Here is a 51,663-nt window from a genome sequence, read left to right as displayed (position 1 = left end):
GGGAGTTTAGCTCAGCTGGTTCAGAGCATCTGCCTTACAAGCAGAGGGTCGGGGGTTCGAATCCCTCAACTCCCACGAAAAATAAACGGAGGCTCATCTGCCTTACAAGCAGAGAGTCGGGGACGTTCGACCGCGGCGGCGGCCCGCTCCCTCAACTCCCACATTAACAAAAAGCCTCAGACATCTGAGGCTTTTTGCGTTTATTACTACTTACGCTTACCTGAAACGATTTCTTAATGGAGCTTGTTTTATTCTCTTTTGAGGAAAATAATTCTACGAATTCATTATAAATACTTCTTGTGCTTCGTTTCAGGTAATTTAAAGGCTTATCGCTAATGCTATGTACTATTTGCTAATTTTTACGATTATTGGTTGGGGAAAATACTTTACCTCTTCTCCGCTAACAGAGCCTCAGGATGTCACAGTTTTTCAAAATGGCTTGGAGGGATATAAATGTTACCGAATTCCTGCCATCGTCAAAGCACCTAATGGCCACTTGTTGGCTTTCGCCGAAGCGCGCCGCAACAATTGTGGCGATTTTGGCGATGTGGAAATTGTGATGAAAAGTAGTTCTGACCAAGGAAAATCGTGGTCTGCGCTGCAAGTGGTGGCTGATAATGGCGCAGACCAAGCGGGAAACCAAGCGCCCGTTTTTGACCTTACCGATAAGCGATACCCCAAGGGACGACTTTTCTTGTTTTACAACACAGGCATCGCGCACGAACAAGAAGTACGCGAAGGAAAAGCCATGAGGGAGGTCTGGTTCAAAACAAGTACTGATAATGGACGTACGTGGACTGAGGCGGTCAACATCACGACGCAAGTATCAAAACCTAACCATCCAGCCACCAATCCTGCGTATGTTTTTAAGGAAGATTGGCGCTCGTATGCCAATACTCCTGGGCATGGTTTGCAAATTCGGAAAGGGACGTATAAAGGTCGAATTTATATCGCAGCCAATCATTCGGAAGGCCCTCCGCAGCCTAAGTCGAAAGATTATATTGCGCATGGATTTTACACCGATGACCACGGGCAATCGTTTAAGTTGTCTCCTAATGTAGCCTATGCGGGTAGTAATGAGGCGATTGCGGCAGAAACATCGGACGGTAGTTTGCTTTTTAATTGCCGTAATCAGTCGGGAGATGCCAAGTATCGTATTCAGGCTTTTACCAAAAATGCGGGAGAAACGTGGTCGGAAGTGAAAGTGATGACCGACTTACCTGATCCAGTTTGCCAGGGAAGTATGATTGATTTTGAGCCTAAAAAAGGGAAAAAAGTGTTGATTTTTTCCAACTTGAACAGTCAAACAAAACGCGAAAAATTGACCATTCGGGTGAGTGAAGACGATGGAAAAAGCTGGTCGGCTGGTAAGGAAATTTATGCAGGTGCAGCGGCTTATTCCGACTTGGTGGTACAAAAAGACCAGCAAATTGGGGTTTTGTACGAAAAAGATGATTATACCAAAATAGTCTATGCTGTTTTTGGATACAACTGGTTGGTTAAATAAAGAACCATAAAAAAAACGTAAAGGCTGTTAAAAATAGGGTATTTTAAGGTATGTTTTAGGCAACGACACCTGCCTTCTGACAATCTATGTGTATATTCGTACGTTTGATACGAAAAAGCCAATTGCCCTACTATGAAAACCCGATTATCCATGCTCTTCGTTATTTGGAGCTCGTTGGTGCAGTTGGGAGCGATGCAGGAGCCGCAGTGGAAAGTTTACCCAAATCCCGCCACGGAGTACGTAACGGTTGAATTCAAACTGCAACTACCTTCGCGAGTGATTGTTAAAATTCTTGACCCAAACGGGCAGCTTATACGGTTATTGACCAATGATTTATACCCCACAGGTACGCATTATATAAAGACGACGCTGTATTCAATTCCAACGGGTTATTACCTTATTCATTGCGAACAAGGCGATGAGACTTGGACAAAGAAATTTGTTGTCAAATAAAACTTCGTAAACAAAAATAGCCCTTCTGAAAAGGGCTATTTTTGTTTATCCACTTAATAGAAACTATTTCTTCGGCATCGCAAATATACTTTCGTCGATGGTTGGATTAAGTTCTAATTTGGTAATAGTCGTTACGATTGCACCCGCTTGAGGGTTTGAAATCTCGGTTGTATGGGGAAACGAAACTCCATCGACCACTTTATAATTAGACATTTTTGTATCAACCTCTACTGACTGACCACTTACCGTAACCTTGATGGATGTTTTGGCCGTAAGATACGTTTTTGTGTCAATGTAGTGAGTCATAATGGTGCCGTCTTTGGAAGTAAGTTTTACTTTAAATGTTTCATTTCCGTCCAAGGTTTCTTTGCCCATTAATTCGGCAGCAGCACCCGACTCTTTGATATTGGCCATACCCGACAAGTCCAATTGTGATGCCGTTGCTTTGACTTGTTCGTCTGGAAGCGCCACGGGGTCAGAACCCTGCATTGGATTAATGGTCCAGCCTTTATCACCGTCGATGGCAACAACGATGCTTTGACCCATCACTTCAATGTCGTTGCGCATTCCGCGCTTATGAACAATGACCGACTTGGAGGCCAAATCCATCCCCATGACCGACGTCGTGCTTTCCATTCGCATCGATTTGAGGGCGTTGAGTTTGGCCGAGCCACCACGGGCATCAATGGCTTTAGAAATAATTTCATCGGCTGTTTGTCCGAAACTAGCAGCTGCACTAGCAAAAACGATGGTTAAGGAAAAAAGTAGCTTTTTCATGATTTTATTGGGAAGTTAAACAAGTGCAGAAGCGCCCTTAACGCCCCGTACGTACGAAGTGATGTCTTTTTCAAGTTCGGTACTTTCTTGCAAGACCCGAATGAAAGCACTACCGATGATGGCGCCACTTGCGTGCTCACAAGCTTTGTTGAAGGTTTCGTTGTCTTTGATACCAAAGCCAATTAAGCGTGGGTTTTTGAGGTTCATGGCATTGACCCGCGCAAAATAAGCTTCCATGTCGTGGCTGACGCCTGACTGAGAACCTGTCACGCTGGCCGACGATACCATATAAATAAACCCTTCACTTGATTCGTCGATTTGGCGAATGCGTTTTTCGGTTGTTTGAGGCGTAATTAAGAAAATATTGAGTATGCCGTACTTGTCAAACGTAGGTTTATAATACGCTAAGTACTCATCTACGGGCATATCAGGTAAAATAAGCCCATCTACGCCAACTTCTGCACATTGCTGGCAAAAATTCTCAATGCCAAATTGGAGAACGGGGTTGATGTATCCCATCAGCAACACGGGCAGCGTTATTTCTGAACGCATTCCATGAAGTTGCTCGAATAGTTTCTTGACACTCATTCCGTTTTCAAGCGATTGTTCGTTGCTTTTTTGGATGGTTTCACCGTCAGCCACGGGGTCAGAATAGGGCATACCAATTTCAACCAAATCCGCTCCTGCTTCTTCGAGGGCTTTTAGCACACGGCGGGTGTCGTTTAATTGCGGAAAACCTGCCGTAAAATATACGTTTAGATTGTGGGTGGGGTTCTTCTGGAAAAGTTGAACAATTCGATTCATGCTGGGTTTATTTTTTTGGTAAATGTAGGATTTTCCACTACGACAACCAAAATTTGGAGTACGCCTATTTGAACGGCAAAGCGTACTACTTGGCCAGCAACCTGTTTTTGACAACCACTTCCAATACCCGCTCGCGGAGGTTGCGGCTGATGGGAATGAGCTGATTCTGAATAGAAAGCTCAGTAGGCTCGATGCGCTCGATTTTGGTAATAGCCACCAAATACGATTTATGAACCCGTAAAAATTGGCTCGGGTCGAGGTACTCTTCCACGGTTTTTAGGGGAAGTAACGTCATAAATTTTCCCCGTAGGGTGTGAATAATCACGTAGTTTTGAAGGGCTTGAACAAACAGAATTTCGTCCACCAAAATTTTCTCGTACTTGCTTTCACATTTGATAAACAGATAATCGGGTTCGCTGTTTGGAGGCGAATTTTGAAGCGCTTGATTCTTTAAAAAGTACAAATCTTTGGCTTTGTTGGTGGCTTTGAAAAAACGATTGAACGTGATGGGTTTCAACAAATAATCGACCACATCAAACTGAAATCCTTCTAAGGCGTAGTTGGGATAGGCCGTTGTCAAAATGACCATCGGAAGGTTCTGCCTGATTTTTAGAAAATCCAGCCCCGTCATGTGGGGCATTTGAATGTCTAAAAATAAGAGGTCAGTGGCTTGGTTGTCAAGTAATTTGTTGAGTTCGAGTGGGTTTTCTGCCACACCGACAAGGCTCAGATAATCGACCACCTCGACGTACTTCATAAGCCCTTCGCTGGCTAAAGGTTCGTCGTCCACTATAACGCATCGTAATTTCATAGCTGCCTTCTCCAAGGGGAGTTTTTATAGATGGATGGTTAATTTAACTTTAAAAAAATTCACTCCTCGTTCTATGTCTAAGGTATGTCGATTTGGGTATATCAAATTGAGTCTTCGTTCGACATTTTTTAACCCAATTCCCGAACTTTCGTTTGTTGCTTCTACGTCATGACTGTTTTCGAGGTGCAAATGAAGTATCTTTTCGGTGTCAACTTTCAAATCCAATTTTATAAAATTTTGTTGGGTTTTTCCCTTTGATACGTGTTTAAAGGCATTTTCAACAAAAGGCAACAAAATAAACGGCGCAATCTGATGACCCCGAGCCGACTCATGGTTCAATTCAAACGCCAATTCGGTTTGATTTTCGTTCAAACGTAAAGTTTCTAGTTCGATAAAGTTTTCCAAAAATTGGAGGTCTTTGCTCAACAAAATCTTCTCGTCATTGCATTCATATAGTTGATAACGAAGCATTTCTGAAAATGAAGCCAACGACTCCGACGCCAAATCGGGGTTTTTGTGAATCAAGACAAAAATGGAATTAATGGTATTGAATAAAAAATGAGGATTTATCTGTGATTTCAGGTATTTGAGTTCGGTTTCAAGATTGTCTTTTTCCAAAGTAAGGCGTTTTCGCTCGGCATTGAGCCAGTTTTTACCAAGTTTTATACTCATTGCCAAGGTCATAGAACCTACGGTAGAAGGAAGCGCAGCGGTCGAATAGATGATAAACCACTGGTCGGGGCGTTTGTTGAATAATTCAAAAAAAGTCAATTTTGAATAATAGGCATTCAAAAAATAGCCACAAGTGATAAAACCTGTACATACCAAAACCGTCAGGATAACCAACGTAATATACGTTTTGTAGTTTCCAACGTACAAAAACTTGGGTATAAGAAAATATAGGTTAAAATACGCTCCCGCTGCCTGAAAAATAATGTAACCGATGAACTTGATGGGTGCTTCGCCCCTGAACAGATAACCAATTACTCCTTCCAAACTCCCCACGTTGAATATCATCCAAAGAAGGTGATAACCTATCCAAAATGGAATGTGGTGAAGTTTGTATCTGAAAAACCAATGTTGCATTGTCGCCTATTTTAGACTGAAAAATAACGGTTTATGGCGTACCAATGCCCCAAAGATTGATATAGTGTCGAAAATAATTGACGAAATGTTTTAATCCATAACCAAATATTTGTCCAATTGACGATACAAACTGTCGGTATCACTTGGCCTTTTGGCGTTTGCTTCTACTAATTCCCCTTTTTTATTGATGATTAAATAGCGCGGCATCAGTATCGTACTATCTTTGGTAGATTGCCGATAAAGTTTGGCATATTGATCTTCACTAATAAAAATATGATTTCCCTCTACGTTGTATTTTTTGATTTGCTCACGCCAGAGGTATTCATTTCCTTGTGCTATATAAAGGTACTTAATGTCGTTTCTTGTTCGATATTTTTCCTTGAGAGGCTTGGTGAAATTCCTAAATTCTTGTAGGCAAGGCCCGCAAGTCGTACCCCAAAAATCCACATACACGACACTCCCTTTAAAATGTTTGTTATAAATCTCCTCAAACGAAGTAGCATTTGGATTGATGGAGATAAGTCTCACATTTTCATTGGAATTGTGTGTATTTAATACAAAGATTTTTATTGATAAAAAACAAGCCATCAATCCAATCGTATAAAGCGAAGGTTGCCAGACTTTGGGTTTTGCTTGTTTTTGATAACGCCAGAAAAAATAACTACTACCGCTCAAAAAAAGCAGAACCGCAAAGCTTTTGAGGTACATAAGGAACATCAAGGTTTGGTTTCGCTCAAAAACTCGGTCTAAGATGTTGGCTTTTTGGTCTTTGGTGAAAGTATATATGTTTTGTACAACAATGATTAGTTCTTCTCTTACTTCTTTTTTCCAATCAAGGTAGTGGTGTACAATGTCGATTATGAAGCAGGGAATGAGAGCGGTCATAATGACAGCTAGCCAGAAATAGGGGGATTTTATCATGAGCGTGTTAAGGTTTTGAAACGCAAGTTTAGCGCAAACACCTCTCGTGAAGTAAAAATTGGTTTGAAATACCCCGAAAATGGGATGAAACAAGGGGTGAAGGAATGACACTCCTAAACTCAGTGTTGATAAGTTTGAAATGCGTTTAACCTACTGATAGAATAGAATGAGTGAGATGAGTTAGGTGTTTTTTTCAATCAATGCTGTTGGGTTTAGACCAAATCGTTTTTTAAAAGTGGTTGAAAAATGAGCTAAAGTTTCAAAGCCCAGTTCCAAATAAATTTCGGAAGGCTTACGATTTTTCTTTTGTAGCAAAAAGAATGCTTCTTCCAACCTCCTTTGCACTAACCAACGACTTGGTGTTTCGTTGAAAATAGCCTTAAAATCCCTCTTAAAGGCCGATAAACTTCTTCCCGTCATGTAAGAAAAGCGTTGGAGACTCACATTAAACGTGAAGTTTCGGTTCATGAAGGCTTCCAAATTGATTTTTTCAGGGATTCCAAAATCAAAAAGAACATGGGCAATTTCAGGCTGATTCCGAAGCAGAATGAGTAAAAGCTCTTCGTGTTTGAGCTCCTCAAAAGCCTCGTCGAGTTCCATAACATCTTTATAATAAGGCTTTAACGAACGTATGAATTCAGCTATCAGTGCCGTTGGAGTAAGGTTGATAAAAACATTTTTGGCGTGAGATGTAGCAATGATACGTGGGTATTTGCGCAAAAAATCTTTCAAAAATGCTTCTTCAAAACAAATAATGATGGGCTCAAATTCGTCGATTGAATCAAGCACACTAAACTTTGCCAATCGATTTTTAAGCGCAATACCACATTGGCCTTCGCGGAAGGTGTAGTTTTGGTCGCCATCAAAAAAACGAATCCCTCCTTTTTGGATGTAAAAAAATACATGGTCAGGGATAAATTGTTCTCGTAATATCGCCGACTTTTTATCTTTGGTTATTGCTCTCATGGGAGTTTACTGTATTGAACCATACTTTCTACGGCAGCCAAAATAGTCTGTTCTTGGGTTGCAATGGGTGTCCAGCCCAATAAAGTTTTGGCTTTTTGATTGCTAATATTACGATTCACGTTTCGTAGCATTACCCCTTCTTTTGCTTTGGCATTGAATAAAGATGCAAAAGAAAGAACCCAATCTGGAAGTTTTTTGGAAGAAACTTTTTGAGAAACTTCAGGAAGGTGTGTTTTTAACAATGTAGCAATCTCTTGGATGGAAATTTGGCCGTCGGCAGAAGCAATAAAGCGATGACCTTTTGCCATGGGGTGAGTCATGGCTCGAATGTGTAAATCTGCAACGTCGCGAACATCGACTACGTTGAGGGGAATGTTAGGGATGACTTTCATCGAGCCGTTCAAAAGGTTTTCGAGCAAATGGAAACTTCCCGAAAAATGAGCATCAAGCGATGGCCCTAAAATCGCTACGGGATTGATGGTCACAAACTCTAAACTTTCGCCCTCCCTCGCAATAAAATCCCATGCGGCTCTTTCGGCCAGTGTTTTTGATTTTTCATAAACCGACAAGCCTTTGAGGCGAATATCTGTCCAGTCTTCTTCATTGGTTTGGGTCGTGGTATCAGTATGGCTAAATCCAACTGCACCGAAATTTGACGTCATCACAACTCGTTTTACGTCTGCTTTTTTTGCGAATTTCAGTACTCGAAGAATACCTTCCACGGCGGGGCGGATTGCTTCTTGTTCATTTTGTGGAACATCAAAAAAAACGGGTGAAGCGACGCTCAAGACATACTTACAGCCGTTCATGATTTGCTCCCAATGATCATCCTTGGTCAGTTCTGCTTGGGCAAAGGAAAGGTCTTCTAAGGACTTAATTCCATTTGCTTTTAGGCTGGAGATTAAACTTTCTTTGTTGGTAAGGTTACGAATGGTGGTTTTAACCTGATACCCTTTTTGCAAAAGTTGGAGGATAAGTTGTCTTCCTACAAAGCCTGTTCCTCCTGTGACTAATACTGTTTCTTTGGTTTTCATTTTTATTCAGTTTATGTCACAAAATTCTGAATAAAAACTGCGCCTCACTTTTCTGAAAAGTCCAAATTTGCTTTCGTGAAAAGTCCACTTAGCCCATTTTACGACTCATCTCCTTATGGCTAAAAGTAACTATTAATACTCGCACCGCTTTTATATTTTTTAAATGGATAGACCATGATTTCCAAGTCGAATCCTTTATATCCCAATATGACCAAATTGTATTTATTGCCATTGTAGGTAAATCCTGTTCCAACAGAGTCAGATTCAGAAGTTTGGCTTAAAATACGTGTCAAAGTAGTGGTGGTACTTTTTCATTCTTCTATCTCTATTTCGATTGCACCATTTTTGCCCGCATCACCGTACTTTGCAAGGGCATTTTGTGTCGATAGCGACCTGAGGTTGTATTTTTTGTTGGTTAGATTTATTTTATCACCCAATTTTGCAGGCTTGCCATCTATTACCAAATAATATACTTTATCCAAAAAACTTATTCTACCATTCGTGATGGTATTATTTTTGCCAAATTTAATGATAGATTTTCCTTCAAAATAAAGCTCATTGTTTTCCTCTGACCAATAGAGCTTTTCGCCATAAAAAGTCCCTAAAACATTGGTCTTTATGGGATTATCCAATACAACTTTTTGTGGTTTATCAATAATTACTTCTGAATACCCATCCAAAATAACTTTTTGTAGCTTATCGCCATTTGCTTCTGAGGGTTTATCCAAAACAACTGTTTGTGGCTTATCTATAATTACTTTTGAAACCCCATCTCCATCCAAAACCACTTTTTGTACCTTATCAGTATTTGCTTGTGAGGGTTTATCCAAAACAACTGTTTGTGGTTTATCTACAATTGTTTCCATTTTAGCGGTGGAGTTTGTAGAAATTTTTGTCTGTGCATTGCTAATTACGGCAAAACTTGCGACTGTTGCTGCTACCAGCCCGATTGATTTTAAATTTTTCATTGAATCTGCATTTATAGTTAAAGAACCTTTTTTACTATTGATGCGATTTTCTGAAAGGGTGGCAGTGTCTTTTAAAATATTATTTTCTTTTGCTTCGATAATTGGTTTGGGTTTATCAGAATTTATCCAAAAAGTTAAGATGAGCACTCCAATACTTGAAATAGTAACCACAGCAGTCAAATAGTTATTAATCAAAGGTATTTGAGTGTTAAAAATGGGCTCAGAAATACTGTGATTTGTAAAGGAATCAAAAGAAATATCATTGGAAGAAGGAAGTTCAAAATGCTTGAATCTTTGCTTATAAAGTTTGTCAATATTCCAAAAAAGTAAAAAAAAGCTTGATTTTTTCTTCTTTTGACTCAGTAGTTCCTTTATCTTCTTACGAGCCCTCGCCAAATGAGATTTTGAAGTACCTTCGCTAATGTCAAGCTCTTTGGCAATTTGAGCATGGCTAAATCCATCAATTACATAAAGATTAAACACCATTTTATGATGCTCTGGCAATTGGTTGATTGCTGCTAAAAGTTCTGCTTCTGAGAAGTCTTGTTTTTCGTCGTTCGATAACTCTTCGTTAGTTTCCACTTCATGTTGTAGATAATCGGCTATATACTTCTGTTTTCTTTGTTCACGTAAATATTGTAGGCATTGGTTTACCATAATACGCCGCAGCCATGCTTCAAATGGTCCTTTTCCTTCAAACTCATCCACTTTTTCATACGCCAACAAAAACGCATCATGGGCCAAATCTTCGGCTATTTGCCTATCTGTCGTATAGCGATAACCTATACCAATCAATTTGTTGATGTTTTGGTGGTAGGTTTTTTCCCAAAAAGTTTTTGACGCTGCTATCGAATTTGAATGTTCCATAGACTACATGATGCAAAAAACTGAAAGCGTGGCAGGGATACAAAAAATAAATTTATTAAAAAATATTGATGCTTGATACTATACCCAATACCCACATTTCATCAATCAATCCTGACACTTCGTCAATCGTATCAAATAGAGCGAAAAAGTCTTGTTTGCTTTGAAGAAAAAACAGAAACATGAAAACGCTATTGATTATCATTCTTTTTTCAAACGTCGCTTTTGCGCAAATCACAGGCAAAATCATTACTCCAAAAGGAGAAGCTGTTCCGTTTGTCAATGTGCTGCTTTTGGCTGCTTCCGATAGCAGTTTGGTATCAGGTACCACTACTAATGAAGGAGGAAATTATCAACTTTCGTTGTCGAAAATTGGGCGTTTTTATTTGAAAATCAGTGGGGTAGGGTATCAGACGCGACTTTCTGAGGCGTTTGAAGTAAATTCTTCCAATTCTACCAATTCTACCATCACACTGGCCGATTTGACACTTTTAGAAGAAGAAAATACCCTGAACGAAGTACAGGTTTCGGCCAAGAAAGAGCTCGTTCAGACCACGCCGTTGGGCAAAATTATCAATGTTCAAAGTAGCCTTATGACCAAAGGAAGTAATGCTTTGCAGGTACTGGAGCGGCTGCCAGGGGTGATTTCGGACCGCCGAAACAACCAATTTAGCTTGAACGGACAAAGCGGCGTAACGATCATGTTCAATGGCCGAAAAGTGCAGATGCCGATGGAGGAATTGATGTCGTTGCTTGAAAATACGGTAGCCGACAATATCGAAAAGATAGAACTCATCACTTCTCCCTCTGCCCAATATGACGCTGACGGAGGAGCGGGGATTATCAATATTATCTTCAAGAATAACGAAACATTGGGGACGAAAATCAATTTTTCGGCTACGGCAGGGTATGGTTATAGAGAGAAAGTCCTTACCACAATTGGCTTTTCTCATGGATTTAAAAAGCTAAATCTTAATGCTTCCTATTCTTTCAATCATGATGTTCGGAAATCTGGATACGCGGGCGATGGTACAGCAGGGGCTTCGTTTATGTTGGGCGAAACCTACAATACTTTTTATGGGATTGCTCGCCGATACCAAAACAATCATAATCTAAATTTTGCGGTACAATATCAGCCTAACCCCAAAACTACACTTGGGGTAGATTTTGTTGGAAGTTTTGATAAATCTCATAATTTGGTGAACAACGGAGGTACTTATCAGCTAAAAAGGGGCGATTATTTTGAAATAGCAATGCTTTCAGATGGATTGACGACCAAGCAAAACAATATTTCTTCGTTTTATTTCAAACAAAATTTTTCGCCTAAAACCCATTTCAATGCCGATTTTAGTTACATTAATTATTCCAACAACAGCCCCGCAGGTATTTCTTTGGAATATTTTAATGAACAAAAGCAGCCGATAAAACCACAGTTTTCAATTTTTACGTACGGAAATAGAGGCGAAAGCGTTTCTAAAATACATGTGGGCGTTTTTAAAGCTGATTTGAATACCCAATTTAGCGAAAAAATTAATGCTGATTTTGGCATAAAAACAAGTTTTGCACAAAATGAAAACGACAGTAAGGTAGAAAGAAAAGTAAACGACACTTGGGAAATAGACCCACGCTCTCAAAGCCAACTCAAAAGTCAGGAACGGATTGCGGCGGTGTATTCTCAAGTTAAGTATATGCTTGACGCTAAAAGTAACCTTCTTTTGGGGCTGCGTTATGAATATTGGAAAAGAGATTTTAGCAATCAAGAGGAAGTATTTGAGATTTCAAAATTCTTTCCATCGGTGCTTTATACCTATGCCATTAATCAAAATTCCTCGATTAATTTCAATTACAGTCGCCGTATCAGTCGCCCTGCCTATACCGACTTGATTTCCAATTTGTTTTACACCGACCCCACTTTTATTTTTTCTGGAAATCCATTGCTAAAACCTACGCTTTCTGATATGCTCAAAGTTGAGTATTCAAAAAATGGTTTGAGTATTGGTATGTCAGCTCAATACGATTTGAATCCTATTTTGAGGTATCAGATTACCTCAAACGCCACCAAAGATGTAGGCATTTCTTCGCCACAAAACCTAGATTACATGAAAAGTCTGAATCTATTTTTGAGTTACCCTTTTCAACTTACAAAATGGTGGAAATTTACCCTCAACACCCTCACGTCTGTCCGAGATTATAAGGTTTCTTACAGTCAATTTCCTGCCGAAAAGCGATATGTGTTTCAGAATCTCAATTTTTCACAACAAATCAACTTACCTAAAAACTTTGAAATTGAGTTTTCGGGATGGTACAATATGCCCTATTTTGAAGGGCCAAATACAATCAAAGGCTTTGGTGTAGCCAATGTAGGAATTGCTAAAAAACTTAAAAATGACAAAGGAACCTTATTGCTTACTTTACCCGATGTGTTTCGTTCGTTTAGTGTCTTTTCTCACAACGGAGGCATGACGCCCATTGCGTTTGACATCAATACGGTATCAAATTGGCGCGATGAAACGGTATTTTATCGGGTTGTTAAATTGACCTACTCACGAAGTTTTGGTAAAAATACCCAAAGCATAAAATATGATTCGAAAGACGAAGAAAGGGAGCGAGTGAAGTAAAATACGTAGATTTGAATGAGTGAGTCAGTGGTTGAATGTTTGGTAAAGGAGCAGGTGTTGGAAACTAACGAAGGGAATTTGTCGTTTTGTCTAAGTTTACGACTAATCGTGCCATGTAAAGCAATTTTTTCGTCGAAAAAATTGCTAAAATTACGGGAGTATAAGTTGAGTTTATAAAGAAAGTGAAACAAGCAACTACCATAGATAAATAGCTCAAAAAATGAGCCTTGGAGATAAAGTATTGTTCTTTTTTAGTGCATTGGGGGCGTTTAATGGCCTCATTTTAAGCCTATATTTTTTTTTCTTTACGGCTAAAAAACACCTTTCTAACTATCTACTAGGGGCTTTGTTGTTGGTGTTGAGTATCCGAATCGGAAAATCAGTCGTCTATTTCTTTGATTACAGTTTGCCCAAAATATACCTGCAAATTGGGCTTACCGCTTGCTTTTTTATCGGCCCTTTCTTGTATTTTTTTGTTAAGTCCGAAATGCAACAAATTCGTAGTATGCCCAAATCGTGGGTGGGTCAGTTGGTGTTTTGGCTGTTGACCATACTGACGGTTGGCGTGCTGTATCCCTATGAAAGAGTGCCAGCGTGGTGGCGCCATTACATCATCCCCCTTATCTATTTGCAGTGGGGTGTCTATATCGCTTTTTCGGGTTGGACAATTGGGCCGCTTCTGAAAAAAATACTCCGAAAAGAAAGTCTTAAAGCTTTTGAAAAATGGGTTTTAACAATTGTGGGAGGCGTATTTTTACTGTTTACTTCGTACGTATGGGCTATTTTGAGTATCACCAAAGGCAGCTACATTTTGGGGGCGCTTTATTTTTCTATCATCATTTATTTGGTCGTGTTTATCCTGCTTTATCGCAAGAAAACCAATGATTTGTCTTCTTTTACAACCCAAAAGTACGTAGATAAAAAACTGGATGAGCAGGAAGTCGCGTTGATGATTGGCAAGCTACAACGGATGATGGAAGAGAAAAAGATTTTTAAAGACCCTAACTTAAAATTGAATGATCTTGCCAAAGAAATCGGGGTTTCAGGGCATCAACTATCGCAGCTTTTAAATGAGCATGTAGAGAAAAATTTTTCATTGTTCATCAACGAATATCGGATTGAAGAAGCCTGCAAAATCTTATCCTCGAGCCTTCATTTGACCATAGATGCCATCGGAGATGAAGTGGGGTTCAATTCTAAATCTACTTTTTTTGCCACCTTCAAAAAGATTAAAGGTTTGACACCCAGCGCGTATCAAAAGCAAACTGCTCCAGATTTATAAAACCGTACTACTAAATTTAACATCCCGAACCTCTGGCATTAAAGTTCTTATGATTTTTGAACCGCAAAACGAAGCGTTTTCGTTTTGATCAACTTCAAAAGAACTGTAAGATGAAAAAAGGATTGTTGAGTGTGTTTTTATTAACCCATTTTTTTGCAGCAATTGCCCAAAGTGCCCCCACCGAAAGGCAACTGATTGAAAACACCATTCAATTGTATTTTGACGGGTGGGCTACTGGCGATACGACAAAAGTGGGGAAAGCTATGCACGCATCGTGTCATTTGAAAAACTACCGCGAAGGCACATTTGTCGATTATTCGCGAAGTCAGTACCTAAGTTTATTTCGGCCGCATCCAAGACCCAAAAACTTGACTACACGCATCGTGACGATTGATGTTACTGACAACATGGGAAGTGCAAAAGTGGAAATCAGTACGGAGAAAGACTTGTTTACTGATTATTTCAACCTCATGAAAACCAATGACGGTTGGGTAATCGCGGACAAAGTTTCGACCCGAAAATCGCACAAAGTCGTGGACGTAAATGCCATTCAGCTTCAGAAAGAAATTATCCTCGAAGGACTAAAACGCCCTTGGAGCATGGCTTTTGTTTCTGAAGAAGAGGTGCTTATTTCAGAAAAAGAGGGTGATTTACTTCAATTAAATGTAGTAACTAAAGAAAGAAAAAAGGTTCAAGGTTTCCCCATCGACGTAGAGGACAGCCTTGGTACGTTTGGAGACAACACTGGTAAATTTGAAGTGCTGCTGGACCCAGATTTCAAGAAAAATAAATACGTCTATTTGTCGTATGCCGTCAAAGCCCCTCAAGGAAGAACCACCAAGATAGTGAGAGCAATACTTGAAAATGGGGTTTTGCAGCAAATAAAAGTCCTTTTTGTCGCTACCCCATTCACGTATGAGCGAGTACATTATGGGGGAGGGATGGCGTTTGGAAGTGACGGCAAATTGTATTTTACCATTGGCGAGCGGTTGTTTACAGAAAAAGATGAGCCTGCATTGCCCATTGCCCAAAACAAAGAAGATAAACGAGGAAAAATTTACCGCATCAATTCCGATGGGACGATTCCCAGCGATAATCCTATCTTTGGTGAAAAGGCAATTCCTGGCCTGTATGCCATGGGTATCAGAGCCGCGCAAGGAATTACCCTCAACGCTAAAACGAACCAGCTGTGGTTTAGTGAGCACGGAACGCACCAAGGCGACGAACTCAACGTGCTAAAAGCAGGCGCGAATTATGGTTGGCCTATGAAAACAACAGGTAAGTACCGTTTTGCGGAATTTGAACGGAAGCCTATTGAGGGCAACGATTACACCGAACCCGCTTGGTCGTGGGCACAAACGGTCGCTCCTACGGGCATACATTTTTATTCGGGAAGCGAATTTTCCGCTTGGAACCAACATTTGCTGGTAGGTGGATTATCAAAAGGTAGTGTATGGAGGCTTGCGGTTGAGGGAGAAATAATCAAAACTGCCGAAGAACTATTCACGAATGAGCGTTTACGGATTAGAAAAGTGACGCAAAGCCCTGCGGGGAAATTGTATTTACTTACGGATGAAGTAAACGGGAAATTAATTAGGGTAAAAAACGGAGCCCTTTAAAAAGAGTGGTGTTAGCGGCATTACTGAAAAGTTTGCCCATTTTTCCGAAAAGTTGAGGGGTTTACTCCCGTATATTGCCGAAACTGCTTGCAAAAATGACTTTCGTCGGTAAAGCCAAACTCATCGGCAATTTCGGTCAGAGTCATCTGACTATAAAGAAGCCTAGTCTCAACAAGTTTAATGCGGTGTTTGATGATGTATTGTTTCAGCGATTCGCCCGTGTGTTTTTTGAAAAAAATACTCACATAAGCGGGAGCTAAGTGAAATTGCTCCGCAATGTGGTCAATCGTAAGCTTGTTGGGCTGGTAAATGTTTTGTTTGATAAACCGCAACATGGCCTCAATCGAGTCTTGTAATTCGGGCTTGAAATGGGGTTGTGGCGAAAGATTTCGGGCAAGAATCGTCATGATACTACGCATCAAACTGTCGCGAATCAGCTCGAAATGCGCCGAAGGCGGGTTATCATATTCGCTTTCCAGCACCGAAAGTAGCTGGTGAAGTTTCTGTTTTTCGAGCTTATCGTGGACAATCGTCCCTCGGCTTTGGGACGAAGTAAACAACAACAATTCGAGGACGTGTTGCCACTGTTTATCGGCTAAACTTGAGGTTGTTTTACTGTAAGACTCATTGAAGCGAATAAAACAAAACTCCGTCGTTTCCTCAATGTCAAAATCATGAAAATCTTCTGGGCCTAGCAAATACACATCGCCTTTGGTATAGGTGTACGTATTGCCATTGATGTTGTGAATGCCCTTTCCTCGCAAAATGAAAATGATTTCATAGTAGGTATGTTTGTGAACGGGGTGTTCCCAATCACTGGCTTCAAAATGATAAATATTGAAGGGGTTGTGTAAAACGTATCTTCTCATTGGGGACAAGTGTAATTTTACCAAAATAAGATGGATTTTTACAGAAAGAATAGCTTTTAACCTTCATAATTTTGCAAAATAATGCACAGAAGAACTTTTTCTCGCATTAGCCTATAATGAAAATGTACAGAATTGTTGCCCTCAAATCAATTAAAATAGAGCAATGATTCATAAAAAAAGACCAAGATGAAGTTGTTAAAAAGACGTTCGATGTTAAAAAAAGCGATAGCGGCCTCTACGGCTTCAGTTGTGGGACTGTCGGCTGAAGCGGCCAAAGACAAAAAAGTGTTTGTTCACCACGTGTATTTTTGGTTGAAAAACCCCGCAAGCGAAGCCGACCGCGCCAAGTTAATCGAAGGATTGACGGCGTTGGCAAAAGTACCAACCATCAGAATGCACAACATCGGTTTGCCTGCAACGACCAACCGTAGCGTGATTGAGCGCAGCTATGCCGTGTCTTGGTTGTGCTTTTTTGACAATTTGGAAGAGGAAGAAGTTTACCAAAAACATCCCATTCACCTCAAGTTTGTAGAAGATTACTCGCACCTTTGGGAGAAAGTAATTGTGTACGATTCGGTGCAGGTGTAGTACAAATAGGAAAGATTTTCAAAGGGAACATGACTTTTTTGCCATGTTCCCTTTTTCGTTTTATAGCACCTAAAATACCGTTTGACGAATTTTTACTTCGCTTTGGTGATAAACCTGCGAATACGGTTGCACGCTCGCCGTTACCCAGGCGTTTCCGCCGATGATGGAATCATTACCTATCACGGTTTTTCCGCCTAAAATAGTGGCATTGGCATAAATGACCACGTTATCTTCAATGGTTGGGTGTCGCTTGGTTTCTGCCAATGATTTTGATACACTCAAAGCACCCAGCGTTACCCCCTGATATACTTTTACGTTGTTCCCAATTTCGGTTGTTTCGCCAATGACTACTCCCGTGCCGTGGTCGATAAAAAAAGATTTTCCAATGGATGCTTTGGGGTGGATGTCAATGCCCGTCAAACCATGAGCGTATTCGGTCAACATACGGGGCAGTAGTGGAACATCCAAATCAACCATCGCGTGCGCTAAACGATAAACTGCAATGGCATAAAAACCTGGATAAACCGCAATCACTTCCTCAATGCCGATGGAGGCGGGGTCGTTGTCAGATATAGCCTGTGCATCCAGCAGGAGATTTTCGTAAATGTCAGGAAGCTGCTCCATAAACTGCTCCGTTACCGCTGCATGATTCGTTTCAAGGTTGCCGTTTAGCGGTTCTAACAAACACAAAAGCCGTTGCTGAAGGTTGGTGTAAGCATCAGGTAAATTGGTGGCTGAACGCGAACAATCTTGGGTGATTGGAAATAAAAACCGCATCATTTCTTCGACAAACTTCCCAACTTCGTTGCGGGAGGGCAAACGATACTGATAGCGGGTGTTTTGCTCGGAGAGACGATCAAAAAAGGCACTTGACAACGTTTGCTGGGTTGAGGTCATGACATTGAATTGAGTGATAAAAAAAAGGCCCTTCCGTGGTGGAAAGGGCGGCTTTATGGTTGATTCGCTTTGGTCAAAATATTCCCTCTCCATCGCTTAACGAAAGATACAGCAACAACATACTAAAAGGGTAGCCGTTTTCATTGGAATAATTTTTATACTTGAGATACCAAAAACCGTGCAAAAAGGTTCAATCTTTGGAAGTTTTTCAATATTTTAAAATAATAAATTGATTTTTTCGTGATTCGCATCGTTTCCTTATTTGTTCCTTCGTTATGGATTATTCTAGCATTGTGCGCTTTTGATGTCAATTCGCAAGAAGTAGCACCTCTCCGCCGATATGCCTACGCCCGAAATGCCATGGGTTCGGAGTTTAATCTGGTTTTTTATGCTCCAAGCGATTCGCTTGCAAAAGTAGCCTCCGACAGTGCCTTTGCGAGGATTCAATTGCTCAATAACCTATTAAGTGATTACCTAGATGGCAGCGAAGTAAACCGTCTTTCTGAAACCGCAGGAACGGGGCAACGTTTTTATGCCAGTGCTATTTTGTTTGATATTTTAGAGAAATCAAAGTCCCTGAGTGCCAAAACCAATGGCGCATTTGACGTTACGGTGGGGCCAATCGTTCAGCTTTGGCGAAGGGCGATTCGGCGCAACTATTTTCCCGATAAGTCCCAACTCAAAGAAGCACGCGATGCCGTTGGCTATCGGTTTGTTCGGCTTCGAGCCGAAGACCGCTCGGTAGTGCTAAAACGTAAAAAAATGCGGATAGATTTTGGGGCAATTGGAAAAGGGTACGCGGCCGATGATGTGTTGAAGGTGCTTAAATCGTTTGGAATTGACCGAGCCTTTTTGGACGCAGGAGGGGACTTGGCCATTGGCGATGCCCCGCCAGAGAAGGAGGGTTGGCGGATTGAGGTGAGTTCGGGAGGAGGAGATACTACCGCCACGCACATACTGACCCTGAAAAATTGTGGGGTAGCCACTTCGGGGAGCACGTATCGGCATTTTGATTACAAAGGTGTTCGGTATTCGCACATTGTGAGTCCTTATACAGGGGTAGGTTTAACCACGCATACACGCACAACGGTGATAACTCAAAATGGCACAGATGCCGACGCCTTGGCTACTGCTTTTAGTGTGTTGGGTATCAAAAAAAGCCAAAAAGTAGCCAAGCGACTAAAGGGCGTGGAAGTGTGGCTTTTGGAACAAAATGCCAGTAAAAAAGCTCACTACAAATATTGAGTTTGTCGGTATTCTTTTGGGGTTTTTCCTGTTTCTGCCTTGAAAAATCGACTAAAGTCGCTGGGGTCGAGTTTCCCAATTTTAAAGGCAATGTCGGCAATGGAAAGGTTACTCTGTTTTAGTAAAACTTTGGCTTCCAACACGCGCATTTCATCCAGCAAATCGTGGGCGCTTTTTCCCGTGACAGCTTTCACACATTTGTGGAGGTGATTGGGGGAGACAGACAACAACTCGGCGTATTCGGATACGGTATGTTTTTCGTAAATGTGCTGAGAAAGTGCTGCTTTGAAACGTTCCGTCATCCGAACGGCAGCGTTGCCAATGGGTTTTTCTAGGGGGTGAACAAATTGGTTTACCTCCGTAAATAAGGTGAATAGATAGGAGGCAATCAAACAAAATTGTTCTTCGGAAATCACTTGGTTAATTTGCAGGAGTCGTTCAAAGATTTGCAAGATAGCTAGGTGACGCTCTTGGCTAAGTTTAACTATTGGAGAACCCGCTAATTGAAGGAAAGAAAAGGTTTGTAATGTTTCTGATTTCCAGGGCGATATGCTAAAAATGTCGCTACTAAAATGACAATAAAAACCCTCGGCATCGTCGCTGATTTCATCCAAAGTTGTGATTTGAAAAGCGGGTAAAAAAAAGAACGAACCTGCCTTAATCTCGTATTTAGTAAGTGCTTTTCGGCGGGTAATGCTACCTTTGGTTAAGAAAACAAAAAACGTAACCGAGCGTCGATGAGGAGCTTGAGGAATGATGAGGTGCTTTTTATAATCTTCTAACCGAATGACGTGGAACTGATTAAAAAATGGTCGCTGCGTGTTTTTCCATACCAAGGTATCAAACACATAGTCATCGAATTCGGCGGGTTTAAGGAGTGGAATTTGGGTCGTTTTCATACAAATTTTAACAAACTATGAATGAACTATTCGCTTTTTTTGCGTCATTTCAAGAACTAAGTTCAACCGAAAAGAAAGCACTCGCACCACTTTGTTCGGAATTGAAACTAAAAAAAAACGAAGAGTTGCAGCCCATAGGGCATACATGTCGTAACATCTACTTTATTAAAAAGGGAGTAGCCCGCATTTACTACTACAAAGATGGAGTTGATATAACCGAATCTTTTTCGTTTGAGGGGAGTGTTATTGTAAGAGTAGAAAGTTTGTTTTTAGGAGTTCCTTCCCAAAAAGCTATTCAAGTACTCGAAGAGTCCGAAATTGTTGCCATCCATGCTCCAGGGTTATTTCGTTTGTATGATACTTTCCCACTGATTGAACGCCTATTTCGTAAAATTTTTGAAAAAGGCTACGTTGAAACCGTTCAACGCCTCGAAAGTTTGCAGTTTCATACGGCAGAGGAGCGGTATAAAGCTTTACTGAACGAAAATGCTGATGTATTGCGCCGAATACCTCTTAAATATATTGCTTCTTATTTGGGCATTACGCAAGTGAGTTTAAGTCGAATCCGAGCCGTTTCAAGGTGATTATTTAACAAATGTAAAAGGAATCCTAAAGTAGTACCTAGACTTTTGCAAAAGAAAACTTGCGAAAAAGTATGGTTCAACTTGGGTTAAAAGAAAACTGGAAACAGTTTGCATTGTTGGTGATTATCAATGCGTTTGTGGGTGGAATGATTGGCTTGGAGCGGTCTATTTTGCCACAATTGGCCGAACAAGCATTTGGGATTGCGTCAAAAACAGCGATTCTATCATTTATCATCACCTTTGGCATTACCAAAGCCATTGTCAATTACTTTACGGGCAAACTGGCGAATTTATTGGGGCGAAAAAAGCTCTTGATTATTGGCTGGCTTTTTGCCTTGCCAGTCCCTTTTCTATTGATTTATGCTCCTAATTGGTCGTGGATTGTGACGGCCAATGTGTTGTTAGGTATTAATCAGGGACTGACGTGGAGCACGGCTGTGATGATGAAAATCGACCTTGTAGGCGACAAAAACCGTGGGCTGGCGGTGGGTATCAACGAATTTGCGGGGTACTTATCGGTGGGTGTTGTGGCTTTTTTGACAGGCTACATCGCCAGTCATTACGGAGTGAGGCCATACCCGTTTTATTTGGGAATAGGATTCTCCATCGTAGGGCTGTTATTAAGCGTATTTTTTGTCAAAGATACCTGTCAACATGTTTCTGTTGAGAACAAAGCAAGTGCCATACCCCTTTTGGTAAGCCCATTTTGGGATACGACTCTTCGGCACAATTCGCTGAGTGCAGTCACGCAAGCGGGGCTTGTTAATAACCTAAACGATGGTATGATTTGGGGACTTTTGCCGTTGTTGCTTTTTGCCAAATATTTCACTTCTGCACAAATTGGTATTTTGACGGCGATTTATCCGTCGGTTTGGGGGCTTAGTCAATTGGTTACAGGCCGATTTTCTGATATTTATTCCAAAAAAGGCTTGTTGTTTTGGGGGATGTTGTTGCAGGCTCTGGGGATTATTGGACTCATTTGGGCAAATACTTTTACGCATTTCGCACTGATTGGGACAGCTTTAGGGTTTGGAACAGCCTTGGTTTATCCCACTTTTTTGAGTGCCATTGCTGACTACACCCCTCCCGTCCAACGCGCCGAAAGTTTGGGGACTTTCCGATTTTGGCGCGACATGGGGTATGCCCTTGGGGCATTACTGACGGGGGTAATTGCTGATTATTTTGGGCTAATGATGTCAATCTTTAGCGTTGGAGTCTTAACCGCTCTGTCGGCCTTTGTGGTGTTGTTCCGAATGAAATAAAGAGCATTAAATCTCCATTTCTAACAACGCATAGCTCAATGCTTTTCCGTGGGTATCTACGGCCAGTGAGGTAGTTACGCCTGTTAGTAAGGCGTCTTGACACACAAACAGTAGCGACGAAATATTGGGCAGTTCGTATCGCACAATTTCACCCGAAACGATGTTTTTTAAATGTTCTTTCACCCTTTCTACCGTTACTTCTTTACACAAAAGTTCATAATCTTTCACATCGTATGGAATCAACGAGAGGGTAGAGGTATTGCCTTTGTCGCCTGCACGGCTGTGGGCGATGTCGTATAGCTTCATGGTCAAAATAGAATTACTTCTGGTTTTACTTTCTTTCTATCAATCAAAACCGAAACAATGCCGACGAGTTCGGTGACGTACTTTCTGGCACCACCGCCGCCTGCTGGGCCATTGGTGTAAAGGGCTTCTACTTCTTCGCCGATGATAGCGGCTTTTTGAGCGGTTTCGGCGTTGGCAGCTAGGCGTAATCGCACTTCGTAAGGCTCGATTTGATGGTTAAAATCAGTCCGATGAATGGCCGAAAGACCGACGTAGTCAGTTCGCAAATCGGTAAAATCAGCTTTTAGCCTTTTTTCGAGGGTATCGCCTGCCAACTGTGCCCTTGCGAGGGCATTTTCCCCCGCGTATGAGATTTCGCCTTCCCCCAAAAAACCAGCCTGATAACCCACACTCACTTTGAGCGTTGACGGTTTTTCTTGGCCAGTGCCAGCCCATACTTTGACTTGATTATCAGCAATTTCTTCCAATTGTACCGTCGTAAAATTAGCCGATACATCGGGCGTAAGGTACGCATAAGGGTTGATGACTTCGTACAATAATTGCTCTTTGACCGTTGCCAAATTGACAACGCCACCCGTACCTGCTACTTTGCTAATGATGGCCGAGCCATCCGCAAAAACATCAGCAAAGGGATGACCCAAGGTGTCCATGTTGGTTACTGGTTTGGTGATTGGGTCGGCAAAATATCCGCCTGTTATTTGCCCCGCACATTCTAACAAATGCCCCACGATGGTTCCTTGTCCTAACAAATTGTAGTCGTCGGTTGCCCAGCCAAATTCATGAATCATCGGGGCTAAAAACAACGAAGGGTCGGCTATTCGTCCCGTGATAATGATTTGTGCATCAGACTGTAATGCTTCCAAAATTCCTTCTACGCCCATGTACGCATTGGCAGAAATGAGAGGAGAAGTGCTAAGTGAGGAGTGATTAGAGATGAGCGTGATGGCAAAATCCTCATTATTAAATTTAGAAATCCCATTACTCATTTCTACTAACTTATCGCTCAATTCGTCTCCGATAACGGCGGCTACTTTGACTGAAATGCCTTGTTTACTGGCTATTTCAACGATTTTTTCAGCTCCAGCCACGGGGTTTGTGGCTCCCATATTGGTAATGAGTCGAACGTTGTTTTTGACTAAAATCGGCAACAACCCCTCGATGCGTCGTTCTAAAAACGGGTCATAGCCTTTGGTAGGGTCGGCTAGTTTTCGTTTTTGGGCAAGAGCAATGGTACGTTCGGCCAAACATTCCAACACCAAATAATCTAAATTTCCCTGTTCGGCCAATACGAGGGCGGGTTCCAACCTGTCGCCCGAAAACCCTGCCCCACAGCCGATTCTGATTTTATTTTTCATCGTTATTTATTGTCCGTAGAGCCAAGGCATGCCTTGGCTCTACAATGTATGAAATTTGTCATTGTCCCAATTTTTAGGATTGTTTTCAATATAATCATTGATTCGCTGGTATTCGGCGTCATTTCGGATAATATGATCATGAAATCTGGATTGCCAACCAAATACAACCCCATCATTATCGGTCAACTGTAGCCGATTACAGTGTTTTGTAACGGCGGATTTATAGGAACCAATGATAGATGAAACGGTGTTTTGCCCCTGATTTTGAAACCGTTGTTGGGCGGGCGATTGGATTGGCGGTTGTAGAGACAAGGCATGCCTTGTCTCTACGTTATGGACGTCGTTACCGTTGGGAAACGGTTCATTTTCAGGTTTATCCAAAATTAAAATTCCGTGAATATGATTCGGCATAACCACAAATGCCCCAAATTCAACGTTTTTGGCATGGCTTTTAATCTCGTGCCAAAAAACGTCAGCGAGAATACCGATGCCCGATAATTGCATTTGGCCATTTTCTATTTTCCCAAAGAAATGTTCACGATTTTTGGTACAAATGGTAATGAAATAAGCCCCATTCCACCCATAATCCCACCACGATGCACGAGCAGACGCGATACGGTATTTATGTTGAAATTTCTCCATGATTACCAATGAATTGAACCCGTCAAAAGCGCCATAATCGTCATCACAATCGTAGTGCCCCACGCCCAGAAAAACGTGTGCCGTTGGTGTTCGCCTAAATCCACCTCAGTGAGGCCCACCAGCAAAAAAGTCGAAGCCGTGAGTGGACTGATGGGAAAGCCGACGGTCATTTGACCTAGCAAGGCCGCTCGACCAATTTCGAGTGGGTCAATGCCAAATTGCGTAGCTGTTTGACTTAAAATGGGTACAACTCCAAAATAGTAAGCATCGGGCGTAAACAGAATACTAGCAGGCAGGCTCGTGAGCGCGGTCAGGGTAGGCAGCCAACTGGCGTGCTGCTGCGGAATGAGCGCCACCAATGAATTGGCCATGGCGTCAATCATTTTCGCTCCTGTGAGGATTCCCGAAAAGATGCCAGCGGCAAAAATCATACTCGAAACCAAAAAAATATTGGTACCGTGGCTTTTGATGACCTTTTGTTGGTCTGCGAGTTTGGGGTAATTGACGAGCAGCGCAATCATGCTCGCAATCACAAATAAAACAGGAGCAGGAAGCCATCCTTTGGTCAACGCAATAATGAGTGTGATGGTCAAAATGGCGTTGATAATCAGGAGATTGGGGCGGCGAAGTTGATGCTGTTCTGTGTTTAAATTGTCTTTATGATTGTATTCAAACTCAATGATACCAAGGCGTTTTCTTTCTTTTTGGCCAAAAAAGTAAGCCACAAAAAGTACCCAAACAATACCCGCTACAATGGCTGGAATGTTGGGGTTGAAGATGTGAACCGCATCACTCTTTAACGTAGAAATCGCCCGCGCTGATGTCCCCGACCACGGAACCAAATGCAAGGGGCCGACACTCAGTGCCACGATACTCGCCAAGATTTTTCGGTTGATTTTCAGCCGTTTGTAGATGGGCAAAAACGCCGATAACACAATCATAAACGTAGCCGTACCGTCGCCGTCGAGGTGGACAATCATGGTCAGAATCGCCGTACCCAAGATTACTTTGAGCGGGTCGCCTTTCACCGATTTGATGATAGCCGCAATGACGGGGTCAAAAAGCCCTGCGTCGAGCATGGTGGCAAAGTATAATACTGCAAACATCAATAAAACCCCCGTCGGTGCCACTTGTTTGATACCTGCCAAGGCAAAATCGCCGAGTTCTTTGGGACTAAAACCAGCCAAGAGTCCAAAAACAACGGGCGTAATCACCAAGGCAGTCATCACCGAGAGCCTTTTGGTCATAATTAGCACCAAAAAAACAAGAATTGTAGCAAAGCCGAGGAGGGAAAGCATTGATAATTAGGAGTTTTTAATTAAGTAAATGCGCAAAACAAGATAATACTTTATTGTGCGTAAATTTTGGGGTATTATTAGTTTATACTGCTTCGGAGAAGCGTAACCTTTGTAGAAATAGAAGAGAGCTTGCGTTGTTATGCTTCCGCACAGGCGGCCCTGTCCGAAGCAAAAATTAAAAATAATCTCCTGCTACTACAAATGTTGCGCCTCTACCGAGGCTGCTTTGAATTCCTCAAAAACTTTTGATTAAATACTTCAAATCAACCTCTCTTCAACTGTTTATATTTTTCAATGTACATCTTATCCAGTGCCTCCGAGTCCTTGTATTTGACGCGGAGTGCAGTCAATTTTTTGTGCATTTCTGCCTTTATTTTGGCGTATTTAGGGTCGTTATAGACGTTCTTGAGTTCGTTTTTGTCGTTAGTGCGGTCATACAATTCCCATTCATCAACATCATGATAGAAATGTACTAATTTGTATTTTTCGGTTACAATTCCATAGTGGCGTTTTACCATGTGAATCCCTGGATATTCGTAATAATGATAATAAGCCGCATCCCTGAAATTTTTTCCCTGTCCCTTAAAAATCGGAATCAAACTTTCTCCTTGCATATCGGTAGGAGGTTTTACGCCCGCAGCCTCCAAAAACGTTTGCGCATAGTCAAGATTTTGAACCATTTGCGAGTTTTTTGACCCAGCTTTTATCACGCCAGGCCACTTGATTAACAAAGGTGTTTTGAACGATTCATCAAAAATAAAACGCTTATCAAACCAGCCGTGTTCGCCCAAATAAAACCCTTGGTCGGAGGTATAAATGACGATGGTATTTTCCTCTAACCCATTTTGTTTTAGAAAATCAAGCACTTTTCCAACGCCTTCGTCAACCGATGCAATACAGCCCAAATAATCCTGCATGTAGCGCTGGTACCGCCATTTCATTTTGTCGGTATCGTTCATTTTGGGATAATTCTTTATAAACTCTTCGTTCATTTTGTCGTAAGTGGCATCCCAAACCTTGCGTTGTTCAGCATTCATTCGGCCAACGGTGTAGTCATAATTGCGTTTATCGTAGGGGTGCGATTCCTTGATGCCCAATTTATCCATATTTTCGGGCTTGATTTTAGAATCGCCTGCCCAGTTCATGTGCGTAAGCAGGTTCATTTCGGCTTGCTTAGAGGCACTTCCGCGCCCTTCGTAATTGTCAAAAAGCGTAGCGGGTTCAGGGAATTTTTTGTTGATAAACTCCTTGAAGTGACGTTCCGCAGGCAGCCATTCACGGTGAGGGGCTTTGTGCAAATAGGCCAAGAAAAATGGTTTTTCTTTATCTCGTTCTTTTCCTAACCAGTTGAGAGTCATGTCCGTGATAATGTCTGTGACATAGCCCATGATTTTCTTTTTACCCTCTTTTTTTGTGATAAAGTCGGGGTTGTAATAATCGCCTTGGTCGGGTAAGATTTTGAACTCGTCAAATCCCTTAGGGCTGTTGCCAAAGTGAAGTTTGCCAAACATAGCCGTTTGATAACCATTGGCTTGCAAAATTTGAGGAAAGGTGATGTTGGTGGTGTCAAACGGAAAATTATTATCAATTTTTCCGTTTAAGTGGCTGTGTTTGCCCGTCAAAATCACTGCCCTCGATGGTGCACAAATAGAATTGGTGACGCAAGCATTGCTAAAAAGCATCCCTTCTTTGGCAATACGGTCGATGTTGGGAGTTTGGGTTAAACGGTTACTATAGGCCGAAATTGCCTGATAGGCATGGTCGTCTGACATGATAAAGACGATGTTGGGACGACGACCCGCTTGGGTTTTCTTGGTAGTCTGTTTGAACGAAAACATACCAATAGCAATAACGGCTATGGCAGCGATAGAAATGGTAATTTTTTTCATAAATGACAATGATTAAAACTTCAAATAATCATTAAAAAACGGTAATAAATCATTCAAAACGCGTCCATCGGTAGTCCAGATTTTATTGCCGTGGTCGCCAATATATTCTTCAGAAAAGTGATTGATACCCAAATTCTCTAAACGCTGGCTCAACATCCCGATTTGGATGGGAAAACGGGGAGAATCATTTCGCCCCCAGTCCAGTTTGATAGCGGTCATTTTTCGTAAATTATCGGCATATTTATTGACCATATAAACGGGCATATTGGCCTCCCATTTATCCAAAATCGCTTGATTTACAATCATTTTGTCGCCTTCATAGCTAAACGGAAAGTCGCAATAAAAGGGCGGTTTGTTTGGGTTGGGCGACCACGCACGCGCTACGGCCACCAAAACCTTGGGGTAATAGGTTTTCTTTAGATCTTCTTGCGTTTTTACATTTTGAACCTCTTTAAAAGACGGGCTATTGGGGCCAAATTCTTTGACCATTGCCAACAACCCTGGACTCAACGCATAAATACTGCTAAATACCTCTGGATGCAACATCCCAATTTTGAACGCACCGTAGCCCCCCATCGAATGCCCCGCAATGCCTCGACTCTCGCGAGTGGCAAGGGTGCGGAAGTTTTTGTCCACGTATTCGACGAGTTCTTTGGATTCAAATTCGTCCCAATTTCCTGTCAACGAAGAGTTTGAATAGAAGCTGCCCTCGTAAAGCGTGTAATGGTCAGCCTGTACAAAAATAAAAGGCTTGATTTTATTGCGTTTGATGCCTTCGTCGAGGATGGTCTGCATCTGAGGAAAAATATTGTCTTTCCCCATAAACCCGTGCAAATAATAAATAACGGGATAACGCTGTGTAGAAGCGTCGTAATTGGGCGGGAGATACACCGAAACCTTGCGATTTGGGTCTTCGCCACCCGTGTTTTGCAGGGCTTTGGAGTTGAGAACAAAGCTAACGACTTTACCGACTTGAGCAAAAGCCCCCTGGCTCCCAATGGGGGAAATTACAATTAGGAGTAAAAATAAAAGTTTTTTCATCGGGTTAGTTGGAAAAAATACCCTCCCGAAAGTTCAAAACTTTCGGGAGGGTTGGGTTGGTCGGCATGACAAAAAAATGCCTTAACTCATCAAAATATTCTTGGCAAAAGCTACGCATTTCGCTACTTCTTTGACGGCGTCAGAACCTTCGGGGATTTGGTACTCAAGCTCTACCGAAACGGGGAATTTGTATTTACGGTCGCGAATCATCAACAAAATCTCACGGATAGGTGTGTCGCCCGTACCCCAAACCAAGTTGCCCGCGCCGTGTTCGGGCGTGGTGCGGTCTTTTAAGTGCATGGTCGAAATACGGTCGTGCTTGTTTTCGATGAAGGCCATCAAAGCTTCTTTGGTGTTTTTACCACCCGCCGCCAAGTAGTGCCCACAGTCAAAATTGATTGAATTATAGGGTGATTGCGCCAATGCGTTATCCCACAGGGTATCAGTAGCTTGGGTGTGATTGTGATAACCTACATACACCTTGTTTTTTGCCCCCAAATCACCCAAACGTTGCGTTTGTTTAGGGTCGGTTGGAAGCTCCAATGTTACAGAAGTTGCCCCTAAAACTTTGGCCACTTTCATGCCGTATTCTACCTCGCCATCAGTATTTGTTGGGCTAAAGGCGTTGGGTTTGAAGGCGTAAATCGAAATACCCGCTTTGTCGAATTTCTTACGAACTTCTTTGAATTTATCCATCGAAACCGTACTGCGCCATTCCGCAACTTGTTTGTTGTAGTCGGCCATTTGGGCTTTTTGCTCGTCGGTCAGTTGCGGGCGTTGACCAGGGCGCGCATTACGGAAAAGCTGCGCCATGTCAATCGGCGATTTTGGTTTTCCAGCATATTCTTCCACCGAATCGCCCATCAATTCGATGGCACTGAGGTTGGAATCAATGCAAAACTGAATTAATTTATCGACATCATGCGGCATACTACGGAATGAATAAGTAATGGCGCCAATTTGCACTCCTTTAAACTTAGAGTTGGGTTTGTCGGCCAATGCCCATGCTTTATTGATGTTAAACAGGCCTCCCATCGCAGTGAGAGACGCCATTGCCATAAAATTTCGGCGGGATACTTGTGTATTCATTGGTGATAAGGGTTTGATAAATAATGAGGGTTGGTAAATTACTACTAAAAGAAAGACGCGTCCGTTTTTTCCTGATTTATCATTCCCATTAATTAAATAATTTCGGAGCAAATTGGCTTAAATACACCCGCCAGTTTCTCCAAATGTGCCCACCTTCCGATTCCACATACTCGTATTTCATGCCCATACCATCTAATTTTTTACGGAAATCGACATTGGCTTGGTAAAGAAAATCGGTTTTGCCAATGGCTATCCAATAGAGCTTGGTTCCGTTTTCTTTTTGTACTTTCAAGGTTTCATCAATGTTGCTATACACCTTGGCCGTAGCATCTTCACGCGGCATGATGGCGGCAGAAAACAGACCCACATAGTCGAACGTATTTGGATAATACCTAGAAATGTGCATCGAATGGAAACCGCCCATGGACAGACCCGCAATGGCTCTGCTTTCTTTTTTGGCATTTACGCGGTAGTTTTTTTCTACAAATTTTACAATATCCATAAACGCGCCTTCATACGAACCTTCCATGGTACGCGGAGCCATAAATTGTGGTTTGTAGAAGCCTGTATTTCCCTCGCCTGGGGCAGCATCTTGCGAAGCGTTTCCGTTTGGCATTACCACAATCATTGGTTTGGCTTTACCTTGGGCAATAAGATTATCTATGATTTGTGCCGTGCGTCCGAGGGCAATCCACGCTTCTTCGTCGCCACCCGCGCCGTGCAATAAATAAAGTACGGGGTAATTGGCTTTGCTGCTTTCATAACCTGGCGGGGTGTAAATGGTGAGTCGGCGGTTGATGCCCAAGCCTGGTGAGTCGTACCAGCGTCTGGTTACGCTACCGTGTGGGATGTCGTTTACTTTGTAAAGGTCAGCCTGTGGGCCTCCTACAATAAAAATATTCGTGACAGTTGCTACATCACGGTTTAAGAACGGGTTATTGGGGTCGATGCTACGTAGACCGTCCACCGTAAATGAATACGAATACAATTCAGGAGAGAGGGCATCGGAAGTAAAAGTCCAAACACCTTTCTCATCTTTTTTCATCAATGCAGGTTTTGGGACGTCCACTAAACCAAAACGTGATTTGATTTTCATGGTAGGCAAGAAATCACCTGTTACAAAAACCGAGTCGGCTTTTGGGGCAAAAAAGCGAAACGTAACGGTTTTGTCCGCATTGATTTCGGGCGACTTGAGGTCGGCAGCGTTGAAAAGGGCTTCTTGTGAAAAAGCTAAATGGCTCAATAGTAGGCCAAAAAGTAAAACGATTGATTTTTTCATGTTTTGATAATTAAGTTTAAAAATCACCGCCAGTGAGTTTGAAAACCGTTGACGGTGACGGAACGAATTGAACTTTGATAGGTAAATGAAATTTATTGAGGCGCAACGACCTTCATCAACTCTTCGTCGTGGTGGTACCGAATGCCGCATTTATTGTCGAAAAACATCGTCGTTCCTTTTTCGGCCGTATAAGCATCCCATTTGGGAAGACCTGCGTGGCTTGGGTTGCCCGTTTTGGCGAAATTAATCCACGATTGGCTCATTTTATCGGCTAATACATAAGCGTCTTTGAAACCTCCCGTCATTTCTTCGCAGCGTGCGATGTTGTTGAATACAAACGGAATTTCCATGCAGTGAACAGCCTTGTATTTTCCATCCATCACAGGCGACTGCCACGTGAACATAAACATGTAAACAGGTGCGCCGCCTGTTAAGGCTGACTTTTGCTTGGCTTGCATCACAGCTCCAGGACGAAATGTCACGTCAATGTCCAAAACGGCCGAGGGTTTGGTGTCTTCGGGGAATGCTTTTTTTGCGGCAGCGATGTACGCATCAGCTTTGTCACCATAGGATTTTTTGACCAGTTCCAATACTTGCTCAGGAGTGCTGTTGGCGGGGGCGGCACGGAATGCGGCAAACTCATTTTTAGTTGTGCCAATCAGTAAAGGAATGTTTTTAGAAAGTTCAAAAGCTTCATTTGAGAACAATTGATAGGGGAGAACCTCGCCGTCCACGCTTGGCCCCCAGCTTAGTCCAAATCCAATCACAGGTTTCCCTTCTGCTTTCATTTTATCGGCAATGGTTTTTAAGGCTCTTTTGCCCGCATCGCTCAAGGTTTGGAAAGGTACTTTTTGAACATCATCCACTTTGTCGGCCGAAATGTTGAGTTCCTTTAATACTTCAGCACCAATGGCTTGGGTAGTTTTTTTGTCGAGCATGGCAGCACGGAAAGAACCACTTTGGTTGATGGCTTTGTGGAACAACCCTTTAGCCGATGGCATCGCCATCAGGGTGTTTACTTTAGCACCCCCGCCCGACTGTCCAAAAATAGTGACGTTGTTTGGGTCACCGCCAAAGTTTGCGATGTTTGTTTTTACCCATTCCAGCGCTACTTTCATGTCCAATACGCTCAAATTGGCCGATTGTTTGTATTTATCACCGTAAGCCGACAAATCCAAATACCCCAAGATATTCAGGCGGTGGTTGATAGAAACGATGACTACGTCGCCTTTTTTAGCCAAGCTTTCGCCGTCATAAGAAGGCAATTCTTGTGATGAACCTGCCGTAAAGCCCCCTCCGTGAATCCAAAACAGTACAGGGCGTTTTTTGCCGTCGTTGATACCTGGTGACCAAACGTTGATGCGCATACAGTCTTCACTTGTATAGCCCCAACTGTGGTTAAAAACAAACTCTGGCTCGTCCGTCACCGTAGTAGTGGGATCCATCAGCGGTGCAACGGGGCCGTAGCTCATCGAGCTACGTACATTGCTCCAAGGCTTTGGTTTTTGAGGAGCTTCAAAACGTTTGGCTTCGGCATACGGTATTCCCTTATACGTAAAAATGCCATTGTGGATATAGCCCCGAACTTTACCCGCATCGGTATTGGTGACGGCTACGTTTTCGCCCGTTTGCACTTGGGTAAAAGCACTATTCATGGTGCAGGCGAGCGCAACAGCGCAAGATACAACCAGTTTTTTCATGTGTTAAAAATGTGTTTTGATAGGTGTTTGAATGGTTATTTTTCTAATTTTTTCAAAGTGCTCTGAATCTCCTCTTTGGAGAGCCATTTGCCATTGAGCATTACCCCTTCTACCTCGCCCACAGCGCTTATATCTTTCATTGGATTCGCATTGAGCAAAACCAAATCGGCCACAGCTCCTTTTTTGATGACACCCAAGTTGTCGTTCTTAAAAAACTGTCCAACGTTGTATGTGCCCGTTCTGAGGGCTTCGTAAGGGGTTAGTCCTGCCTCAACCAAGTAAGTTAGCTCGTGTTTGAGCGAAAACCCAGGGACGCTAAAAACCTGGGGCGCATCCGAACCCAACAAGAGTCCAACCCCTTGTTTTTGGCATTCATAGATTACTTTTTTACGGATTTCGTTGTATTTTAATACAGACTCAGGTTTGTATTGAGGACTTTTAAAGGTGTTTTGTTTGGCCGTAGCCCAACTAGCTAACTGCGCTTTACTCATGTATTTCATCTCAGGCGCAGCAAGCATGTCGTCCACCGAGCGTTTGGGCGATTGCCAATGCTCGGCAAGGGTTTGGGTTGGAACGATCCAGATATGGTGTTCACGAATGGCTTGCAGCGCTTTATTGAGTTGGCTTAAATCAGCACGATGTCCAGCAAACATTCCAAAAAGTCCCACTTCGTCTTCGCTAAGGGTATCCAAGCGTGGGATTAAACTTTGAACAATACCGTCTAGGTGGTCAATGGTGGCATAATTGGCCTCAACGGAGCGCCAAAGTCCTACATTAAACGAAACGTGCCCGCCGTAGGTCATGCCCTCTTCATTGGCGGCTTTGATTACTGCTTCAAAATTGCTTTTGGAGAGCCCAGGGTGCATTTTCATAAAATCATACCCTGCCCGTTTTTGGCTTCTTACGCGCTCAATGCCTTCTTCTGGCGTTTTGACACTTGCACCACTGAAAGAAGGCCCTGAAGTGTATAGCCTTGGCCCTAAAATTTCGCCTGTTTGTATTTTTTTGCGTAACTCCAAATGCAGTGGATGCCCCAACATTCCTCGAATGGTTGTGACACCGTTGGCAGCAAAGAGCAACAATACTTCTTTCATTGGCTCAATGTCATCTACGGGCGGAACATGGGCGTGCATTTCGGCCAAGCCAGGCATTAGAAATTTACCCTTGGCATCGATGACCAGTGCGTCTTTTGCGTAAACAACTTTTGTCCCCATTGCAGCAATCTCCCCATTCTTTACCACCACTGTTTGGTTGGCGAGAACGGTTTCAGTATTCATGGGAAGAACCGACACGTTTTTAATGACGATTTCGCGTTGACGAGAATCAACAATTTTTTGGGCGTTTGAGCCCCAAGCCATAAGTAGCGCAAGAAGTGTAAGTAAGTGTTTCATTGTCGTAGTGTTTTTGTACTACCAAAGCTACGCTAATTTGCTTCTAAAAAGTCAAATTCGCGTTTAAACAGTCCTCGCTGCGAATAGGTTTTGCTGTCCAACACAAGAATATTGCCCGTGGCTTTGTCGTAGGTTTTCCATTCGGGAAGTCCTTGGCCATTCGGGTTGCCCGTTTTGGCAAAATTGACCCAATAAGACGACATAATGTGCTCTAAATTTTTATCTTCTGCTTTCCAAGGGCGGTTCCATGTGTGTAACGTATGTAACGCATACGGAACTTCGGAGGTGTGAAAAGCGCCATAATTTGGAAAATTAGGCTTGTCGGGTGGAACGTGGCTGAACTGATACAAATAGGTTGGTTTGTCGGTATAAGTAGCCAATAAGTGCGAAGGCATTGCGGCAAAGCCCAGCAAAGTTTGTTTTTGTTTGATTGCCTTTACTTCGTCATTGGTCGCAGCGGGAAAAATACGCAGGTATTCAGCGGCTTTCTCACCGTATTTGGTTTGCGCTTCTTTTTGATATTCCTCCAAGGTGGTTTTGCTTTCACCTAGAAAACTGCCATCGCCCGTTACCCAGCCTGTAAGTAGTGGTACTTGGTTGTGTTTGCCGTTTTTAAAGTGAGTCAAAATATCTGTGGGCAAGACGTATCTGTCCATTGTTACCCCAAACCGCCCTGCATCTTGGGCGTTGCTCAATTTTTGAAGTTCGTCTGCTGATTTACTGCGCAATTCGGCGAGGGAACTACACTTGGCTTTTTCCATAAATTTAATCCCTTGCTTTTCCGCATCGGTAAGGTTTTGACTCAAACGGTTCGACAGCAACCCGCCACTTTGTGGGATGGCTTTGTGAAATAAGCCTTTGGCCAAGGGGGAAGCAATCAGGGCATTTACACTAAATGCGCCTGCTGATTGGCCTGCAACGGTGACGTTGGCAGGATTTCCTCCAAAATTTGCGATGTTTTGTTGAACCCATTTAAGTGCCGCGATTTGGTCTAGAAACCCATAGTTCCCTGAAGCATGATAGCCCGATTCTTTGGTTAGGTCGGGGTGAGCCATAAAACCCAATACACCCACGCGGTAATTGATGCTGACAAAAACAATGCCTTTCTTAGCCATTTCTTCACCGTTATAAATGTCGCAATTGGCCGAGCCGCTGTTTAAGCCGCCGCCATAAATCCAAACAAAAACGGGTAGTTTTTCTGATTTTGATTTGGCGGGTGTCCACACATTCAGGTACAAACAATCTTCGCTTAACGGCTCAGGTTTGGCAATAAACTCTTCAGACCAACAGTAAAATGGCTGAGGTTTGTTTTGAATCGGACTTGCCGAAAATTCGGTACATTTTTTTACGCCTGTCCAATTTTTTACGGGTTGGGGGGCTTTCCAACGCAAGTCACCGATAGGGGGTGAAGCGAAAGGAACGCTTTTGTATATACGTAAATCTTCTTTCGCATAACCTTCCACTTTACCGTTGATGGTTTGAACGATAAGTTGTCCTCTAAGAATAGAGATGAGTGATAAGTGAAGCGTGATGAATAAAATGAGCTTTTTCATTTTTCGTATAGTTTTTCACTTTGGTAATGAGGACAAGCGGGGTTCTTGATTGGTAAAAAAAATGAAGGCGAGTTTACGGTCTGACTATCGTCTGACCGTAAACTCAACCAAGTATAGATAGGTTAGTTTTTATACGCTTTGTCAAGAAACAAATAGCGAGCATCGTCTTTGGCGCTTTCGGTACGAGACTCGACATCCAAAATCATCACGGGCGGTGTGCTTTCTCCCGCCTTTGCGGCTTTCCAATTGGGAAGCTTATCCCCGTTTGGATTTCCTGTTTTGACAAAATTGGTAAAGTAATTCAGCATCGTATCCGATACTTTAAAATCATCGGCAGTCCAAGCATATTCTTTCACTAGGTGAAGGTTGCCCATCGCATATTCAATTTCACAGGCGTGTGGTGCACCTACGGCTTTGGGAGGTTTGGGGGCATTGGCGTCGGCCCTAACTGTACCACCAGCTAACCCCGATGCCAGCGATTTGTCCACCAAATCAGGGCGAAGTTTGCTGTATAAATAGCGGTAAACAGGTTGCGAACTGTTGTTGCGGTGCAAATCAAACCATTTCCAAGTGCTGTAAGAAATGAATCGGTCGGCGGCTAAGGCCGTTGCGGAGAGTTCAATTTCTTTTTCTGAGCCGTGGGGATATAATTTTAAAACTTCCTCAAAATCATTTGGATATTCTTTTTTTACCCGTGCTACGTAGTTTTCTTCTTTGTAGGGTTGTCCTTGCATAAAGGCTTGCCCTGGAATTTCGGCAGAGTTCCAGCCGACCAAGAGGGGCACTTGCGCTTGTTCTTTGGCTGCGAAAACCTGAGGTAATGTTTTGGGTAAGAAATAGTTATCAATTACAATTGGAAATCCAAAGCGGCGAGATTCGTTATAAATTTCGTAAATCTCACGCGTTGACATTCCTCTCAATTCTTTGATGGATTTTATTCCAGCTTTTAGCAAAAACTCAACGCCTTGTTTTTCACCTTCTGCCAACGGAACGGGTGCCATCGTTGGGTTGATACCTGCACCACTTTCACCAATGGCTCCTGCAATCAAATTTCTCGACAGGGGAGAGGCCATCTGGCAACTTACGCCAATTGAACCAGCCGATTCGCCCGCAATCGTTACTTTTTTAGGATCGCCACCAAAGGCTGCGATGTTTTTTTGAACCCATTTGAGGGCGGCAGCTTGGTCAAGCATTCCATAATTACCAGAAGCTTTGTAAGGCGCTTCGGCGGTGAGTTCGGGATGGGTTAAAAATCCGAAAATATTCAAACGGTAGTTGCAAGTGACTACCACAACGCCCTTTTTAGCCATGCTTTCGCCGTCGTAGCGTGGTTCGGAGGCGTCGCCAGCTACATTCCCGCCACCATAAAAGTAAACCAGAACGGGTAAATCTTTGGTGTTACGTTTGGCAGGTGTCCATACATTAAGGTACAAACAGTCCTCGCTGACGCCATTTGAGCGGGAATTCATGTCGCCAAACACAACGGTTTGCATCGGACGAGCACTAAATTGTTTGGTTTGTTTTACTCCTTTCCAATTATCGGCGGGCTGAGGGGCTTTCCAGCGTAGTTCGCCAATGGGAGGTTTGGCAAAAGGTACGCCAAAATAGGTTTGAATGCCCGTTTTTGTATCATAATTTCCTTCAATGACGCCATTTTCAACGGTGGTTTGCACCGAAAATGCGTTATTTTGAGCTTCGGTGGGCATTTGGGTAGCTAAGAAAAGTCCTAACAAATAGACTAATTTCTTCATAAACTTTGATTAAATTTATTTATTGTCTCATTTTGTGACAATAATAGTTGCTTTTTGAAAATTATCCTATTTATTTGAAAAAATTTTACATTTGTTGGTTAAAAATCAGTCACCAGTGAAGCAAACAGCGTATTTAAGACACATTGCCTACGATTCGGTTATCTTCGGGTTTTCGGGAGAAAAACTCAAAATATTGATTACGAAGTACCACAATACGGGGCTTTTTGCTTTGCCAGGCGGCTTTGTGAAGGTGGATGAAAACCTAAACGATGCCGTACGCCGAGGTTTGAAGGAACGGACGGGCTTGGATAATATTTACCTAGAGCAGTTTTATACCTTTGGAGATGTGGCTCGATTTCGACCCGAAGTGATGCAAACGATTCTTGAAGCCAATGGACATTCCATCCAGACGTACGAATGGATGTTGGATCGGTTTATTTCGGTGGCCTATTATGCCCTTATTAATTACAGTGAGGTGGTTCCTACGCCTGATGCACTTTCGGATTCTTGTGATTGGTACAGTTTAGACGACCTTCCCGAATTGATGCTCGACCACGCCAATATAGTAAGTAAAGCCCTACAAACGCTACGCGACAACTTAGAACGACAACTTGTTGGGATGAACTTATTACCACCATTCTTTACGATGGGTGATCTCCAAAAGGTTTATGAAGTTATTTTAGGTGAAAAACTTCACCGTGGAGCATTTCAGCGTAAAATGTTGGGATTAGGGATTCTGAAGCGCCACGATAAGCAGTACTCGGGTGCGGCCCACAAAGCCCCTTTTTTATACAGCTTTGAAGCATGATACAAAAAAATGTCCCAACTCATTCACAAATGCGTTGGGACATTTTTTTGTTATACTTTCAACTACTTAAAATTGTCCTTGTATAAACTGTTTCGGGGTAATGTTGTAACGTTTTTTGAAGACAATAATGAATTTAATGGCTTGCGTATATCCTAGGCGTTCAGCAACTTCTTGTACTTTAAAATATTTTAAAAGCTCGCAGGCTCTTTCAAGCTTTCGGTCAAGATAATATTCGTAGAGCGATTTGTTGTGAACTTGTTTGAACTTGTTTTGGAGCGTTACTTTGTGCATGTTGAGCTCTAGGGCTATTTCGTCAATTTTGGGTAAAAAACCTCCTTCTAGATGATTCTCAACAAGTTCCTCTAAGTGCTTTACTACCTTATTGGTGGGAGCAGAAGGACTGTTGAGGTCAATTGACGAGCAAGCCTGCCGTAGAAAATCATGAATAAGTTTTTTGGGAGAGACAAACTCTTTCAAATCTCCCGTGGCCCAGCCTGTCAGTGCCAACAGAGACGTAAAGCAGGCAGGGGGGAGCGGATAGGAAGTTTGATTCATCCGCAACTCATTGGTTTGTACGGCGAAACTTTTTTCTAAATAGTCATCTTTTGTGACGATAAAGAACCCTTTCCACTTGGTGTGCGGCCCTACTCCTTCAAACCACGTAATGGGTTGATTTGGATAAAGGGAGCAATCAATAAACTTAATGGAGGGGGTTGGTGAGATAAATACAATGGCTAGTTTAGCCCCTGAATTAGGCAATGGGTACTGAAACCATTGATGCGAGGGTAGAATTGGAAGGTTAAACTCATTCCATTCAAAATCAGCGTCTGAGTATAATAAATTGACATTAAGGGTTGACTCTGCGGCAGTTGTCATGAAAGTGTATGGCTTCATTGCGTCGGCAGTTAGTAGGTTGGAACATTGGATAATTGTAAGTTTTGACGCAATGTAAGTACCAAAGATACCTAGAGATAGCAACAAATTAAACCAATTGGCAAGTTTTATAGCGAAATAGTACAAAAAGTTTAATAAAATGGCTCTTTATGGTTAATGACAAAATGATTATCTTGGTATTTGTGAGGCATAAATAAGGATATATTTAAAGTATGTAATTGAATTGAAGGATAAAATTTATTGGTTTTGGTATCAATAAAAATTATAACGTTTATGCATTAGCGTTCAATACGCTGATGGTTACTTGTGCCCCATACGCTGTATCGGTCGTCTCAAACTCCCCGTTATTGATTTCTAAAAGAGATTGTACAAGGGTGAGTCCTAGACCCGAACCTTTTTGCTTAGAATTGCCTGTATTGCCAAATCCAGGGCCAGAATCAAGAACTGAAATGGTGACAAATGGCGGTCGTGTATCTGAAGTAAGTGTTATTGAGCCCCCCGCTGGCGAGAATTTTATGGCGTTCTGAAGTAGATTTCTAATGATGATTTTAAAATGATTTTCATCAATAATACATTCTAATGTTGGGTCAACTTCATTGACAATGGATAGCTCGTTTAATTCAATATTTGTTTCAAGCAATTCTAAACACTCTTCTATAATTTCAAGCAAGTTACATTGTACTGGCTTTCGTTTAAAAGATTTTTGTTGGCTATTAGACCAATATAAAAGGTTATCAAGTGTTAGTAGGAGTGTGTTGAGCCTAACCATTTTTGAATGAAGCGAACTTCTGATTTCATCTGCAGTTAATTTTGGATTATTGACAACCTTTTTTATGTTTGTGTAAGCGGCTAAAACGGGACTACGTAAGTCGTGACCAATGACTCCAAAAAGGGTATTTTGGGTTGAAGTTAATTTGAGTAATGTGTTTGTTTGTTTTCGGTTTTTTCTTATTTGAATACCAATAATAATGAGTAAAATTATCAATACTACAATTGATAAAATGAGCCCAGAAAATTCTCTGAACTTTTGTATTTGAAATTGCTCAGATTCGTATTTTTTTAATTCAATTTCTTTTTGAAATTCTTTCAATTTTAAATCACTTGCTATTTGCTCTTGAAGCAAAATAAGGTTGAAGCCAGAGAATAAACTATTTAAACTATCTTTGATAGGAATGACTTTTTTGTAAATTTCAATACTTTTTTTTAACTCATTTTTGTGTTCTAAGATTGATAATTGATTGATTAGAAAGTCGTACCGACACGTGACAGGTAAATTAGGCGTCTTATCAATCAAATTTTTTGCCAATTGATTATAGTTCTCGGCATGGCTAAATTGTTTTCTTATCAAATAAAACGTACTAAAATTATTATAGTAAGTAAGGCTGTCTGTTCTCCCAGGAAGTTGATTTAGCCTTGGCTTGAGTTGGGTAGCTATTGTGGAACATAGTGAAGGGTAGTGGAGTGACTCTCGCATCATATCGTTGATATAATAGGCATACACCATGTCGCTAAGTTTTTTCTTTGCGTGAAATTTGCTCAACTCCTCAAAACAATTCCTTGCCTTTTTTAGGTCTTTTTTATAAATAAAATACCCAAAATATATAATTTGATAATTAATTGATGTAGGGGTTAATGGGTTGTCTTTTAGGTGTTTATCGAAAAATGAGTAATAGCTAGAATCTTGTTTATAGGTATAATATATATCTTTAAACAGATAAATAGTTTTATATAAGCTTTTTTTGGATTTAGAGATTTCAGAAAATCGAATGTTTTCGTATAATTGTTTGACCAAATTTCCTTGCTTGGCATAGCTAGTACTACTACCTAAGAAAATATCAGAATAAACGGTTAGTTTTTTGTAATTGATTTCTTCTATAAATTCATTGTCTTTTCTTTTTCGTGCCCAATACAAAGATTTGTTAAACATTTCTAGGGCTTTATTCCAATTGTATTGTGTATGACCTCTATAATATTGCCCGTATTGAAAGTAAATTTCAGGGTTAAAAATTTCAATTTTATTCTTCTTTGAAAATGCACTGATTTTATCAAGGTATATCAAAACACTGTCGTGCCGAGCATCGTAGTAAAGCGTAGTGATTTTGGTTAATACACTGCGAATATAAGTAGTGTCTTTTGTGTAGCTACTTATTGACTTGTTTGGTGTAGTTTGAGAAAATGAAAAGAGATTGAAAATCAATAGTACAAACAAGAATACATAAGCTCGTATGGACATGTGATTAATACGCTTACAGATAGTGACACTAAAAAATATTATTTTAGCTATCACTATCCTATTGTCAAGGTTTAAAAATTAGGGTCAACGTTTAAGTATTCAGCCAAACGACCTCGGTAACTTACACCCAATGCAAATTTTTGGTTACCAATCCATAAATGACGGCTATCAAAAGAAGCGATATGGATACAATTATAAATATAAGACTTGTGAAGACGGACAAGCTGGGTATGTTGTAGCTGCTTTTCTACTTCCGAAATATTGCTGTTGATAAGGCTTCGTTCTCCAGACTTCAAATAAATCATACTGTAAATTCCATCGGCCTCTATGTATAAAATTTCGTCAAGTTTATACTGTTGATTTCGGTGTCCTGCCTTAAAATAAACCGTATTTGCGTCTAGCTTTTCTACAACTTTCTCCATAGCCCTGCGGATTGCTCTGCTGATACGCGTGACGGTAAATGGTTTTTCTACAAAATCCACCACATCGTCGAGGTCAAAACACTCGGCAGCATATCCTGGATGGGAAGTGACCACAATGGTTGGTGGCAGTGCCAGCGATTTGATGAGCTCTATACCGCTTAACGTGGGCATCTCCATGTCCAAAAAAAGTAAATCGTACTCGTTGTCAAGGAGTTCGGCATAGCCTTGGGTAGAGTCATTGATAATTTTGATGGAAAGAAAAATGGGTAATTTTTCTAGGATACTTTTCAGGTAATCAGCTTGTTCTGGGTCGTCGTCAATAATTAGTGCGGCCAAATTTTTCATAAAGTTCTCTGCTTTAAATGCTTGAAGAATGGTAAGTTCAGGATAGGACTAACACTTTGGGACAAAGTAACATGTTTTTTTGAATAAAAATACAGATATTCTTCGTCCATTTTTTTGGTAAATAGGATATAGAGTATATACTTTTTGTATGTATGTTAAGCTTATTTGACATTACATTGTATAAAGTAGCCATTTTGTTATATATTATTTTAGGAAAGTATATTTGTAATTTAGCATAAAATCATACGATTTGGAAGGTATAATGATGTTATTTTTGGTACATCCCACCTTATTTTTTTAAAAATCAGATTCGTGTAAGGCATTTTCAAGGGTGAACCTGAGGTTTTACAACATAATTACCAATGGTATGTTTTTGATTGCAATAGAAAGTGTAGGTTTTAAGTAAACTTCGGGGGGGCTTGTCTCATAAAATCCTTATTTTGGGTCTTTATATGGCAGTGTATATCTATGGTAATGAACCTATTTAGAAAATGGCATCATTATTGATAAGGGGGCTTTTTATGGTCATTGGCCTATTTTGTCATTGATGTTATGTAGATGTATATACATGGCTAGAAACCGCCATTTTGTGTAATATCAAGCACTTTAATGACCGATACAATGAATACTTGGTAAACTTATTGCTAGGTACAATGTCTTTGTATTTGGTATATTTATGTTGAATGGAATATGTCGCCATTTCATTTATCTAACTCGCCATTTTGTTTGAATCTCTTGTTACTTCTCGCATTCTTGGTGTCATTTTAGCGTGCTTTATGGTGTGCAGTTTATGTAAGTAAGTAGGCACAACAACTAATACCAAGTTCAAGCTATTTACCTCTTTTCCTTTATTTTATTCCTAGGGTCAGCAACCTTAAAAACAGTATCGTATATGAAAGCATTTTTCTACCCCTTGCTTCGAAAACATTTTTTAGTAAGGATGCCCGAGGGCAGACCTTATCGGTCGCACATCGTTTATTTATTAGTAAACTTATTACTTCTTGGGCAGCAAACTGTCCAGGCTCAGTTTGGTTCTGATATAGGCGCCCCCGCCCTTTCAACACTGGCATGGGATCATATTTCTTCTATTGGTGCAAACTACGGGGCAGAGTATGGGTCTCATTCTATAGGGCTAACAACCGATAATCGGATATATGTATGGGGTTCAAATACAAACTATGTCATCACCACTCAGACTGGTACATTGAGTGGTGGTACTGGAGCACAATGGATTCCGACCCCCTATTTTATACCGAGCCCTGCTGGCGAAACACCTATTAAAGTACGCGCTATTCAGAGTAACGCATCAGGCCCTCAATTCTTTTGCCTTACCCAGAGTGGAAAATTATATGCCTGGGGTATAAATGGGACCCTAAACTGGAGTGGCTATTTTTCAAGCCAAGGCTTGTTGAGTACCGCCGAGTATGGTTCTGGCTGGCCACTTACTACTCAAGGAACGGTTTCAACGGCGCAGGCATTAAGGACGCCCAAACTGTTAAAAGTATCGACCGAAACCAGTGTAGTTGATTTTGATGCCACCACATTTGACTTCTTTAATTATGCGGTTGCCATTGGGGCATCGGGTAAGGCGTACTATATTGGTGGTTCAGCATCAGGTACTGGAGTTGCGAATGGGCAGGCCAGCACATTTACAGCTATGCCCTTTCCAGCTGGCGCGAGTGCGTCATTCAAATACACTAAAGTTTGGTTACCCATTTACGCGTCAGATATTTCGCCCTATCATAAGCGTATCTATTTAAAAGGAAATGATGGTAATATCTATTACACTGGGGCTCAATTAAACCAATTCAATACGGGAGTCGCTGCATTTTATGACCTTGCGAGTGGAACTACTGACCAAACAAATGGTAATGTATTAAACCTTGTACCAGTGCAAGTACCCTTTCCTGTCGGAGAAGATATTATAAAAGTACTATCCGATGGGAGAAGTAAGCAGAGTGTAACCATTGCTATAAGTGCAAGCGGGAAAGCCTATATAGCGGGTGCTTGGAAGGGTACACAGAGTACTGTTGCATCGGCATATTACAGAAATCAGTATTCAGCCCCGTTAAAATCGACTCCTGGTTCCCAATTGGCTACAGTAGCTACGCCTGGTGCGGCCTACGATAGTTTGTATTACTTGAAAACATTTACCGAAGTGGCGTCTTTGCCTGGAGGGGCTAAAATAGTTGATGCAACAGCTAACTCAAAGCTAGACTATTTGTCGAACACGCTATTTGTTGGCGATAATGGGAAGGTGTACTGGAGTGGCTCAAACAGGGACTCGGGTGAACCAGATGATGTGAGCTGGATGGCGGGTAACTTTCTTTCATTGACAAACAGTGGGCCATTCGTAACCCCTGATTTATGTAATAATATATTTCAAGCCAATGCTTTTGTGCCTTATTCCTGGACTTATGAAGCTATAAACTACAGGGGGGCGGCCAAGTTATTTCAGATTTCACAAAAAGAGGGAGCTAATAATGGAGATGTAGGTATCATTTCCAAAACAGGGCGAGGGTATTTTGTGGGAAATATGACGGCAAATACAGGTACTGGAAAAATATACCCCGTTGGGGAGACAATAGGATTTACAATTTCACCCTATCCAGTACCCATTGCCAACGAGTTACTATTAAGCTGCAACACCAGCCCAGGTACGGGTGGCCCGTTGGGTGAACCCGTATCAACGCCAGGGGTGGGGGTGATTGATTGTTCAAAGACGAAATTGTATCCTGCCCCAGTGCAAGGAACGCCGTCGGAGCTTTCGCTTTTGGTGACCATCAACGTCACAACGGTGGGTGATTTTGCTCCCATTACCATCAGCGGCTCGGGCATGAGCTTGGTGAGTGGCTTTGACAAAGTGACGGCCACGACGACGGGTGTACAGACGTTCCACATTCCTATTAAATATGACGGGACGGCGTTGACCAATGCTTTCCAATTTACGATTGGGCAGGCGGGAAGCTGTTCGGCCGATTTGACCAACAAGCCTTCCAACGAAATTACGAGGGTGTGGAGCTTGAACAACTGTTCGGCGATTACGCCAGGCGTACTTAGTAAATAACTACTACCTCCGCAACAACGTGAAACCCTATTTTGAAAATTGATAACGTTGAAAAACTCGTAACGACAAAATTTATCAATAAAATGAGAACATCTTATTACCCCTTACTCTTGAATCAAGTACGGACGAGGTTGTCAGGAGACAAGCTTCGCTGTGCGCTGTTAAGTTTATTGTTTTGTTGCTCACTTTTGGTTGGGCAAAACGTACTGGCTCAGTTTGGCTCAGATTTGGGCAAACAGGCCGTTTCTTCGTTGGCGTGGGCCGATATATCGTCGCACTACAAGAACAATGAAACAATGGCAACCATCGGTTTGACCACCGACGGGCGGGTCTATACCTGGGGTGCAAACCTATTTTTTACGATTCATGCCAATCGGAATGGTACATCGACAACCCTTGAGAATTCGTATCAGGTAACGCCGTATAAAGTATTGGTGCCTGGCAACGAAGCCGTTAAAAAAGTACGGATGACGATTTACGAAGGAGCTACCTATAATTACGCGAACACTTTCTTTTGTTTGACGGCTTCTGGCAAAATGTGCGCTTGGGGAATCAATGCGGGGCTTGTCGGAACGGTTGCGGGATGGACACTTGGAACACCACCCAGTTATTCTGATACCACGAGGGCCAAGCGGTCGCCAGTCCCGTTGACGATTTTAGGAGAGAGCGAATTTGTAGATTTTGACGTGGCAAAAAACTCCTATTATTGGGTAGCGATTGGCGCATCGGGAAAAGCCTATCACATTGGTGATGGTGGAGCCGTAAACACCACTACTTTCGGTGAAATTTCTAAACCTACGGGGGCGGACGCCAGTTTCAAATACACCAATGTATGGGTGGGTAAGGTAAACACTGCACTTCCAAATATTTATTTAAAGGGGAACGATGGAAAAATTTACTACACTGGAGGAATGGGTAGTGTACATGCAACAGGCGTCCCCTCGCTTTTCCCACTTCCAACTCCTCCGACCCTCACCGCGAACGAAACGAATGGTAAAGTAACCTTGATTGCTCCCCGCGAAGTCCCTTTTCCTGCGGGAGAAGATATTATTGACATCAAAGTGGCTAAACTAGATAATTATGCAACGTCTTTTGCCATTGCGGCCAGTGGCAAGGCTTATGCGGCGGGGGTTTGGCGAATCTCAAAGCGATATATTGATGCTGCCTATACCAAACCAGAAGCGTATTATACGAACTACGTGCTTGCTCCTTTGAAAACAGTTCCTACAGCTACGGATGAATTCAAACGCAACCCAACGGGTACAGATTCACTGTTTTACCTGAATAAATTTGTAGAGATGGCTATGCCCCCAGGAGCGACGAAAATAATGGACATTATGTGGGGGAGGGAGTTTGGAAGTGATTATCATACCGCGACGCTTGTGGCTGGCGACAACGGAAAAGTGTATTGGACGGGTAAAAACGATACGAGGATTCAAAATACCATTTATGCGGGGAACTTCTTGTCGTTGGTCAATTTTCAAGGCGAAAAAGCAATAGGAGAGGTAGGGGAGTTTGCTGATGACTGTAAAGATGTGCTTAGTGCTAACTCAATTTCGCGGTACTCGTGGACCTATGAGGCGGTGAACTATGCAGGGGCAAAAAAACTGATTAAATCAGGTAGTAGCATCGCTGAACAGTTTTTTGTTATATCGCAGTCGGGACGGGGGTATGTTGTTGGGCAGCTAGCTGCTAATGCTGGGCTTGGAAAAACATCTTATGGTAATGATGGAACCAGTTCGTACTTTACGTTCTTCCCTGTACCTATTGCCAATGAACTATTGTTGAGTTGTAACACCAGCCCTGGTACGGGTGGTCCTTTGGGAGATCCTGCCCCCGCGGCGGGCACCATCGATTGCTCAAAAACCCAACTTTACCCAGCCCCAGTACAAGGGACACCTTCAAAGCTGTCGCTGTTGGTGACGGTCAATGTCACTACCGCAGGTTTGTTTTCACCCATTACGGTCAGCGGATCAGGGATGAGTTTGCCCGCTGGGTTTAGTAGTTTAACAGTCGCAGCAACGGGAGTTCAGACGTTACACATTCCGATTAACTACGATGGTAGCACGTTGACCAATGCCTTCCAATTTACGATTGGGCAGGCGGGTAGTTGTGCAGCCGATTTGACAAAAGAGTCGAAAAAAGCCATTGTCGATGTTTGGACGCTGGAATGTGTACCATCAGTGGGTCCGATGTTGAAGAAATAAAACCAGTTGCCCCTTATAAATGATATGAACATGAGAAATAAATTATTCATCTTAAAAAGGGCAGTTGGGTGCTGTATGGTACTTTTGCTTGCGGTGTTTGGGGAAGTGCATTCCCAAACACCGCAAGTGAATATTACAGCATATCAGCCAGCAAGCGTGCCGTCGGGGGCGACCTTCGAATGGCACAGCGATTTGCCCGTGGGGAGCGCAAACCTTATGACAAGTGCCCAAGCGCAAGCGGTCGCACCAGGTTTGTATTATGCCGTTTATAATTTGGGCGGGAGTCCTGTCTGTTACAGTCAGCCCACCCCTATACTGGTTGTCACCAATGCCTGTGCCACAACAACCGTCGATTTAAAAGCCTCGGTGGACAGCACGGGAAAACCTACGGGTTCGGTTGTTACTTTTCACACCGATCCAGTGGCGACAGATGCCAACCGAATTTCGAACACGGTGGTGACACCTACTTCAACCCCCGTTATTTATTTTGTCGCATACCGAGACGCTTCAGGTTGTTATACCACGTCAAACGCTGGGATTGTGGCCATTGCTACCAATTGTAACACGCCTTGTTTGGCAGGTACAGCCTCACCAGTGTTGAGTAGTACTTTAAAGTCTAACGTATGTCCAGCTACGTTAGTAAATTTGGGGTCGATTACGGCCAGTAATTTACCCGCAAATACAACCCTTACGTGGCACAGTTCTAAAGTTGCCACAACGATTAACAAGCTAAGTGATGTCTCAGGGCTGGGGGCAGGGAAATACTATGCCGCATTTTTTGACGCGACGAATAACTGTTACAGTCCTGCCGATTCAGTGACTGTTACTATTAACGTATGTAATTGTCCAGCAGGTACTGTTGCTCCCGTGATTACGGCCACTTCGTTGTTGAACTCATGTCCAGCAACGACGGTTTTGTTGGCTACGTTAACCAATACAGGCACTAAACCAGCGGGAACAACGCTGATTTGGAGTACCCATAAAGTGCCAACCTCGCCTTCTGATACGCTTACCGATCTTACGGTGAGTGCAAGTGGTAAATTTTATGCGTTGTACTACCATAAAGTAGCCAATTGTTACAGCCCCGCCGATTCGGTCGCGGTGCAAATTAACGATTGTGAATCTCCCATTCCTCCATTGCCTCCTACGCCAACGGCCTGTGATTACAATGCCGCACCTGCCAATGTAACGTTGACGGTGACCAATGAACCAGCGGGCTATCTAAAAACCTATTTTTTGGTTGACATGGCGAATGGCCAAATCGTGAAAACGAACGCCACAGGGCCAAGTTTTACGGGCGTGAATGCGGGTAACTACTACGTGGTGGGCGCTTATTATGCCGATACCTTGAAGGATGCAACGGTTGGAAAAAGAATTACGGAGGTATATAGTACGAGTGGTTGTTTGAAGTATTCGACTCCGCTTGCCTTCCGAGTTTGTGGTGCTTGTGATTATACGACAGCACCCACTACGATTACCTTTACTGCCAATCCAAGTACAACCGCAGGGGTGACGACCACCTACGTATTGATTGAGGAAACAACCAACAAAATAAAGGCCATCAGTAGCAGTGCTTCATTTGCCGCAGTCGATACGGGATATTATGCGGTTGTAGCTGTGTATAGAACCAAGCCAATAAATTTTGTCGTTGGAGATGTGCTCTATTCAAAAGTCACGCAATTGGATAGCTGTTACGAAGTGTCGAACTCAATTCATTACCGTGTTTGTAGCAATTCTAACTTACCACCAATTGCTGTTAACGACATCTTCAATACCGTACAAGACAAGCCAGTTTCGGGTAATGTGTTGACCAACGACCGTGACCCAGAAGGAGGGCCACTCACGGTGACGACTACTCCCGTGACTCCGCCGACCAAAGGAACGGTGGTACTGAATGCCAACGGTACATTTACCTATACGCCAAATCCAGGAGCAACGGGTCAGGATGTGTTTTGTTACGAAATTTCGGACAATGCAGGTTTAAAGTCCACCGCTTGTGTGACTATCAATATTTTACCAGCTCCAACGGTTGAAAACAACAAGCCAATTGCGGCAGATGATGCGACCGAAACGTACTTAAATACGGCGGTTGTTATTAAAGTCAAAGCCAATGACGTTGATCCAGATCCAACAGGAACCCCTAATGGTACGTTGGGGACACCAACGAAGTTGACGGATCCTGCTCATGGTACGGTTGCGTTAAACCCCGATGGTACCTATACTTACACACCGACAACGGGATACATTGGTAAGGACACATTTACCTACAGTATTTGTGATAATGGGACTCCAAGTTTATGTGACACAGCGACGGTGACGGTGACGATTTTACCAACACCGTTGATTGGCAATAAGCCTCCTGTGGCAGTGGACGATGCTAACGTAACTTCGATGAATACGCCAGTGAGCGGAACGGTGGCAACAAATGATTTTGATCCTGATAATAATACCCCGTTGAGCTTTACAAAGTTAACGTCGCCAACAAATGGTACGGTGGTATTTAATGCAGATGGAACTTACACCTATACACCTACGACAGGGTTTGTTGGTAGTGATGTTTTTACTTATAAAGTATGCGACAGTGGAACACCTGTAAAATGTGATTCAGCTACGGTAACGTTAACGATTTTGCCTCCTCCAGTGGCCAAACTGGTACTGAAAGTACTTTTACAAGGAGCATTATATGCAACAACCGATGGCTTGATGCGTGATGACTTACGTAGGTTGAATTTGATTCCTTTAAAAGAGCCATATACTGCGCTAAATGATTCCCTTGGACTAACAAGTGTTCGATTTAAACACCTGAAAGGTGGAGGAGAACTAACGACGGCTGCGGTATTAGGTGCAAACGTTGGAACGAGTAATGCGATTGTCGATTGGGTATTCGTGGAATTACGCTCAAAATCTGACTCCACCGTAGTCCTTCAAACGGCTTCAGGATTGGTACAAAGAGACGGAGATGTAGTGTCACCCGTAGATGGAACGTCAGCATTGACGTTTACGGGACTAACGAGTACTTCTTACTTTGTTTCGGTAAAACATCGCAATCACCTCGGAGTAATGACCAACAAAGCGATTCCAATGACAACCGTTGGGACGTTGGTAGATTTTACGGTGATGGATAGTTCGAATGTCTGGAACCGACCCAATGTTTTAACATTAAACTATGACAGAGTTGAAATGAACACAACGGTCTTGCCAGGTAAAAAGGCGTTGTGGGCTGGAAATGCAGTATCTGATTTCCGATTGAAGTATGATGGTGCCAATACGGATTTGATCAAACCATTGAATGAGATTTTGGTGGATTTTGCGGCACTCCCTTACAACTTCAACAATGGCATAGGTTATAAACAGGGGGATATCAACATGGATGGAAAAGTAAAGTATGCGGGTGCAAACAACGACATCATTTACATCCAGAACAACATTTTGTTGTACCGATTGAACATTGGACAATTGTACAACTTCAATAACATGTTTGAACAAATCCCTTAAACCTTACCCTACTAATTATTATGGAACGATTGATAAAATATCTTTTAATCTTGTTCGGGGGGCTTTTTGTGAGCGTTCAAGCAATGGCTCAGAAAGTAGAAACAACCATTCGATTCAACTCCACAACGAGTGAATACGAAGTATATGGTAAACCCGATTTTTCGGCGGCAGTGTTCAACGTGGGAGGTGGGACTCAAATTACAGTCGTGCTTCCCAAGAGTATAGCAGATGCAAAATTGACGATTACGTCAGTCAATGGTGGAGTTTGGGCAGATAATTCAACCGTCTATGCTCCAACGGCGGCACCTAATTCGGATTTTCACGGCATTTCTACGACTGGTGCACCAATGTCATGGACAACGGGGCAAGAAAAAATGCTTTTCAAATTTTCTCTTACTGGTAATTGCGTAGCGGGCGTGAGACTTTTTGAAAATACGTCTGACCCGCAGTCAGATGCGCCAGGAATGCTTTTTGGTGATTACAATAACTACATTGGAAATGCCATCAACTTTGCTGACGTTTACAAGAGTAATTATGACAATACAGGAACGACTTGTTCGGTCAATTTACCACCAATTGCGACAAACGATATCGCTGAAACGCCACAGGATAAGCCGTTCACGGGCAATGTGTTGACCAACGATGATGATCCAGAAGGTGGACCATTGACGGTAACAACGACGCCAGTGACGCCACCGACGAAAGGAACGGTGAGCTTGAACCCAGACGGTACGTTTACTTATACGCCAAATCCAGGAGTAACGGGTCAAGATGGATTCTGTTACGAAGTGAAGGACAATGTAGGCTTGAAAGATACGGCTTGCGTGGTGATTAACATCATTCC

General features: G+C 42.3%; 40 protein-coding genes and 1 tRNA gene. 15 read left to right on the top strand and 26 right to left on the bottom strand.

Annotated features, from left to right (window positions below; all coding sequences use genetic code 11):
• The 3 genes from K339_RS0116540 (at position 1) to K339_RS0116530 (ending at position 1,960) form a co-directional block, all read left to right on the top strand.
• Positions 1 to 75 (top strand) — tRNA-Val (locus tag K339_RS0116540).
• A 265-nt stretch (positions 76 to 340) separates the two neighbouring features.
• Positions 341 to 1,507: a sialidase family protein gene (locus tag K339_RS33925; RefSeq protein ID WP_051398057.1), complete on the top strand. Its 1,167-nt coding sequence runs from the start codon at positions 341 to 343 to the stop codon at positions 1,505 to 1,507.
• Between the two features lie 132 nt (positions 1,508 to 1,639).
• Positions 1,640 to 1,960 (top strand): T9SS type A sorting domain-containing protein, encoded by a 321-nt coding sequence (locus K339_RS0116530; RefSeq protein ID WP_028524588.1) that lies wholly within the window; start codon positions 1,640 to 1,642, stop codon positions 1,958 to 1,960.
• A gap of 63 nt (positions 1,961 to 2,023) precedes the next feature.
• Here K339_RS0116530 and K339_RS0116525 read toward each other — a convergent pair whose 3' ends face one another.
• The 8 genes from K339_RS0116525 to K339_RS36045 form a co-directional block, all read right to left on the bottom strand.
• Entirely contained in the window at positions 2,024 to 2,737 is a 714-nt protein-coding gene (locus K339_RS0116525) for a LolA family protein (protein ID WP_028524587.1), read from the bottom strand.
• Between the two features lie 15 nt (positions 2,738 to 2,752).
• Positions 2,753 to 3,541 (bottom strand): tryptophan synthase subunit alpha, encoded by a 789-nt coding sequence (trpA, locus tag K339_RS0116520; protein WP_037300818.1) that lies wholly within the window; start codon positions 3,539 to 3,541, stop codon positions 2,753 to 2,755.
• A gap of 85 nt (positions 3,542 to 3,626) precedes the next feature.
• Positions 3,627 to 4,352 (bottom strand): LytR/AlgR family response regulator transcription factor, encoded by a 726-nt coding sequence (locus tag K339_RS0116515; protein WP_028524585.1) that lies wholly within the window; start codon positions 4,350 to 4,352, stop codon positions 3,627 to 3,629.
• Positions 4,353 to 4,376: 24 nt separating this feature from the next.
• Positions 4,377 to 5,438 carry a sensor histidine kinase gene (locus K339_RS33920; RefSeq protein ID WP_037300923.1) on the bottom strand — a complete coding sequence of 354 codons (1,062 nt, stop codon included), beginning with the start codon at positions 5,436 to 5,438 and terminating at the stop codon, positions 4,377 to 4,379.
• A 90-nt stretch (positions 5,439 to 5,528) separates the two neighbouring features.
• Entirely contained in the window at positions 5,529 to 6,359 is an 831-nt protein-coding gene (locus K339_RS0116505; RefSeq protein WP_157607625.1) for a TlpA family protein disulfide reductase, read from the bottom strand.
• Positions 6,360 to 6,539: 180 nt separating this feature from the next.
• Complete coding sequence (locus K339_RS0116500; RefSeq protein WP_051398056.1) at positions 6,540 to 7,325, bottom strand: helix-turn-helix domain-containing protein; 786 nt, start codon at positions 7,323 to 7,325, stop codon at positions 6,540 to 6,542.
• The gene (locus tag K339_RS0116495; RefSeq protein WP_028524582.1) at positions 7,322 to 8,359 is read right to left on the bottom strand and encodes an SDR family oxidoreductase; all 1,038 of its coding nucleotides are present in this window, start codon (positions 8,357 to 8,359) and stop codon (positions 7,322 to 7,324) included. Before K339_RS0116495 ends, K339_RS0116500 begins: the two co-directional genes overlap by 4 nt.
• A 311-nt stretch (positions 8,360 to 8,670) precedes the next feature.
• Entirely contained in the window at positions 8,671 to 10,194 is a 1,524-nt protein-coding gene (locus K339_RS36045) for an RNA polymerase sigma factor (RefSeq protein WP_051398055.1), read from the bottom strand.
• Positions 10,195 to 10,373: 179 nt separating this feature from the next.
• Here K339_RS36045 and K339_RS0116480 point away from each other — a divergent pair, with 179 nt between their 5' ends.
• From K339_RS0116480 to K339_RS0116470, 3 genes are all read left to right on the top strand, one after another.
• Positions 10,374 to 12,809, top strand: a complete 2,436-nt coding sequence (locus K339_RS0116480; protein ID WP_028524581.1) for a TonB-dependent receptor domain-containing protein — start codon at positions 10,374 to 10,376, stop codon at positions 12,807 to 12,809.
• A 220-nt stretch (positions 12,810 to 13,029) separates the two neighbouring features.
• Positions 13,030 to 14,091: a helix-turn-helix domain-containing protein gene (locus tag K339_RS0116475; RefSeq protein ID WP_028524580.1), complete on the top strand. Its 1,062-nt coding sequence runs from the start codon at positions 13,030 to 13,032 to the stop codon at positions 14,089 to 14,091.
• A gap of 110 nt (positions 14,092 to 14,201) precedes the next feature.
• On the top strand, positions 14,202 to 15,710 hold the full coding sequence (locus tag K339_RS0116470; RefSeq protein ID WP_028524579.1) for a PQQ-dependent sugar dehydrogenase: 1,509 nt from the start codon (positions 14,202 to 14,204) through the stop codon (positions 15,708 to 15,710).
• A 20-nt stretch (positions 15,711 to 15,730) separates the two neighbouring features.
• Here the strand turns inward: K339_RS0116470 and K339_RS0116465 are convergent, their stop codons facing one another.
• Entirely contained in the window at positions 15,731 to 16,579 is an 849-nt protein-coding gene (locus K339_RS0116465) for a helix-turn-helix domain-containing protein (RefSeq protein ID WP_028524578.1), read from the bottom strand.
• Positions 16,580 to 16,765: 186 nt separating this feature from the next.
• On the opposite strand from K339_RS0116465, the gene K339_RS0116460 reads away from it, so the two are divergent.
• On the top strand, positions 16,766 to 17,167 hold the full coding sequence (locus K339_RS0116460) for a Dabb family protein (protein ID WP_028524577.1): 402 nt from the start codon (positions 16,766 to 16,768) through the stop codon (positions 17,165 to 17,167).
• Between the two features lie 69 nt (positions 17,168 to 17,236).
• Here the strand turns inward: K339_RS0116460 and epsC are convergent, their stop codons facing one another.
• Positions 17,237 to 18,064 carry a serine O-acetyltransferase EpsC gene (epsC, locus tag K339_RS0116455; protein WP_028524576.1) on the bottom strand — a complete coding sequence of 276 codons (828 nt, stop codon included), beginning with the start codon at positions 18,062 to 18,064 and terminating at the stop codon, positions 17,237 to 17,239.
• 240 nt (positions 18,065 to 18,304) lie between these two features.
• On the opposite strand from epsC, the gene K339_RS0116450 reads away from it, so the two are divergent.
• Positions 18,305 to 19,309, top strand: coding sequence for an FAD:protein FMN transferase (locus K339_RS0116450; RefSeq protein WP_051398054.1), 1,005 nt, complete (start codon positions 18,305 to 18,307; stop codon positions 19,307 to 19,309).
• Here K339_RS0116450 and K339_RS0116445 read toward each other — a convergent pair.
• Complete coding sequence (locus tag K339_RS0116445) at positions 19,297 to 20,208, bottom strand: helix-turn-helix domain-containing protein (protein WP_028524574.1); 912 nt, start codon at positions 20,206 to 20,208, stop codon at positions 19,297 to 19,299. The two genes, K339_RS0116450 and K339_RS0116445, sit on opposite strands and share 13 nt — an antisense overlap.
• 17 nt (positions 20,209 to 20,225) lie before the next feature.
• Here K339_RS0116445 and K339_RS0116440 point away from each other — a divergent pair, with 17 nt between their 5' ends.
• Both K339_RS0116440 and K339_RS0116435 read left to right on the top strand, forming a co-directional pair.
• The gene (locus K339_RS0116440; protein WP_028524573.1) at positions 20,226 to 20,792 is read left to right on the top strand and encodes a Crp/Fnr family transcriptional regulator; all 567 of its coding nucleotides are present in this window, start codon (positions 20,226 to 20,228) and stop codon (positions 20,790 to 20,792) included.
• Between the two features lie 71 nt (positions 20,793 to 20,863).
• Complete coding sequence (locus K339_RS0116435; protein ID WP_037300814.1) at positions 20,864 to 22,054, top strand: MFS transporter; 1,191 nt, start codon at positions 20,864 to 20,866, stop codon at positions 22,052 to 22,054.
• A gap of 6 nt (positions 22,055 to 22,060) precedes the next feature.
• Here K339_RS0116435 and K339_RS0116430 read toward each other — a convergent pair whose 3' ends face one another.
• From K339_RS0116430 to K339_RS0116375, 12 genes are all read right to left on the bottom strand, one after another.
• Positions 22,061 to 22,360 (bottom strand): AtuA-related protein, encoded by a 300-nt coding sequence (locus K339_RS0116430; protein ID WP_028524571.1) that lies wholly within the window; start codon positions 22,358 to 22,360, stop codon positions 22,061 to 22,063.
• 2 nt (positions 22,361 to 22,362) lie between these two features.
• A complete protein-coding gene (locus K339_RS0116425) occupies positions 22,363 to 23,715 on the bottom strand; it encodes an acyclic terpene utilization AtuA family protein (protein WP_028524570.1) in 1,353 nt (450 codons plus the stop codon).
• A 39-nt stretch (positions 23,716 to 23,754) separates the two neighbouring features.
• Positions 23,755 to 24,357 (bottom strand): transposase, encoded by a 603-nt coding sequence (locus tag K339_RS0116420; RefSeq protein WP_037300810.1) that lies wholly within the window; start codon positions 24,355 to 24,357, stop codon positions 23,755 to 23,757.
• 2 nt (positions 24,358 to 24,359) lie between these two features.
• A complete protein-coding gene (locus K339_RS0116415; RefSeq protein ID WP_028524568.1) occupies positions 24,360 to 25,655 on the bottom strand; it encodes a CitMHS family transporter in 1,296 nt (431 codons plus the stop codon).
• 263 nt (positions 25,656 to 25,918) lie between these two features.
• Positions 25,919 to 27,544, bottom strand: coding sequence for a sulfatase family protein (locus tag K339_RS0116410; protein ID WP_028524567.1), 1,626 nt, complete (start codon positions 27,542 to 27,544; stop codon positions 25,919 to 25,921).
• Positions 27,545 to 27,556: 12 nt separating this feature from the next.
• A complete protein-coding gene (locus tag K339_RS0116405; RefSeq protein ID WP_028524566.1) occupies positions 27,557 to 28,585 on the bottom strand; it encodes an alpha/beta hydrolase in 1,029 nt (342 codons plus the stop codon).
• A gap of 81 nt (positions 28,586 to 28,666) precedes the next feature.
• Positions 28,667 to 29,674 (bottom strand): sugar phosphate isomerase/epimerase family protein, encoded by a 1,008-nt coding sequence (locus K339_RS0116400; protein ID WP_028524565.1) that lies wholly within the window; start codon positions 29,672 to 29,674, stop codon positions 28,667 to 28,669.
• An 88-nt stretch (positions 29,675 to 29,762) separates the two neighbouring features.
• Complete coding sequence (locus tag K339_RS0116395) at positions 29,763 to 30,953, bottom strand: esterase (protein WP_028524564.1); 1,191 nt, start codon at positions 30,951 to 30,953, stop codon at positions 29,763 to 29,765.
• Positions 30,954 to 31,045: 92 nt separating this feature from the next.
• The gene (locus K339_RS0116390) at positions 31,046 to 32,653 is read right to left on the bottom strand and encodes a carboxylesterase/lipase family protein (RefSeq protein WP_028524563.1); all 1,608 of its coding nucleotides are present in this window, start codon (positions 32,651 to 32,653) and stop codon (positions 31,046 to 31,048) included.
• Positions 32,654 to 32,688: 35 nt separating this feature from the next.
• Positions 32,689 to 34,044: an amidohydrolase family protein gene (locus tag K339_RS0116385; RefSeq protein ID WP_028524562.1), complete on the bottom strand. Its 1,356-nt coding sequence runs from the start codon at positions 34,042 to 34,044 to the stop codon at positions 32,689 to 32,691.
• 32 nt (positions 34,045 to 34,076) lie between these two features.
• Entirely contained in the window at positions 34,077 to 35,597 is a 1,521-nt protein-coding gene (locus tag K339_RS0116380) for a carboxylesterase/lipase family protein (protein ID WP_028524561.1), read from the bottom strand.
• 122 nt (positions 35,598 to 35,719) lie between these two features.
• Complete coding sequence (locus tag K339_RS0116375) at positions 35,720 to 37,348, bottom strand: carboxylesterase/lipase family protein (protein ID WP_028524560.1); 1,629 nt, start codon at positions 37,346 to 37,348, stop codon at positions 35,720 to 35,722.
• Between the two features lie 115 nt (positions 37,349 to 37,463).
• Between K339_RS0116375 and K339_RS0116370 the strand changes: the two genes are divergently transcribed.
• Positions 37,464 to 38,156, top strand: a complete 693-nt coding sequence (locus K339_RS0116370) for an NUDIX hydrolase (RefSeq protein ID WP_037300917.1) — start codon at positions 37,464 to 37,466, stop codon at positions 38,154 to 38,156.
• A gap of 66 nt (positions 38,157 to 38,222) precedes the next feature.
• On the opposite strand, the gene K339_RS0116365 is transcribed toward K339_RS0116370, so the two are convergent.
• The 3 genes from K339_RS0116365 to K339_RS0116355 all read right to left on the bottom strand — a co-directional run bounded on the left by K339_RS0116365 (position 38,223) and on the right by K339_RS0116355 (position 42,050).
• The gene (locus K339_RS0116365) at positions 38,223 to 39,050 is read right to left on the bottom strand and encodes a helix-turn-helix transcriptional regulator (RefSeq protein ID WP_157607624.1); all 828 of its coding nucleotides are present in this window, start codon (positions 39,048 to 39,050) and stop codon (positions 38,223 to 38,225) included.
• Between the two features lie 271 nt (positions 39,051 to 39,321).
• On the bottom strand, positions 39,322 to 41,337 hold the full coding sequence (locus K339_RS0116360) for a sensor histidine kinase (protein ID WP_211243814.1): 2,016 nt from the start codon (positions 41,335 to 41,337) through the stop codon (positions 39,322 to 39,324).
• Positions 41,338 to 41,354: 17 nt separating this feature from the next.
• Positions 41,355 to 42,050, bottom strand: coding sequence for a LytR/AlgR family response regulator transcription factor (locus K339_RS0116355; RefSeq protein WP_028524556.1), 696 nt, complete (start codon positions 42,048 to 42,050; stop codon positions 41,355 to 41,357).
• Between the two features lie 892 nt (positions 42,051 to 42,942).
• Here K339_RS0116355 and K339_RS0116350 point away from each other — a divergent pair.
• From K339_RS0116350 to K339_RS37570, 4 genes are all read left to right on the top strand, one after another.
• A complete protein-coding gene (locus K339_RS0116350) occupies positions 42,943 to 45,117 on the top strand; it encodes an RCC1 domain-containing protein (protein WP_157607623.1) in 2,175 nt (724 codons plus the stop codon).
• An 83-nt stretch (positions 45,118 to 45,200) separates the two neighbouring features.
• Complete coding sequence (locus K339_RS0116345) at positions 45,201 to 47,324, top strand: RCC1 domain-containing protein (protein WP_157607622.1); 2,124 nt, start codon at positions 45,201 to 45,203, stop codon at positions 47,322 to 47,324.
• A 30-nt stretch (positions 47,325 to 47,354) separates the two neighbouring features.
• The gene (locus tag K339_RS36040) at positions 47,355 to 50,819 is read left to right on the top strand and encodes a cadherin-like domain-containing protein (RefSeq protein ID WP_169731867.1); all 3,465 of its coding nucleotides are present in this window, start codon (positions 47,355 to 47,357) and stop codon (positions 50,817 to 50,819) included.
• A 20-nt stretch (positions 50,820 to 50,839) separates the two neighbouring features.
• A partial coding sequence (locus K339_RS37570) for an Ig-like domain-containing protein (RefSeq protein WP_169731866.1) occupies positions 50,840 to 51,663 on the top strand: 824 nt, incomplete at its 3' end.

This window comes from Runella limosa DSM 17973 (assembly GCF_000482465.1).
GTDB lineage: Bacteria > Bacteroidota > Bacteroidia > Cytophagales > Spirosomataceae > Runella > Runella limosa.
Note: the sequence above shows the minus strand (reverse complement) of the source record. Positions and strands in the feature narration are given on the sequence as shown.

Excerpts from the sequence above, each read along its gene's own strand:
- K339_RS33925 (WP_051398057.1), top strand. The coding sequence starts at position 341 with ATGTACTATTTGCTAATTTTTACGATTATTGGTTGGGGAAAATACTTT.
- K339_RS0116530 (WP_028524588.1), top strand. The coding sequence starts at position 1,640 with ATGAAAACCCGATTATCCATGCTCTTCGTTATTTGGAGCTCGTTGGTG.
- K339_RS0116525 (WP_028524587.1), bottom strand. The coding sequence starts at position 2,737 with ATGAAAAAGCTACTTTTTTCCTTAACCATCGTTTTTGCTAGTGCAGCT.
- trpA (WP_037300818.1), bottom strand. The coding sequence starts at position 3,541 with ATGAATCGAATTGTTCAACTTTTCCAGAAGAACCCCACCCACAATCTA.
- K339_RS0116515 (WP_028524585.1), bottom strand. The coding sequence starts at position 4,352 with ATGAAATTACGATGCGTTATAGTGGACGACGAACCTTTAGCCAGCGAA.
- K339_RS33920 (WP_037300923.1), bottom strand. The coding sequence starts at position 5,438 with ATGCAACATTGGTTTTTCAGATACAAACTTCACCACATTCCATTTTGG.
- K339_RS0116505 (WP_157607625.1), bottom strand. The coding sequence starts at position 6,359 with ATGATAAAATCCCCCTATTTCTGGCTAGCTGTCATTATGACCGCTCTC.
- K339_RS0116500 (WP_051398056.1), bottom strand. The coding sequence starts at position 7,325 with ATGAGAGCAATAACCAAAGATAAAAAGTCGGCGATATTACGAGAACAA.
- K339_RS0116495 (WP_028524582.1), bottom strand. The coding sequence starts at position 8,359 with ATGAAAACCAAAGAAACAGTATTAGTCACAGGAGGAACAGGCTTTGTA.
- K339_RS36045 (WP_051398055.1), bottom strand. The coding sequence starts at position 10,194 with ATGGAACATTCAAATTCGATAGCAGCGTCAAAAACTTTTTGGGAAAAA.
- K339_RS0116480 (WP_028524581.1), top strand. The coding sequence starts at position 10,374 with ATGAAAACGCTATTGATTATCATTCTTTTTTCAAACGTCGCTTTTGCG.
- K339_RS0116475 (WP_028524580.1), top strand. The coding sequence starts at position 13,030 with ATGAGCCTTGGAGATAAAGTATTGTTCTTTTTTAGTGCATTGGGGGCG.
- K339_RS0116470 (WP_028524579.1), top strand. The coding sequence starts at position 14,202 with ATGAAAAAAGGATTGTTGAGTGTGTTTTTATTAACCCATTTTTTTGCA.
- K339_RS0116465 (WP_028524578.1), bottom strand. The coding sequence starts at position 16,579 with ATGAGAAGATACGTTTTACACAACCCCTTCAATATTTATCATTTTGAA.
- K339_RS0116460 (WP_028524577.1), top strand. The coding sequence starts at position 16,766 with ATGAAGTTGTTAAAAAGACGTTCGATGTTAAAAAAAGCGATAGCGGCC.
- epsC (WP_028524576.1), bottom strand. The coding sequence starts at position 18,064 with ATGACCTCAACCCAGCAAACGTTGTCAAGTGCCTTTTTTGATCGTCTC.
- K339_RS0116445 (WP_028524574.1), bottom strand. The coding sequence starts at position 20,208 with ATGAAAACGACCCAAATTCCACTCCTTAAACCCGCCGAATTCGATGAC.
- K339_RS0116440 (WP_028524573.1), top strand. The coding sequence starts at position 20,226 with ATGAATGAACTATTCGCTTTTTTTGCGTCATTTCAAGAACTAAGTTCA.
- K339_RS0116435 (WP_037300814.1), top strand. The coding sequence starts at position 20,864 with ATGGTTCAACTTGGGTTAAAAGAAAACTGGAAACAGTTTGCATTGTTG.
- K339_RS0116430 (WP_028524571.1), bottom strand. The coding sequence starts at position 22,360 with ATGAAGCTATACGACATCGCCCACAGCCGTGCAGGCGACAAAGGCAAT.
- K339_RS0116425 (WP_028524570.1), bottom strand. The coding sequence starts at position 23,715 with ATGAAAAATAAAATCAGAATCGGCTGTGGGGCAGGGTTTTCGGGCGAC.
- K339_RS0116420 (WP_037300810.1), bottom strand. The coding sequence starts at position 24,357 with ATGGAGAAATTTCAACATAAATACCGTATCGCGTCTGCTCGTGCATCG.
- K339_RS0116415 (WP_028524568.1), bottom strand. The coding sequence starts at position 25,655 with ATGCTTTCCCTCCTCGGCTTTGCTACAATTCTTGTTTTTTTGGTGCTA.
- K339_RS0116410 (WP_028524567.1), bottom strand. The coding sequence starts at position 27,544 with ATGAAAAAAATTACCATTTCTATCGCTGCCATAGCCGTTATTGCTATT.
- K339_RS0116405 (WP_028524566.1), bottom strand. The coding sequence starts at position 28,585 with ATGAAAAAACTTTTATTTTTACTCCTAATTGTAATTTCCCCCATTGGG.
- K339_RS0116400 (WP_028524565.1), bottom strand. The coding sequence starts at position 29,674 with ATGAATACACAAGTATCCCGCCGAAATTTTATGGCAATGGCGTCTCTC.
- K339_RS0116395 (WP_028524564.1), bottom strand. The coding sequence starts at position 30,953 with ATGAAAAAATCAATCGTTTTACTTTTTGGCCTACTATTGAGCCATTTA.
- K339_RS0116390 (WP_028524563.1), bottom strand. The coding sequence starts at position 32,653 with ATGAAAAAACTGGTTGTATCTTGCGCTGTTGCGCTCGCCTGCACCATG.
- K339_RS0116385 (WP_028524562.1), bottom strand. The coding sequence starts at position 34,044 with ATGAAACACTTACTTACACTTCTTGCGCTACTTATGGCTTGGGGCTCA.
- K339_RS0116380 (WP_028524561.1), bottom strand. The coding sequence starts at position 35,597 with ATGAAAAAGCTCATTTTATTCATCACGCTTCACTTATCACTCATCTCT.
- K339_RS0116375 (WP_028524560.1), bottom strand. The coding sequence starts at position 37,348 with ATGAAGAAATTAGTCTATTTGTTAGGACTTTTCTTAGCTACCCAAATG.
- K339_RS0116365 (WP_157607624.1), bottom strand. The coding sequence starts at position 39,050 with ATGAAGCCATACACTTTCATGACAACTGCCGCAGAGTCAACCCTTAAT.
- K339_RS0116355 (WP_028524556.1), bottom strand. The coding sequence starts at position 42,050 with ATGAAAAATTTGGCCGCACTAATTATTGACGACGACCCAGAACAAGCT.
- K339_RS0116350 (WP_157607623.1), top strand. The coding sequence starts at position 42,943 with ATGAAAGCATTTTTCTACCCCTTGCTTCGAAAACATTTTTTAGTAAGG.
- K339_RS0116345 (WP_157607622.1), top strand. The coding sequence starts at position 45,201 with ATGAGAACATCTTATTACCCCTTACTCTTGAATCAAGTACGGACGAGG.
- K339_RS36040 (WP_169731867.1), top strand. The coding sequence starts at position 47,355 with ATGAGAAATAAATTATTCATCTTAAAAAGGGCAGTTGGGTGCTGTATG.